Raw genomic sequence first — 57,671 nt, forward strand, 5'->3', positions numbered from 1 at the left:
CTATACATGAGTTCATTTTCTTTTTTACGTGCATAAGGTGAGATATGACCTGACTCTACAAATGTTTGTGAATATAAAAGCTTTTTGGTAACCCCCCATAAATATACGTTTCCTTTGTAAATAATTGCTTCTAAAGAAACCTCTTCTCCTTCAATAAATTCTTCAACTAAGATAAAATCCTCTTCATCTTTATAGATAATTGTCTGATTAAATGCCGTCTCAATTTCATGCTCTTCTTCAACTTTGCGAACACCTATACTCCCCTGTTGATTCCGAGGTTTTAAAATAATAGGATGTTTGTTACATTTCCAAAATTCTTTCACTTCATCGATAGTTTTACATAAATTGAATTTCGGGGATAAAAACCCGTGGTCTTTCAAAATTTTTCTTGTTATATACTTATCAAGACATGATTTAACACTACTGATTGAATTACCTTTAAAGTTAAACAATGATTGTATTTTAGAGACGTTATATAGCGCTGCCTCCTTGAAAGTAAAAATAGCATCTAACTTTTCCATTTGATGAATTTTTTCTGTTACCAAAAGTAGTTCATCAAAGTTAGTGAAATCTACTATAATTTTTTTATAAGCATTCTCTATTAATTCCTCATATTTCTCTAAATTAGATTGTTTATCGCCTAATATAACTTCAAAACCTATTTTTTTTGCTCGAGCAATTGCGTTTTTTATATGGGTTTCAGGAATTCCTACCAGGAATAACTTTTTCACTTATATTACATCTCACTTTCGAACAAGCATTTATAGCAAAATTAATGGCTTCATCTGTGTTTTCACCTACTGTAATAACATACGCAATCCGTGAATCATGGAATATATCAGGTGGTAACCCTACGTAATCACCAACTTGTTTTTCAATTACAAAATCTACAACACCTGGCATTTCTTTAATTTTTTCTATTCCTTCCCATGCATGGACTGTTCCTGCAACTTCAGCAGTTAGGAATTTTACACAAGCACCTTTATTCTTAGATGAGGTAAAATCGAACTCTTCACCGATTGCAGCTAATAAATTTGCTTCTGTAATATCTATTCCCGTGGCAAGTGGGATTAAGTGAGTAGTAATAAAATCCCCTCCCAATCTTCCATTAATTTCAACAATTTTATATCCATTTTTGGTCATCATAATTTCGGCATGAAAACCACAATTATCAAGTCCTAATGCATGTATTCCGTTCTCTGTGATTGATAATAATTCCTTTTCTACCTTCTCAGAAACTCTCGCAGGAAAAGCGTGTTGGTATTCCTCAAAATAGTAATCTGTCCACTTTTCGGTAATACCTGCAAAATGGATATTACCATTGGATATTATTCCTTCAACACTTATTTCCTGACCTTCCATAAATTCTTCTACTAAATATTCATTTGGATAAAAAGAAAACATAGCATCATTGTTCGGTGTAGTAGAAATAATTAATAGATCATAAATATTTTCTAAGTCTGCAGGAGAAGTAACTTTAAAAACACCTTTACTGGCTGAGGCGCCAACAGGTTTAACGATTAATGGATAATCCATTAATTTGCTAGCATTTTTAAGTTCTTCCAAGGTAGAAAACTTTTTGAATTTTGGATGAGGAACTCCTGATTTCCTCAAACATTCACGCATTTCACCTTTGTTTCTAGCACGAACAGCTGAGGCTACAGAACTCCCTTTCAATCCAAATTCTTGAGCAATTACTGCTACAGGGACTACATCTCTATCCCAAAAAGTAATAACGCCGTCAAAATGGATTTGAGTATGTTTTTTAGTCAAAATAGAAATGGTTTCATTTATATCATAGGTATTTGCTTCAATAAAATGATCTACAAAAGGAAAGGACCACTCCGGTAATGATGGACCAACTACTGAAACTTTTAATCCCAATCTTTTTGCTGTTTCTAACGTTAGAATCTTTTTGATATATGTAGCATTAAAAAACAAAATATGCTTATCCTCCATACGTCTATCCCCATTTCATTCTTAAAATAATGTAGTTAATATCCAATCAAATCCCATACTAATAAAATAAATTCAATCACACTATCACCTCCTAGCAATTTAATTATTTCAATTTTTAGAAATTTCATGATAAAATGTTAGCAATTACTAACTGTTTTAGTGAGGTGGTTGAGTTTATGAACACTAAAATTGGCTGTATCATTCGTGAGATTCGAATAAGTAAAAAAATCAAATCAAATGTACTTTATAAAGAAGTACTATCTAGACCTTCCATAATAAAATTTGAGGAAGGCGAAAGTGATACAACTGTGGAAAGATTTTTAATCCTACTCGATAGGTTAAACATTACTTTAGAGGAATTTGTAGCTATTTATAAAAATGGAGAAAATCAAGATTTATCTTTGACCTCTAGCTATATTCAGGCCTTTTATAAAAAGGACCTGGCTAAATTGAATGATATTTATTATTCAACTCAACAATTGTATAAATCAACAAAAAATCAAAAGTATTTACATTATGGAGCCATTATTAGTCTGTTAATTGATTCGATACAGAACAACTTCTCACATAAAAACGAGAAGGATATTCTCCAAGACTATCTGATGAGGTGTGAGACATGGGGATATTACGAATTAACTTTATTTATTAACACTCTGAATTTTTATTCAAATGAATTAATAGACACCGTATATAGAAACGCAAAAAAAAATCTTTTGAAATACAACCAATTGCCACGCTATCGAAATGAATTTTCTATTTTACTATTTAATATTTTGGAAAAAAAGTTATCTAGTGGATATTATCGTAATTTAGAGAAGTATTTAGACGAATTAACAGATTTTAAAAATCAAAATAAAGATGTTATGTATTACCAATCTATGGTTACTTATTTTGAAAATCTTATAAATATTATTAAAAATAATAATATAGAAGATAATGTGAAAAGTATTGAAAATATTATTTCGATATTTAAGTTTCTTAAAATGGATTACAAGGCAGAACAATGTCAAACACTTTTAACAAGCACCTTAAAGCGAAAAAAAGATCCAAAAGTTATTTCTTTAAATCTAAATAATTCTTAATTGCATTTCTAAAAGAAGTCGATATTTGGTTGGGTGCTAATGAAATGTGGCTTGGTATCTTTTTAGTGTGTCATTGATATAAGAGGCGTATTATGAAGAACCAACTATCTGCTTCTAAGATGGGGATACACACATCTTCTGTAACCCCAGGATAAACCGTCGACTCAAATACAACGATGGCTCCTTTTGTAAGCTTTGACCCAACTATTTGACTGGCATTTTGAATGTATGTTAAATCAGGTATATTTCCACTTTGAACTGGTGTTGGCACGGCTACGATAAAAAATTTCGCATTCTCTAGATTATTACTATCTGATGTAAATTGAATGGAACAATCATGTAATACCGTATTTCCTAAATCACCTGTCAAATCGATTCCTTTTTGATATTCTGTGATTTTTCGTTCGCTTAGATCAAAACCTATGACCTTTGCTTTTTTGGAAAAAGCAACAGCAAGTGGTAATCCCACATAACCAAGGCCTACTACTGCTATAGAAGCTTGTCCGTTTACGATTTCCTCATAAAGATCTATTTTTTCTTCTATAAATAATCCCATACTGATCAACTCCATTTATGATTTATTTTTAATAAGATCTGAAACTAAAACAAATTTATAGCCTTTGTTTTTTAACTTTTTAATCGCTAAAGGTAATGCTTCAATTGTATGAATGTCATCTAACATGTGAAGAAGTATGATACTCCCGTTATGTGTCTTCTTTAGTAGTCCGTTTACGATATCCGTTGCATTATTCTTTTTATCCCAGTCTAAAACCGTTACATCGTACATGATGATATCGGAGTAACCTGTTGCTGCTACATTCTTAGCTGATTGTTCATCAATTTCACCTGTAGGAGGTCTAAAAAACATGACAGGCTGTTGTTGAATGGCTTCTGTAATTACCTTGTGAGCTGTCACTACTTCTTTCTGTAATTTTTCAGGGGTGATTTTAGTCAATACTGGATGAGTATACGTATGGTTTGCTACATCATGACCTTCTTCGACAATAGCTCTTGCCAAATTTGGGTTATCCTCCACTCCTTTAGCACGTAAAAAGAATGTAGCTTTTACTGATTCCTTTTTTAAAATAGCTAAAATCTGATTGACGGTCTTTTCACTTCCCCAATCGTCAAATGTTAAAGCTATTTTTGCGGATGTCGTATCAAGGTTATAAATAAGTTTATATTTTGCATTTTTGTTTTTTAAGTTGACTGAAGCTGCATTGTGTCCTGGAATTTGAGCTAATGGTTTTCTCTCTTTTCCATTTGCAATTAGATCTTCTAGCGGTATCAATTTATACCCCATATCTGAAACTACTTTTGCAATAAATGGAATAGCTGAAATAACTTCTGGATTAAAGTTTGTATTTAAGTTGATAATGCTTCCTCTTGCTATATATCTTTCTATATAAGAAGCGATAGATTTGGAATCCTTCATTTTCCAATCTTTCGGGTTGATATTATAACTAACCACAGCATCCATTCCTAATTGTGCTGCAGCAAGACGCACATCTTCTTGCATATCACCTGTTCTTGTGCGAACATAACGTGGACTAATGCCTGTTTCTTTTTGAATAATGTCATTTGATAATTTAATTTCTTTATAAATTTGTTCATAGTTAAAGTCGCTCATATCCGATTGGTTTAAAGTATTGTTTTCAATTTCATGTCCTCTTGCTAAAATTTCTTTTGCTATCTCTGGTTCTTCAGCGACCCTCATACCTGGCAAGAAAAACGTTGCTTTTATATGATATTTGTCTAATTCATCTAATAGCTTTTCCATTGTTTCACCATCACCCATACCATTAAAAGTTAGTGATAATGCTTTCTGGGTTGTATATACTGATGGGATTGCCTTACTTTCTTGACCAGTAAAGCGCTCAATTTTTTCTAAATTTCTTCCAGAAGTCTTCGAAGTGTCTGAACTTTCCTCCTGGCAAGCTGCTAAAAATAATGCCATTAAAACAATGAGTATTTTAAAAATGGATTTTTTATTTTGTGACATTCTTGCTCTCCCTTTATAAGTCTTTTAAACAGAAACAATATATTTCATAAAATTCTATATTTTAACTATTTAGTGCAAATGAAGAAACACATATCATACTTTTCACACCTTTCTTTACAATAAGCTAGTGTTATTTTCACAGTGACTTGTTATTTCATTTCAAGGTTAAATATAAAACCTGTTACTATTCAAGTAAGTTTTGGTATTGAAACTATTTCCAAAGTATTAGATTTTCTATATTAACTGATTATAGAGAATTATCTTTTTGTAAACTATTGAGGAATGTTAACAATTGGGTATTAACATTCCTCAGTATTTTTCTTTTTTGACTGTGGTAGCTGGACAAAGAGGATGTTACAGGCAGGTATCTTTTTTTGCAGAATATATGACAAAGCAATTTTAAATCTCTTTTCACTATCTATTAAAAGTCAGATTGTTCACTTCATGATATAATTTGTATTGCATTTTATAACTTATAGTAGAAGATTGGTGAATAATAATATGAAGAAACAAAAAACAGGTTCTTGTACAACACTTTTAGTCGGAAAAAAGGCTTCAATCGACGGCTCTACAATGATCGCGAGAAATGAAGATAGTGGTAGTGCTGCATCGAATCCTCAACGATTCGTTGTGATGAATCCAGAAGATCAACCGAAACTTTATAAATCTGTTCAAAGTACGTTTGAAATTGAACTTCCTGATAACCCTTTGCGCTATACATCAACACCAGATGCCAGTGATGAAGCTGGAATTTGGGGAGAATCAGGTATCAATAGTGCAAATGTAGCGATGACTGCAACAGAAACAATTACAACCAATTCACGTATTTTAGGCGTTGACCCACTCGTTACAAGCGGGATTGGTGAAGAAGATATGTTAACAATTGTTCTCCCTTATATTCGTTCTGCCAAAGAAGGGGTAGTTCGTTTAGGGAAAATTTTAGAACAGTACGGTACTTACGAATCAAATGGTGTAGCGTTCTCAGATAAAGATGAAGTATGGTATTTCGAAACAATCGGTGGACATCATTGGGCAGCGATTCGGATTCCAGACGATGCATATGTCATTGCACCGAACCGCTTTAACATCGATTATTTTGATTTTGAGTCTCCTGATACACTTTACTCAGAAGATCTACCAGTATTAATCGAAAAATACCACTTAAATCCTGATACAGATCAAGTGAACTTACGACACATCTTCGGCAGTGCATCTGTAAAAGATACGCGTTACAACAACCCACGTGCATGGTATGTTCAAAAATTCTTTAATCCAGAAATTGAACAACAACCGATGGAACAAGATTTACCATTTATATGTCGTGCAAATCGCAAAATCTCTGTAGAAGATGTGAAATGGGCGTTAAGCTCCCACTTCCAAAACACACCATTTGATCCTTATGGTGAAGGTGATGAAAAATCGAAAAGTATGTTCCGTACAATTGGCATTAACCGCAACCAAGAATCACATATTTTACAAATTCGTAACGATGTACCTTCTGAAATTGCAGGTGTGCATTGGTTAGCATTCGGACCAAATACATTTAACGCTGTTGTACCGTTTTATGCGAATGTTACGGATACTCCTGCATGCTATCGTGATACGACAACAACGTTCGATATTAGTAAAATCCATTGGTTAAGCCATACGATTGCTCTACTTGGCGATACCAATTTCGATCTTTATAGCGATTTCCAACGAGCGTTTGAACAAAATACCGTTGCAAGTTGCCGCTTCATTCAAATGAACGCCGATCAAGAAGCGATGAAACAAACTGATATTCAATCATATTTAGAACAAATAAATGAACAATTCGCGGATATTTGTTTTAAAAACACTAATAAATTATTAGGTGACATGGTAGGAGTCGGTACAAAGAGGATGAAATTAAACTTTTCATTGAATGATTAATAATAGAAAAAGCTGTGCAAAAAATGAATTTGCACAGCTTTTTTTAGGAGATTTTTAGACTTTATGTGTAAGATTTGAATTTTGATATTACTAAAATAAATGCTTCTAATAAATTGTTGAAAATTTTATCTATTAAAAATGTTAAAAAGAAAAAAAACGGCATGTTACCACATTTTTTTAATTAAAAGTCCCCCATATATCCACAAAGTTACAATGTGATAGCGGTTAATGCTTCTATTTCTTTTTTCAACTGGTATAACTCTTTACGTTTTTCTTTTATTTCCTCTAGCCTTAGTGCTTCTAATTTTGCCATGGTGTGAATGGAACGGATTGTAGCATCTTGTAACGCATTAATGCGACCATCCTTTTCAATTAATACAGTACAACATTTTTCGCACTTTACGGGTTTCGTATCTCTTAGGATGGACCTAAAATATTCAATTGGATATCTTTGTTGACATTTCGGTTTTGGGCAAACTACATATGACATCAATAACTCCTCCTTATTTATGAATGATAATAATAAAAGAGTTTCTTTCTGAAAATGGAAGCCCTGATTATGTAGAAAATGATAATGACCATTACTCAAAAGTATCATAGCCACAACCAACATTTTCACAATGTCTACAGGATCACCATATGAGAACACCTTTAATAATAAACCCATTCCTCCGGTTTCTCCTTTCCTGTGGCTAATATGATACATTTTTATTCGTTTTTGGATACTTTGGCTTTATAACCTTTAGTTAAGATAGGTTTTTTAGTGTATTTTGTATCATTTATTTAACATCTAAATTTTCAAAAAATAATGTACAAAAGACTTATTATATGTTATTTATTACTATTTAAACAGGATTTTTGTTTTACAGCAAAAAGCCTTTTGAACTATTAATTATTTGGTAAATTGAAGGGCCAGATGTGACTTCACTTACTTAGTCATTCCAAAAAACGTGGTTCTCTTTTTTCGATAAATGCTGCAACGCCTTCTTTAATGTCTTCTGTTTGGAAAACACGACCAAAATAGTGAGCTTCCGTTTCTAGCGCATTGGATAGGCTTTGTTCATAACCCTCATCGATTGATTGCTTTGCATAGATTAGTGCTTGGCGTGAATGATTGGCAATTTTTTTCGCGAGTTGGAGGCCAGTTGTTAAGCCATACCATTTCTTTACAACGATATTCACTAATCCTATGGATAAGGCTTGCTCGGCTGTTAAGGGTTCTCCTGTGAAAATAATCTCTTTAGCTTTTGCTTTTCCAACTAATCTTGCAAGTCTTTGTGTGCCACCAGCACCAGGAAAAAGGCCAAGTTTGATTTCTGGTAAGCCAATCTTGATGTGTTCTTCTGCGATGCGAATATCACAAGCTAATGCTAATTCGCACCCTCCGCCAAGGGCAACACCATTTAATATACAGATAGTTGGGTAAGGCAATCCTTCGATTCGATTTAGTGGATGTTGTAGCCATTGAGATTTAGTCTTAGCAACATCTACCCCTTTTCCCATCCATTCAGGAAAAGATTTAATGTCTCCTCCAGCCATAAATGCCTTGTCGCCAACTCCCGTAATAAGAACAACTTTGACAGTTGGTGTTTGTTCTATTTCATCAATTTTACGATGTAATTGCTCGACTACATCAGCATCGAGTATGTTAACAGGGGGATTTTGGATTACAAGAATAGCTATTTGGTCTTCAATTGTTAAACTTACCTTTTCTTTATACTCCATAAAAGTCCTCCTCTTGTTTGCAATTGCTATACATATCACGTAATACAAACTTTTTCACCTTTCCAGAAGGTGTACGTGGAATGTCATCTACAAAAATAACTTTTTTAGGCGTTTTATAACTTGCTAAAAACTGCTTACTATATTGGATTAACTCTTCTTCTAATATCTTACTATCCCCTTTTAACACAATCACTGCACATACAGCTTCAATATATTTTTTGTCAGGTATCCCAATCACAGCTACATCTTTTACCGCTTCATGTCGATATAAGACATCTTCAATCTCTGCTGCATAAATATTTTCTCCACCACTTCGAATCATATCTTTTTTACGGCCTGCTACTGATAAAAAACCATCTTCATCAAACTTACCTAGATCCCCTGTTTTACACCAACCATTACAAAATGATTCCGCTGTTGCTTCGGGCTTTTCCCAATATCCTTCTGAAACACCAGGACTTTTAATCCAAATTTCTCCTACCTCACCTGGCAAAGCCTCACTTCCATCTTCTTTCATTACACGGACTTCCGTTAGTGGTAGTGGCGTTCCGACGGTTTTACTTTTCTTTATGGAGTGCTTCGAGTTCAAAGAAGTAGCAATTGGCTGTCCTTCCGTTAAACCATACACTTGTACAATTCCAACTTGCGGATAATGACGATATATTTTTTCTATAGCCCAAGGCATCAAAGGGTCTCCACCAGTATAAATTGTTTTTAAATATGCTAACTGATAATATGATAAGTTTGGCAAATTTAACATGTCATAAATCATAAATGGAAACAAAAAGCAGTCAGTCACCTTTTCTTTCTCAATTACTTTGAGCACACGTTCTATTTCGAATCCTCTACTTTTGGTAATGATGACTGTGCCTCCCATTAATAGAACGGGCAAGGCTAAATCCTCTATTGCACCAACATGATACAATGGCCCTGTAGTCATGGCTATTTCATTTCCTGTAAATCCCCATTGCATTATTTGAATTATTGAAAACCAAAAAGTTGTATTATGTGTCCACAGTGCCCCTTTAGGTCTTCCAGTTGTCCCAGATGTATACATAAGCATAACTGGATCATTTATAGAAATTGGAACATTATCAACTTCTTCAGTCGATCCATTCGATAATACATTCCAATCATCTGCCCAAGATGGTATTTTTCCATTATTAGAAAGACAAATAAAACGTTCAGTACAGATTTTTTCATGGATTGGATTTATTTTTTCACTAAATTCATTATGAAAGCAAAGAACTTTTGTTTTAGAATCATTAAGAATATATTCAAGTTCATTTGCCGTAAGTCTAAAATTAATACGAACAGCAATTGCGCCAACTTTACCTATAGCAAAGTATAATGCAAAATACTCTAAACAATTGGAAAAAAGAATCCCTACACTATCTCCTTTTTTTACACCTATTTTCAAAAGCTGATTGGCATAAGTATTGGATTTTTCATGTAAATCTAGAAAACTCCATGAACGACCAGATTCTTCACGCACCGCTGTTTTTTGCTTTAATCGTTCATCTGGGGCTATATACATTCTCCTTGTAAAATGACCAATATCCATTTCCACACCCCCTATTTTCTTATCAAAATCTGATGTGATTCTATCTGTTTACACTTCTAAATCATTTATATTATTTTAGAGTCAAAAATATTATTTTTTGCCCCTACCATTGTTTTCTATACTATTTGGAAAAAAGGCAGCATATTGTATTCAAAAGGAGGTCGGCAAAAATGTTAGGATTTATAGGTGTATTTGGTAGTTTGGCATTATTAATTTATTTAACAGTTAGAGGTGTGAATATACTAATTGCAGCTCCTATTGCTGCATTAATCGCTGCGGTTTGCAGTGAAATTTCACTATTCCCTCAATTAGCACAAGAAGGAAATCCTGATCTTCTTACTAGTTATATGAATGGATTTACCGGTTTTATCGGTTCATGGTGGTTGATATTTTTAGCGGGTGCTATATTCGGTAAAGTCATGGAAGATAGTGGCGCAGCAGATAGTGTCTCCAAATGGATTGTTGAAAAGATAGGAGTCAAATATGCTGCGTTATCTGTTGTCATTGCATGTGCTGTCTTAACTTATGGAGGTGTTAGTTTATTTATCGTTGCATTCTCCGTCTTTCCAATGGCATTAAGTCTATTTAAACAAGCGGACATCCCTAGACGATTTATACCTGCCACATTAGCTCTCGGTTCTGTTACCTTTACAATGACTTCAGCGGGATCTCCTGAAATTCAAAATTGGATTCCTATTTCTTATCTAAACACGACACCATATGCCGGATGGGAAGTTAGTTTAGTTGTTTCTATTGTTATGGCAACATTTGGTTTTTGGTGGCTAAAACGAATGATGTCAAAGGCTATGGAAAAAGGCGAAAGATTCGTAGCAAAAGAATTTGATAAAATAAATGAAGTTAACGATCGTCCACTACCTCATCCTTTATTGAGTATGACACCATTATTAGTGGTCTTACTCTTCTCATTTATCTTCCATAATTCTATAGGAACATCTGCACTAATTATCGCTTTAATCGGAGGTATATTAACTACATATTTAGTAAGTTACAAATATATGCAGAATAGACAGAAAGCGATTTCAGAAGGAGGACTTGGCGCTGTAATAGCTATTGCCAATACTGCTGCTATTGTAGGATTTGGGGGTATCGTAAAGGAAACACCCGCTTTTTTGGCAGCGGTAGATTTTATGACTAATATACCGGGAAGTCCATTAGTAGGTGGCGCATTAGCTATTGCTGTTTTAGCAGGCTTAACTGGCTCCTCTTCTGGTGGCCAAGCAATCGCATTGCCTTTAATTGCACCGCATTATTTAGATATGGGGGTTGACCCAGAGGCTTTACATCGAGTAGTGGCAATCTCTTCTGGTTCTCTAGATACACTACCTCATAGTGGCTATGTTGTCACAACAATTCATTCTATTGCACAAGAGTCATATAAAGATGCCTATCCTGCTTTTGGCGCGCTAACCGTCATTATTCCTATATTAGGATCTGTACTGGCGATTATATTATTTTCAATCTTTTAATTTTTAGGTGCCACTCCGTTCAAATAATACGGAAATTAGTAATATAACCTAGACTATTCAAAAAATAAAAAGAAGCCCTTCCATAGAACTGATTTATCAGCTTTATGAAGGGCTTTTCTTTTATATTTTAAACTGACCACTACATTTTTATAAAATTGATACTTTTATAACAGTCAATCCTCTGTTAAGGTAGTTTGTAATTAAGAAAACACATTATCAAATTAGATTTCTGGAGACTAGTAATCTGTTTGTATGTAACTATTTCCCGATATCTAAAAAGGAGGGTATTATTATGCAATAAGCAGCAAGTCATACTTATTGTCGCTTCATTCAAATGAACGCCGACCAAGAAGCAATGAAACAAGCTGATATTCAATCATATTTAGAACAAGTAAACGAACAATTTGCAGATATTTGTTTTAAAAACACCAATAAGTTATTAGGTGACATGGTAGGGGTCGGTACGAAGAGGATGAAACTGAACTTTTCGTTGAACGATTAATAGATGGAAAAAGCTGTGCAGAATTGCACAGCTTTTTTAGATTATTATTAACTTACGATTTGAAAAACAATACTTGCAATCCTTGTTTCTAATTAGAAAAAACAACTACTGAAGCTAATTCATTAACTATTTCAAAAAGGTTTTAAAGTGTTGGTACGTTTTTTTAGGTATATATTTCTTTTGTTTGGTCGTAAGTTTTTTGTATGCAGTATTTACTTTTTTAATTTGTGCTTTCGATGATCGGCGGTTGATTTTTTCCATATCATTCGCCACGTCACCTGCTGCTCTCATATCAATCGTTTTTTCGTGATCTGTTAATACCTCTTTATAAATAAGGAATTTTTTTTGAGCTTTTGTTAGTTTATCATATTGAGATCGTACCTTTTTAACAGTTGATTTATAGTTTTTCGATGTGCTAAATCTAATGTTTCGGATGGCTTTATCAACGTTTGCCGCTGCTTTTTGATCTTTTACAGTTTGCTCATTTGTTAGAAGTTTTTTATAACTTTTTTTAGCAACTGCCTTTTGTTCTGAAGTTAATGCGTTATAATACTGACGGGCTTCCTTTACACGTTCTTGATAATCACCATCTTCTATAAACATATACAGTTCATCTGCAACGGATTCAAATTGGTGAATTGGTTCTTCAAATTTAATTTGCGCTTCAGCTTTCTCAAGTTTTGTTACGAAGTCAGGATTGAACATCTCTTTTTGTTTATCTGTAAGAATGGAGTATTGTTGACGGGCTTTCCAGACAAGCGACTCATCTGTTCCCGCTTCTATAATCAGGTTTTCAACACGTTTAACCCTATTTTGATTAACCGTAACCTCCATTGCTTTTGCTTGCTCGTAGCTCGCTTCAGCCAATTCCTCTGCAGCCGAACTAAGCTGTACAAAATCGCTGTAGGCCTGATTCAATTGCCCTAATGCGCGGTATGAATTGATATCAATACTGTCTACATAAGCTTTAAAAACATTCGCCTCTTGCTGGATTTGAACTCTTTCTTCACATTGTCTCAGCATGAAAGAGGCACCGTTTTTTTTCGCTATCGCCATCTGACTTGGCGTTAAATTCGTATACATTTCACGTGCACTACTTACTTTTTCTTCATCAATGATATCGGTTACTTCATATTTAAACTTATAAAGTTTTGCTACATAATGCACTACTTCTTGTGCTATTTTTTCATCTGCTAAATGTTTTTGATAAGCAATAGTCATTTCTTCAGTTGTTGCCGCCTTTACACCTTGCTGATTGGTTAGCAAGAGGATACTCATCCCAATCATTGCTGATGAAAGCATGATCCATTTTTTTCTCATATGTAATAACCTCCGGAAATTATTATGTATAAACGTATTTTATCATAATTTTAATAATTTTTATAAAAATATATAAAAAACGACCTAGAGATTAAGTCGTTTTTAAAAAATTATTCATTTGTTCTAGGCAATGTCCGTTCAGATTGTAATTGATTTGCTATTTTATTTAGTAGATTATCGATTATTTTTTCTATAGCTGAAAAACCCCACTCCTCAAAACATTTTCTAATTCTTCAAAAACTCTGACCACTACATTTTTTATAAAATTGATGCTTTTATAATAGCCAATCCTTTGTTAAGGTAATGTGTAATTAAGAAAACACATTATTTAGATTTTTGGAGATTAGTAATCGGTTTGTGTGCAACTATTTCCTGATATCTAAAAAAAGGAAGGGATTATTATGCAAAAAGCAGCAAATCATGCCTACAACAAAACACGTACTTTTGAATTAATCCTTAGTGCAATGTGTATTGCACTTGTATTCGTTGCAACAATGATGTTAAATATTAAACTACCAATTGCAGCAAATGGTGGTTTGGTTCATCTTGGTACAGCTATGCTATTGATCGTATCTATTCTATTTGGTCCAAAAACCGGTGCTATTGCTGGAGCATTTGGGATGGGCATATTCGACTTAGTTTCTGGTTGGACATTGTGGGCTCCTATTACTTTTATCTCTCGGGGATTACAAGGATACATAGCAGGAAAAATCGCTTGGTCTAATGGACGTAAAGGAAACCATATTGCTATTAATATACTCGCTTCTATCGTTTCAATGCCACCTATGATTGCTGTCTATTATATTGGAGAAGGCATTCTATATGGTAATTGGATACAACCAATGGCCTCTATCCCTGGAGATCTTGTTCAAAATATATTAGGGCTCATCATATCTATTCCAGTTTGTGCCTTTTTGAAAAAAATAAAAGCTTTTCAATAAAAAATAGAAAAGTGCCAAAGAATTTACTCTTTAGCACTTTTTTCATCCTTTAAAATCAAAATCCTATATACTTTTACAACAACATTCTTAAGTATTTTTCGAAGTTAACGCCTGCTTCTTTTGGGGTTTGTTCCAAGGAAGTATCGCTGATGGCAGCATTTAGAAAACTTTCTGCAAGTTGAACTGATTTTCTTAAATCATCCCCTCGCATCATGCCCCCCATAATGACTGATGCAAATAAATCTCCTGTGCCAGAATAACTTTCACCATTATACGGGATGGCATCATAAAATGTCTTACTTCCATCTAAGTACATATTTCCTATTAACTTCTCATTAAGATTTATCGGAGGATTAACTCCCGTGATAATGACTTTGGCACCTGTTTCTTGCTGTAACATCTTGCCGGCTTCCTCTATAGCTTTGATAAAATCCTTTTTATTCGAATAACTATGTAACTTATCATAAGATAATCCCGTTAATAGACAACATTCTGTCACGTTCGGAGTGATTACATCAGCATATTTCACAAGCTCCCGCATTTGCCCTAGCAATTCATCTGTAAAAAACTTATATGCTATGCCCATATCACCCATTACCGGATCCACCAGTAAACTTGTTTCTTTAGTCTGAAATGTATCTAAAAAGTGAAAAATATTATTAATCTGCTTTTTGCCTGTTACAAAGCCTGTGTAGATGCCCTCAAACGTTACATCCATCTTGTTCCATTCATCCTCAAAGTAATGCATTTTATCTGTAAAATCTTCGCAAAAAAAGCTTGCATAACCAGTTTGTGCAGACAATATAGCAGTTGGCAAAGGACAGACTTGCGTACCCATTACCGAAAGAACGGGAATAGCAGCTGTTAATGAACATCTTCCAAAAGATGATAAATCCTGTATTACCGCGACCTTTTTCATAAAACCAGTACCCTCCAAAAGTTGTATCTAGCTTAAACTTTAACTATCGTACCATAAAAAAAGAGCAGGGAAAATCCCTGAATTACTAGCACTTAGTTTTATATTGATTTTTATCTTACTTCTTATAACAATCGAATTTCTATAAATAAAAATACGACTTAACGAAAACTATATTTTATCTAGTTTCATTAAGTCGTATGTTTCTGTATTATCTACGAAAATAGAATAATTTGTTATCTAATTAGTTTGTAGCTTTTTTTAATTCTTCTATTTCATCTTTACTTCCTACTTCATCCAATGATTCATCTCGCTCGATTTTATGCATGTGGAGAACGTGTTGTGAAGGAGGTATGATGAGACTCACTACAACGATTGTAATTCCTGATATGACAACACCTGAAAATCCAGGTACGAGCCATAACTCACTTAACAACCCGATAAATCCATCTGATTCAACTTTTGGTCCAGGAACATGTGTAAGTGATGTAATAATATAATAGGCAAGTCCAGCAGTAATACTTGCCCAAACAGCCGGTGTACTTACACGCTTCCAGAAAGGTCCGAGAACAATTGGCCAGAATATCGTAACAAAGATAATATCCCAAGCTAAATAAGCTAAATCGATTACTTTTTGTGCACTAACAGCTAATATAAAGCCTAATACAGCACTTAAAAGAATCATAATTCTAGAGAATAATAATAATTTTTTTGAGTCTGGGTTCTTATTGATAAAATCGAGATAAATGTTTTTCGTCACAATCCCTGAAGTAGCAACGTAACAAGCGGCAACAGTTGACATACCCATTGCAGCCATTGCTGTTAAGAATATTGCTGACAATACCGGAGGAAAATAACCTTGTGCAAATGCTAACATCAGCGTTTCAGGATTTTTACTATTTGGGTAAATTGTTTTAAAAGCTTCTCCTAACATACCAGGCATCCAACTGATTGCTATAATGACAATCCCCGCAATAATCATACTTTTTTGTGCTACACGTGGACTTTTCGCAGCAGCAACCCTTTGTCCTAAATCTACAGCTGGAATATCACCAAGCGCTAAAACTAAATAGAGCGTCCAAAATTCTACTCCACCCTTATTGAACAATTCACTTATATTCCACCAGTCTGGGTTAAATGTAATGTCATGATAATTGAACATAATGAAAATCGAAATACCTAAAATTCCAAGAATCGCAAGTGTTCCTTGTACTACTTCAGTATATGCAACTGCCCATAAACCACCTATAACGGAATATAAAGCTGTCAAAGATACGAATAATAAAGCAGCTGGTAAAAAATCAATTTGTAAAAGCGTTTGGATAATATAGGTTCCACCAACAGTTAATGCACCAGCATTGAAAACACCAAATGCGATAGCCATTACGATACCTGTATAGGCACCTAATTTTTTACTACCATATCGTAAACCATAATAATCTGCTAATGTCCAACCTCTTAATCTTCTAAGAGGTTTGGTCCATATTAATGCGCCTAAAATCATACATGTACCTAGACCACCCATAGTAGCAGATCCTTCAAATCCACCACTAGTGTAGCCTGAACCGACAGCAGCAAAGAAGAATGGAGCAGCTAATAATGCTGCAATCAGACTTCCAGTTACAACAGATAACGGCATACTCCAACCGGCCACGATTAAATCCTCAGCCGTTTTGACACGTCGATATCCTTTAAAACCAATAAAATATATAAAAATCAAATACAATGAAAAAACAATAATATTCAACAATTCCATTACTCCTTAACTACAACATTATCCATTCATAACGCCCCCACCATTAGGGCCTAAAATTTGTCCTGTATAAAAATCAGCACATGATGATGCTAAAAACAAGACACTTTTAGCAATTTCTTCTGGTTGGGCTAATCTTTTTAAAGGATATTTTGCTGACTCTTCCTCAACATAGTTGTCACCGAATTCTGCTAAAATATCAGTAAATGTAGCGCCCGGTGCAACTGCATTAACATTAATATGTGGAGCCAGCTCTCTTGCTAATGATTTGGTAAATGCATTAATACCACCTTTAGCAGCGGAGTAATGTGCATATTCTTCACATCCTAAACTTCCTAGGTCAGAAGAAATGTTGACGATTTTACCTTTGTTTCTCTTTAACATTCTTTTTGCAGCTTCTCGACAATTATAAAAGTTTCCATAGAGATGAACCTTTATCATTTTGTCCCACTGTTCATCTGTCATTTCTGTTATAGGAGCATTTTGCGCAATTCCTGCATTGTTAACTAGGATATCAATGTCTCCTAAATGCTTGTCCATGTACTGAAACATTTCACTTACTTGCTTTGAATCAGATACATCCGCATTGTATTTAAATGCTTTTACTTCGAATTTTTCTGCCTCTAAACGCGTCGTTTCTGCAATTTGATCATTGCCTACATAATTGATCAAAACATTGGCACCTTGTTCAGCAAATGCTAATGCGATGGCTTTACCAATCCCCATACTAGAACCTGTGATGAGTACATTCTTTCCTGTTAGTTTTAAATCCATTATTTGTCATCCTCTAATTCAAATTTCGTAATAAGTGCTTGCAATTCTTCCGCTGTATGACCTAAAGTATTGGAAGCATCTTTTACTTCTTGCATTGCAACTAATTGCTCTTCTGTTGAACTTGAAACATTTAGTGAAAACTCTGCAGATTGTTGTGAAGTTGTCTTCATATTGTTAAGAGATGCTGCCACTTCTTCAGATGCCGCTGAAATTTGTTGTGATGCTGCTGAAATTTCTTGAATTTGTTGAGCTACATCTTCAGTAGAATTCAATATTTCTTTAAAAATCGAACCTGCTTGAGTTGTATATTCTAATCCAGTTTTAACATTCTCTTTACCTTTTTCCATAACTGTTATGGAAGCATCTGATTCAGATTGAATTTCATTAATAATCTTGAATATTTCTGAAGCAAAATGAGATGATTGTTCGGCCAATTTCTTGACTTCACCTGCAACAACGGCAAATCCTTTCCCATGTTCACCAGCTCTTGCTGCTTCGATAGCTGCATTTAGTGCTAATAGATTGGTTTGATCTGCTATATCGGTGATGAAATTGACAATACCACTAATTTTACTTGAGTTGTCATTTAGTCCTCGAATTGTTTCATCCATCTGTTTTACAGATTCACTTATTAAATTCATTTGATTTATAATTTGCTGAATCACTTCATTTCCTTGTTTCGCTGCATCGGTAGTAAGTTGCGATGTTTCAGAAACTGTATAAGCTGATTCTGCAATTTTTTGTATACTTTCTGCTGATTCTCCCATAGCAAGAGCTGTTTCTTCTGTCATAACCAAAGCAGTTTCAGCATTTTGTGCGATTACTTCCATCTCTTTCGAAACATGTGTAACTTGGTCGTAAGTTTCATTTGCATTTGTTGTTAATTGACTTGCTGAAGAAGCTACGTTATTCGATGTATTTTTTATATTTGAGATGATATGTTGTAAATTTTTCACCATTGTTTGAATAGATTGTGAAAGTTTTCCTACCTCATCATTTGAGACTTTTAAATCTACATGAGTTAAATCTCCATTTGCCACTCGGTTTGCAACGACAACTGCATTGTTTAGTGGTTTAAGTAAACGGTCGATTGTAAAGTAAAGAATGACAAGTAATATTAATAGACCTACAATAGCTAAAACAATTTCCTTAATAATGCTTTTCATAATAATCTTATTAATATAATCCGCTGAATAATCGATTCCTAATACTGCTACAGTCTTTCCGCTTTCGTCTTTTAAAGGCGTGAAGACAGTTCGCCATGAACCATATGAATCTTTGAAAATATCTGTTACTTCTGGTCGATCATTCTTAATAGCAAGTTTTGCAGTTTTTACATGTATTGGCGCAAGGTCCGTAAATAATTCTCCTGCTTTATAAACTTCATTTAAATTTTTTGTAAAACCGAGAGTGGTAACTCCATTCGGTTCCATTTTCCAAATGTAACTCCAATACATAACACCTTGCTTATCTTTAATGTTATCTAGCTTTTGTTGTACATTAAGAAATCTCTGATCGTTTCCTCCACTTATGTTTAGTAAATCAGACACTTCTTTAGGACTTAAATTCATAGAAGTTAATAATCCTACACCTTTTAATTCTTGTTTAAGACTAGTCTTCATCTGACTTTGTAATTGTGTAATACTTTGCGTTGTAATGACTGCGAAAAGTGCAATGACAATTATAGAAACTGTTAATAAAATTTTGTTTTTTAGTGACAGCTTTTTGAAAAATTTCATAGTAAGTCCTTACATCTCCTTCAACTAATGTGAATCCAATTAGCAACCTCAAGTAATAAAATAATTATCATAAATGGTTATTCATTCCTAAAAAATCATTTTCCTATATTACAAAAAGACTAAAATTGAACCATTTGAAAATATACCATATATTCTAATTAACATCAATAAAATGTCCTATTATATTCAATATTTTTCATTAATACAAGTAAATAATAACTATTTATCGTTAGAGGGTTTGTATATATAAAGAATTATTTAATCTCCAATCATCCCCCACTATTTTTATCTCTCTTGTGCATCTAAGTCCCAGGTCTTAGAAAAAATACACGTCAGGGCCAATATGGATTTTTTTAATATTTCTTACAATTACTAAAGAGGACATGGAAAAAGGGGGCAATGTTATGGTGCATCATTAAAAAGTATGTATTTTTTCGAAAAAGTGTGATATTTCGCTCTACATTCATCGTATATTTTAATTTGTGTTTAATCTGTTTTTAAGAGGAGGTTTATTATGTCGAATATTACTAAATGGGCTTTTGGTAACAAGCCTGCCATTGCCTTTTTGACAGTTCTCATATTAGTACTCGGTGCTGTCAGTTATTTTAGGCTACCTATGGAATTTTTACCATCTGCGGATAATCCGCAAGTTACCATCATTTCGATGGGGCAAGGAACGGATTCTAAAACAATGGAATCTGAAGTTACCATTCCCATTGAACGGGCAGTAAAAGGGTTAAATGGAAAAACATCCGTCTATTCAACGACTGGAGATGGATTTTCAAAAATAGATTTAAACTTCGAATCAGATTATGATATGAAACAAGCGAAACAAGATGTAGAAGAGGCAATTAGTAATGTGACTTTACCTACTAATATCTCAAAACCAATCATCTCTCAACTGAATACTTCAATGATTCCAATTGTTAACATTGCTGTCACCTTTAAAGATGGTTTGACGGATCAAAACAAAGAGTTTGCACGAGAGGAACTTCAATCACGCTATCAAGAGATTAAAGGGGTTTCTAGTGTAGATGTATACGGGATTACGAATTCCAGTATTTCAGTCCATTTAGATGAGAAAAAAATGGGTCAAAACCAAATTACACTTCAATCAGTTATGGGGATTCTTCAAGGACAAAATACGGCAGTAGCTGTTGGTGAAAAGAATATTGATGGTAAAACAAGTAATATCAAAGTTATAGGTGACGTATCAAGTATTGCAAAACTTAAAGAGTTAACTGTAGCACCTAATGTTACACTTGCCGATATCGCAACTATTAAAGAATCTACAGATACAAATTTCATCAGTCGCTTTAATGGAAAAGACAGTTTAAATATTAACATTACAAAAGACAGTCAATCCAATGCAGTGGCAATAAGTAAAGAAGTTGAAGAAGTAACCAAAGAAATCAATAAAGAATTTGATCAGCAGGAATCTGTGATTTATGTTTCCTCAGCTGATTTGGTACAAAACTCCGTTCATACGATGATTAAAGAAGTACTCATAGGGGCACTGTTTGCAACCATTGTCATTATGCTCTTTTTACGCAATATCCGAACTACTTTTATCACGATTGTATCGATTCCATTGTCACTTTGCCTTACCCTCTTCCTACTATCAAGGTCTGGCGTTACATTGAATATTCTAACGCTAGGTGGTGTCGCTGTTGCAGTTGGGCGATTAGTGGATGATAGTATTGTTGTGATTGAGAATATTTTCCGTAAAATGCAAACAGAGAAATTCTCGATCCGTATGGTAATCGATGCAACAAAGCAAGTAGGCGTTGCCATTACTGCTTCTACCTTAACAACTGTAGCTGTTTTTCTACCTATGAGTCTATTGAGTGGAGGCTTACAAGCATTCCTTTTACCTTTCGCGTTAACAGTTACCTATTCCTTGCTCGCTTCTTTGCTCGTAGCATTGACAGTTGTCCCATTAATGAGTGCCGGATTATTAAAAAATACAAAACTACCGAAACATAAACCAGCTGTTCGTTTTCCAAAAATCGTGAATTGGTCCCTAAACCACAAATGGATAATCTTCTCAATCTCATTGTTCTGTTTTATCGGTTCAATTGGCGCTTACTTTATCATTCCAAAAGGTGCAGTTGATAATTCTTCTGCAGATTACGTTACAGCAACACTAACTTATCCAGATGACACGCCATTTGAAACAGTAAAAGAAAAGTCTATTGAACTTGAATCTTCTATTCAAAAAATGGATAAGGTCAACCAAGTTTTTACACAGGTTGGCTCATCTGCAGAAGATGCACAATATGGTGTAGTAGGATCTTCGTCACAAGCATTCTATAGTATTCTGTTGGACAATAAAAAGGATACAGACCTAATAGTCAAAGAGTTAGAAAAGGAAAAAGAACAATATCCAGATGCCACTTTAGAAGTTACGGCATCCTCCTTTATGATGGGTGGAGCGAGTACAAATATTACTATTGATGTTGTTGGTGATAATTTAGAAGAGCTTGAAAATGTAGCTACCAATATTAAAGAAAAAGTACAAAATGTCAAGGGTGTCGATAAAGTAATCACAAATCAAGAACAAAAGAAAACCGTTTATTCCTTTACTGTGGATCCTGCAAAAGGAAACACTGAACAAATTGCTCAACAGTTAGGTGTCCTATTAAATAAAACACCAATTGGCACGATTAATGTAAACGACAAACAAAAAACAGTCTTTCTAGAACCTTTCCTAGACACTAAAACAGATAAAGATTTAAAAAATATAAAAGTTCTCACAAGTGCAGGTCAAGTACCAGTGTCTTCCATCGCGACATTACAAAGCGAAGAACTTTCAACGACTCAATTCCATAAAGACGGAAAACCATACCTTCGCGTTACAGCAACAGTAGATCCTGCAAAACTATCTAATATAGCAAAAGATATTAATATAGTGATTTCCGGTGATAATAATGAAAAAAAAGGTATAGACATCCCCGAGAATATAAAAGTTCTAGTCGGTGGAGCTAGTAGTGATCAAGCAAGTGATTTTGCCGATTTATTTCTTATTATGCTAGCATCAATTGGCATTGTATTTTTGATCATGATTATTACATTTAAATCGATTAAAACTCCAATTGCCATTCTGTGCTCTCTCCCACTTGCTGCAATTGGTGCCATTTTAGGTATTTTAATCAGCAGAATACCAGTTGATATAACTGCTCTTTTAGGTGCATTAATGCTGATAGGCATCTTAGTGACCAATGCCATTGTACTATTAGACCGTGTCAGACAAAATGAACGCACGATGATTATTCGTGATGCACTAATCGAAGCAACAGCTACAAGGATGCGACCTATCTTTATGACCGCAGTGGCAACCATTTGTGCGATGCTTCCACTGTTATTGAAGAAAGCTGAAGCAGGAAGTTTAGTCTCACAAAGCCTCGCAATTGTAGTAATCGGCGGGTTAGCTATGGCTACCCTACTTACCCTTATTGTAATTCCATGTGTATATGAACTGCTTTACTTTAGGAAGTCGAAAAAACAGCGTATGAAAAAAGAAACTATAGAAGAGAGCTATCAAGGAGGAAACATCACTTACTGAATCACCTTAATATCAAGAATAGAAAAACCAGACTTTAGCTTGAAGGCCAGAGTCTGGTTTTTCGTATTTTTCTCAGATTCAAACTGAACAGTTCTTAAGTACCACAATACGTAATAAACGGTCCGTTTTCTTTTGGAGGGTTTTGTAAATGTTGATGTTCTTTTTTTACTGTAAAGGGTGAACGTAAAGCATCGACTAATGTTTCTACATATGAAAGATCACCCTGCTCTGCAAATTTGAGTGCTTCTTCTACATAATGATTTCTTGCAATAATCGCTGGGTTAATATTACGCATCGAATACTTTGCCATTTCTAATGATGTATTTTCTTTTTGTAAGCGAAGATACCATTTCTTTTGCCACGTTTTAAAATCTTCTGTTTCGAAAATGTCTTGTGCTTCATCCGTACTTAGGCTACGGAATGTATTCGTAAAATCAGCTTGTTGTTGATACATCATTGTTAATAGTTCATCTATTAATGAGGCATCTTCTTCCATTGCTACTTGTAAACCTAATTTTTTACGCATACCTTCAAGCCAATAATGCTGAAATACTTTTGGATATTCATCAAGTTTTTCTTGCATAATAGTTAAAGCTTGCTCCTCATCATCATGCACAAGTGGTAATAAGGTTTCCGCTAAACGTGCCAAATTCCAGCTACCGATTTTTGGTTGGTTTTCGTATGCATAGCGTCCCGTTGTATCAATGGAGCTAAAAACAGTCGCTGGGTCAAAGGTATCCATAAATGCACAAGGTCCAAAATCGATTGCTTCACCACTGATGGTCATATTATCAGTATTCATAACTCCATGGATAAAACCAATTTGCTGCCAACTAGCTATCAACTTCGCTTGTCGATAAAGTACATTACTGAAAAAATCAGCATATGGATTATCGTGAGATGCAAGTATAGAATCATGGCGTTGAATCGCATAATCGGCGAGCTCTTTTAAATCTTCTTGATCACAAAAATGACGTGCAAATTGGAATGTACCTACACGTAAATGACTAGATGCTACTCTTGTTAAAATGGCACCATCTAACACTCGCTCACGATATACTGGTTCTCCTGTTTTAACAACAGCTAAACTTCTCGTCGTTGGAATATGAAGTCCATGTAGAGCTTCACTAATGATATACTCTCTTAACATCGGCCCTACTGCAGCGCGTCCATCGCCGCCACGTGAATAAGGCGTTCTTCCTGATCCTTTTAATTGAAAATCTCTCAATCCTAACTTTGTTTCTTCTTCGCCGATTAAGATAGCCCGTCCATCACCAAGCATCGTAAATTGTCCAAATTGATGCCCCGCATAGCTTTGTGCAATTTGCGCTGCAGATTCCGGCATCTCATTCCCCGCAAAAATTTGCAATGCTCGCTCACTCTTTAAAATACTGATATCAATCCCCAGTTCTTCTGCCAATCTTTCATTTACTACTAAAAAAGACGGATTCTTCACTGGATTTAATGGTACAACTTTATAAAAGGAAGATGGTAGCGACATATAACTTTGATGTTCTTGCATATTTTCTCCTCGCTTGTTACATATTCTTATTAACAGTATAAAGGAAAAACCTTAGTAATGATGGTTTAGGTATGGTTTAGAAAATCTTGCATCAGTAGGTGCTTCATTATAAACAAAAACTTTTTAAATAAGTATTTGCATTAATTCTTTACATATCCATATCAGTTCACAGCTATTAAGGTGATACATTTTTTAGTCTTCCTTTATATTTGGTGCTTTCCCGCGGTTTTGGGCTGTTCTCCCGCGGTTTTCTATTAATCTCCCGCGATTTTTTACTACTCTCCCGCGATATTCTACTTTTGTTCCGCGAAAAAATAAATTTAAGTCCTAACACTATATCTATATGTACCTTTTAAACCACTCCATAATAAAAATACAGCTTGATTTCCATAAAATTCAATCAAGCTGTTTATCTTTTATAGACACAAACGTTTTAAAATTGTTAAATTTTCTTCCAAAAACAATCTATGCTCATTTATTCCTCGGCGTTTACACCAACCAATACTATTAAATACATCTGTAAACTGATAAAAAGGCAATGTTTCTTCTAAATTGATCAATGGTCGAATACTGTTATAGCCTTCTTTATATGCATTGTATAATGTTTGGTCAAAGCGTAAAAAGTCTCGATTTATCTTGGTGAAATCTATTTCTGTTGAACCAAATCGTACACTTTCAAAATCGATTACGCCTGAAACTTGATCTCCATCAACAATAATATTTGCTGGACGAAAATCCATATGTATAAAACTAGGTCCATCAGGTGGTGCTAACTGTTTCTTCATATTCTCAAATTTTTGGATAACCTGATTGTATAAACTTTCATCCAGTACTTTCTTTACATCCTCTGCGAAACTATAAAATTGGCGCTCTACGAATTTCGACCAACTAGAAAATTCATTTTGTATCCATTCTATTTTTTGACCATTTGGGTTAACGTTATGTATTGTTGCATGAAGGACACCAACTTGAAAGGCTAATCCTGTAGAGACATGAGTTGTTAACGGTGTTCCTTGTAATCTTGATAATAAAAATGCTCCTATACAATCCTCATCACCATCCCAATAATCAAGCATTTTCGGAATGGCAACGTTCCCTTCTAAAATTTGATATGCTTCTAACTCCCGCTGAAACTTCAATTTTGTATAAGGAATTTTGATATAGACCGTTTCACCATTTAACAAATTACATTTATAGACAGTTGAACTATGAGAATCTTCAACATTGTCAATTGACAGTACGTTTAATCTAAATTGATCTATCACACGATTTAACATTTATATTCACCCTCTCTTTTATATTCATCACATAATTATATAGTAATTTAAAAATTCTGTAATTTAAGAGGGCTATTAAAAAAAAAAAAAAGGTGCTCCTTATTCTCAAATAAGGATAGCACCTTTATAGTCACTAAATCTTTGTCAGAACAATTCCACCAATTGCCGTTAAAACACCGATAATTTGATAGAGTTTCATTTTTTCTTTATACAGTAAAACACTTCCTAATACGACAACTAAACAACTTAGACTGACGATTGGGAATACAATACTTGCGATACCAGTATCTAATGAGAAAAAGTAACTGCTATATCCTACTACACTGAAACAGCCAATCACTGCTCCAATTTTCACTTCAGAGCGACGCCATTTTTCCTTTGTCACCAAGCTTTGGATGATTAAATAGACAGCTCCACCACCGTACATACAAAATAGCGTATTAATCGAATCGATTTGTAAGTGTGATGAAGTTTTCATTAATATACCTAGAACACCAAAGCATAATATTGAAAGTAAAATTCGATACATCCAAGGCATATAGTTGATGTTGCCTGTGGTGCTACCTGGACTATATTGAATGACTGCTGCTGATCCAAGCATCACAATAATACCAATCCATTGAATAAGTGAAATATGTTCATGGAAAATTAGTGCAGCACTTAAAATTGGAATGACTGTATATGTACTAATAATGGGTGATGTTAAACTTGCAGGTCCATTTTCAAAAGCCTTTGTCATTTGAATATTCCCGTTCGCATTTAATATACCGATTACTGCTCCAAGTACTATTGTTAATAGATTAAAAGGAGCAAATCCTTTAATACTTCCATACCCTACCATTAACAAAAATGCGATCAGGTAGAAGAAAAACTGCATATGTACTTTCGACATCATTTTTCCTGATATTGCTTTAAAAATTAGATTATTGATGCCAAAACAGAGCATCGTCAAAACTGCTGTAACAATCCACATAAAAATCCTTCTCTCTAGTTGCTATTGCTTATTTTAATATGAAGATTGCGTTCATGTAGCAATATTTAAGAAATTCATCATTTCTCGTATAAAATTGGTAGGTTATAAACATGAAATAGAAAATCTAATTCAAAAAAGGATCTTGAAAGCACATTCAAGATCCTTTTATTTGTATTTTACTTTTTTAATTTTTTGTTTTGTTCTGTTGCACTATCTGCTCGTTTGAATTCTTTTCGATAAGTGACTTCTTGCATCGATGTCAATCCATTATCTTTTGTTGTTAACTGTTGATGTGGTAACTTACCATCCTTCAAATAGTAACACTCCCTTCTTTATTATCTACTTCAGTTTTTCCTATGTAACGATTTATATACATGAGGGTTTTTCAGTAAAAAAATCAGAGAAGCACTAGTCTTATTATGTTTCATTAATCCAAAAAATTTTTCAATCAAAATAAAAAATAGAAGTGAGCTATTTTAAACCCACTCCTACTTCTATCACCAATCTCTTTGTATCCAATCATTACTAGTAAACTGTGGCAGGATTTCTTTGTTACCTGTTTTTACTTTTGGTTGTAAAACATACCATCCTCTGCCATTGACAGAGTCGTCTGTAGAATATTGAAAACGGATAAATCTCGTTCCTATTGGTAAAGATGTCGATTGTTTTTGCCATCGATTACTAATACCTGTAAATGTGTCGAGCTCTTGCCAAAGAATGCCGTCTTGAGAACTTTCAATTTTGCCGAAATCCTTATTTTTTTGTATTTGATACCAAGTTTGAAATATAAGAATGGAAGGTTTTTGTATGTTTACTTTCGCTTGTAGGATTGATTTTTTGTTGTCTCCAAATCCGGCAAACCACGCTTTTTGATGTCCTGGAATAGCGACAGGAATAGCATCAGCTGCCTTTCTTGCTACAAGTCTCCTTGTTTGATTGATCGAAGTTGTTTGACGCGTTGGATGTACGCGATTGGTAAGTAAAATGACGATAGTGTTGTTTTTAGGGCTAATTACTAAAGACGTTCCAGTAAAGCCTGTATGCCCCATTGTATTTACATTACTTAGTGCATCCATATACCAGCCTTGGTTCAATTCAAATCCAAGTCCATGCTCAGTATCCGGTATTGCTTGAATCATATTTTGTTCCATTAAGGCAATTGTAGATGGCTTTAATATTTGTGTTTGACCATATTTACCTTTGTTTAAAAATATCTGTCCTAAGATTGTTAAATCATGCGCTGTAGAAAACAAACCTGCATGGCCCGCAACTCCATCCATAGACCATGCATTTTCATCATGAACTTGTCCCCATACTAGATTTCTGCCAGTCCAAGGTTGATATTCTGTAGCTGCAATTCTATATTTTAAAGAAGCTGGTGGATTAAACATTGTGTCCTTCATACCTAATGGCTCTGTTATATTTTGCTTTATATATTCATCTAATCTTTGTCCTGTTAGTCTCTCAACAAGAACGCCTAATGTAATCATATTTAAATCACTATACTTATAATTTGTACCTGGAAGATTGACAAGACCATGCTTTAAAACGATTGCTATTCGTTCTTCTCTTGTTTTCCCCATTTTATATAGTGGGATTCCAGATTCAAATCCAGACGTATGTGTCAGTAGTTGACGAATTGTAATTTTCTCTTTATTATTTTCTGCAAACTCAGGGATATACGTTACAACAGCGTCTTCTATCGATAATGTACCTTCTTCAAATAATTGCATAACTGCAATAGATGTGAAGATTTTGGTGATTGATGCAATATCAAAAATGGTATCCTTCCTCATATATATTGGATTTTCTGCTTCTGTAAACTGATCATCCAAATATCTGTAGGCATATCCATAGGCTTGCTCTTTCAAAGTTATTCCTTTTGTAGCGATTGAAACAACAACACCTGGCATAACGTTCAGATGAATCGCATTTTGGATGATTTGATCAATCTCATTCAAAGGAGCCTTGACGATTCCATGAATATTGATCATGATTATTATTCACCTCTGACTTTTTAGACGAAGATGTAAGTACTGCTAATGCAAGGACTTAATAAGCACACTGATCGAGCATGGTTTGCATATCCTCTACTCAAACTACATCCTCCTGGTATTACTTATTATATTCAAAAACAATTATCCAAATTAGATACTAATCCAGAACTATTCACTTTAATCGTGAACACGCAGCAATAATGTCGTAAATTTCCCGCGCACGAAAAAAAGGCACCCTATAAAGGATGCCTTTTATATTTAATGTAATATTAATCTACTAAAGATTAAAGTTTAGTTACATTAGTAGCTTGTGGTCCACGGTTGCCTTCTTCGATACCGAATTCAACTTTTTGACCTTCTTCTAATGTTTTGAAGCCTTCGCCTTGGATTGCTGAGAAGTGTACGAATACATCGTCTCCGCCTTCAACAGCGATAAAGCCGAAACCTTTTTCTGAGTTAAACCATTTTACTGTACCTTGTGTCATTTAAATGACCTCCAATAATAAATTTAATTAATTCATTTTCTAATAGAGATAAAAAAATCACCTTTTAAAATGATCGTTACAAACACAATCATTTTTGAAGGTGAATGCTTTGTTTCCGATTAGTTCAATTAACTATTGTATTAATTATATATAATTTTCTTTCATTTGTCCACTAAAACAGGATTATTTTTTGAATATCTTTTTTCTTTGACTCTCAGCTTGTCATTCTATCTATAATATATCCGCCCAAATTTTAATAGCTGTAACTAAGATTAGAACAGCTAAAAAGAGTTGCAACAGTTTAGTATTCATTTTCTTACTCACTTTTGCACCAATCGGAGCTGCGATTAGTCCAGCAATAATGACAATAACTGCTGGGAGATAATCGATTTGTCCAGTTACAATTTTTCCGAAAGAACCTGCAATCGATGAGATAAATGTTACAGCTAAACTAGATGCAATTGTCATTCTTGTTGGAATACGTAAAATGAGAAGCATGATTGGTATTAACAAGAAGCCACCACCGGCTCCAACTATTCCTGACCCGATTCCAACAAAAAATGCTAAAATCGCTGCAAATGGCGCATTAAATTTTACTTGATCAAGTGGGATATCATCGATTTGTTTCTTCGGAATGAGCATCATAATCGCCGCAAGAAGCGCAAGTACACCATACACTATATTAACTGTTGCTTCAGATAAATGATCGGACCCAAAGCTACCGATTAATGTACCAAATAAAACCGCCGTCCCCATAATGGCAATAAGTTTCTTATTTAAGTAGCCACCATTTTTAAAAGCAAGAACACCAGCAATCGATACAAAAAATACATCTAAAGCGCTAATGCCAGACACTTCATGTGCTGTAAAAGCCGTAAAACCAAATAGTGGTGGAACATATAATAAGAGTGGATATTTTACGATGGCTCCACCAATTCCTAACATCCCCGAAACAAATGAACCAGTTAGACCAATTGCAAATAAAACTAGGATATACATAATATCCACTTCATTTCCTTCTTTCTGTAAAAAGTGGCGAGTTCTCAATTGAAAACTCGCCTCCTTTATTAACCTTTTTGAATAAAGAACGTGATGACACCATCATTTTCAGTATGTTCTAAAACAGTGTGACCACCTGCTTTTGCCCAAGCTGGAAAATCTGCTAGTGCACCTTTATCTGTTACATTTACTTCTAGGACTTCACCTGTATTTAGTGTATCCATAGCTTTTTTAGTACGTACGATCGGCATAGGACATGATAATCCTTTTGCATCTACTACTTTATTTGAATTCATTATTATTCTCCTCGTCAATCTTTTCACAAATTATTACTGCAGTTTTATCGAACTGCACAACGGTTTGGACCGATTTCCATTTCTGTTTGTTCATCTTGGTCAGGTGTTATTTTACCCATATTCACTTGACGAATTTGTTGATATGCATTTGGTTGTGGTGGTAGATTTTCTGTTACAACTGAACGGAATTCAGCTTCATCTTTAATATTTAGACCATGATTTTCTGCGAATAGGTCACCTAAGCGTTTAGCTACTGTACCATCTTCGTTTAATTCATCAATAATCATAAAGTGAGCTGGTAACACGATTAAATCTTCTGCTAATTCTCTGTAACGACGATACAAAGTTTCGCGAAGATCGCCTACCCAATCCTCTGCAAGTCCAGCTAAGTCAGGACGACCAATTGAATCGATAAATAAGATATCACCTGTTAGTAAATATTTGTTATCGATCACAAATGATGTTGAGCCAATTGTATGACCTGGTGAATAAAGTGCGCCTACTTCTATTTTTGATGTTCCCACTTGTACAGTTAGGCCATCTTCAAGTGCTGTATATTCAAATACTGCTTCTTCTGCATCTTTTGGTGAAAGATAATAGCTTGCACCTGTTGCAGCAGCAATTTGACGTCCACCAGAAATATGATCTGCATGTAAATGTGTATCAAAGACATGTTTGATTGTTACATTTTTTTCTTTTGCAAATTCAAGGAATACATCTTTGAAACGTACTGCATCAATAACTGCAGCTTCGTCTCCAGAAATCACCATATAAGATAAGCAGCCTTTTCCAAGACGAACGAATTGATAGATTTCACCACCATCAGTTAAATCTCCAACTTTAATTGGTTCTAAATGCATACTCCAAGATTTCATACCGCCTTCTAGATATGCAACATCACGGCCTGCATCAGAAAGCATTTCTGCTACCATTTTTGAAGAACCTTCTTTTGCACATACAACTAAAACGTCTTGATCAGTAGGAATCTTCGGTAAGATTTCTTCAATGCCGTCTAGTAATTCAAAATAAGGAATGTTCAAATATTCAAATTGATGACCTTCAATTTTCCAGTCTTCAAAAGCATCATGATTACGTACATCTAATATAAATAATTTTTGATTTTCAATTACTTTGCGAGCTATTTTGCTTGCTGGCCATTTTTCTATAGTCATTCAAATTACCCCCGTAGGTATATTTTCATCTTTTTAATTGGGAGAGCTTATTTGCTCTCCCATTAGTATTGTCAAAATTAAAAAGTTAATGTAGGTGAAGCATCTTTTGCATATTCAAGGAATGTTACTGCGCCACCAACATCAATTCCATCGATGAAGTCTTCTTTAGTAAGTCCCATGATATCCATAGTCATTTGACAAGCGATAAATTTAACACCTAGTTCTTGAGCCATTTCCACTAATTCTGGAATACTTGGTACATTTGCTTTTGCAAATCCTTCTGCCATAAATTCTTTTCCTTCAGGCATTGATAATGCTTGCATTGCTTGTTTGTGGATAAGATTAAGTCCTTCAAAAGTGAAGAAAATCTCTACTTCTTTATCTGAAGCTGCTGCTGCAGTTGCGATATTGAATACTTTGTATGCGTCGAAAAGACCACCGTTACTTGCGATAATTGCTACTTTGTTTGACATTTAAGTTCCCCCTAAATTATATTGTTTTTGTTAAATCGCCTTGCCAGTTTGTCATACCTGGTAAGACATTATATACTTTTGTAAATCCAGCTTTGGCTAGTTTTTGAGCTGCTAAATCACTACGTTTTCCTGTTCGGCAAACGACATAGATTTCTTGGTCTTTATCTAATTCATCCAAATGTTCATCTAAATCGCCCATTGGAATTGATTTTGCACCATTTATATGACCAAATGCATATTCAGCTTCTTCACGAACATCTAAAATAAGACCGCCATTTTTTGCGCGTTCTTCAATTTGTTCAATGGAGATCGTTGGCTCGTATGTTTTTTCAACTACTGTATCATTTGAACATTTTCGGATATAGTGAAATAACACGCCATCTTCTTCTGTTACACCAATATATTGGTGACCAACAGATTCTGACCATGCAGGTAAATCTGCTTTTGAGCCTTTATCTGTTGATTGAATTTCTAAAATTTGTCCATCTACCAAATTACTCATCGCTTTTTTTGTTTTGACGATTGGCATTGGGCATGACAATCCTTTAGCATCTAATTGTACATCTGCTTTAACCAAAGTTAATATTCCTCCTTATACCTTGTAGGGTATAAAATATTTCATAAAATTATTCAACATTACCTTCCCAAGATAACATTCCGCCAACCATATTGGTTACATCATATCCTAGAGAGTCTAGGAATGCTGTTGCTTGACCACTTCTACCACCTGAACGACATACCATGATATATGGTTTGTGTTTATCTAAATCTGGTAGTTTTGCTTCCAATAATCCTAATGGAATATTGACGATTCCTGGAATATGGCCAGCTTTTACTTCTGCTACTTCTCTAACATCAATGAAGTTTAATGCTTCGCCGTTTTCTAAGCGTTTTTGTACTTCTTGAACAGATATTTCTTTCATGTTATTTACCCTCTCCATGCACTCATGCCACCACGGACATTCGTTATTTTTTCATAGCCTAATTTTTTCAATTGTTTACATGCTTGACTACTGCGCATTCCACTTTGGCAAATTACTACAATTTCCTTATTATTCGGTAATTTCGAAAGGTCAGATCCAAGTGGTATATTCTTAAACTGGCGAATATTTCGTCCTTTATACTCGCCAGGTGTGCGAACATCGATAAAAACTTTATCTTTATCATTAAGTATCGATTTTAACTGCTCTGTAGAAATGGATTTAACACCTTTCGTTGGCATCATTCGCCATGCGATAAATGCTATTACCAAGATAATAATCACAGCTACTTCCATCATGTTCCCTCCCCTAACTTTATCTTAAGTTCTCGTTTTCATTATAATACATATACCCGCATAGGTATATAAAAATGAAAATAAAAACTTCGTTATCATCGACTCTTTACGAGAAGGTTCACTGCTTCTTGAATAGAGTTATTCACTACAGCCGGATCACCTTCCGAATTTTGTACGCATGTAACTAAATTTTCACTTACAATTACGCCAATCGTTCGATCTACGCCAGAACGTACAGCAGAAAGTTGTGTAACGACTTCTTTGCAATCTTTTTCTTCGTCAATCATACGTAGAATTCCTCTTAATTGGCCTTCCATTCGTTTAATACGATTTACAACCTTGCTATCATATGTCATTTCACACACTCCTTTCTTCATGTCGCTGGCTTCGTATTACATGACTAATAATATACCCCTATAGGTATAGTGTCAACAGAAAAAATTATTTTTTTATTTTAATTGGGTATTTTCTTTAGTATGAAGGGCAATCAGCACAGCGATGATTGTGTTTGCTGGGCTTTTGCAGGACTTAAGTTGTTGTAAGAGCGGATACTTTTTTATTTGGAGCGGATTATTTCTTTCCAAGAGCGAATTAAATGGCATCAGGAGCGGATAAATTGATCAGAAGAGCAATTAAGTATTGCAAATGACTACTAAAATATTGCAAATAAAAAGAGTACAACCCCAAAGGAATGTACTCTTTCGAAACGAACCATTACATTGCTGTTAATCCGCCATCAACGATGAATTCTGAACCAGTTGAGTAGCTAGATTCATCAGATGCTAAGTAAAGAACTAAGTTTGAAACTTCTTCTGATTGTGCTACACGTTTAAGAGGAATATGTTTTGAGAATTCTTCTACAGCCGCTTTTGTATCCTCTTGAACAACCATTGGTGTTGCAATGACACCTGGGTGTACAGAGTTTACACGGATTCCATAGTGAGCGCATTCCATAGAAGCAGCTTTTGTCATACCGCGTACAGCAAATTTTGTATCTGTATATCCAATTGCACCGGCAACAATACCATTCATAGATGAGATGTTGACGATTGAACCACCACCAGCTTTTTGCATTGAAGGAATAACTGTTTTCATACCTAAGAAAACAGATACTTGGTTAATATCTACAATGCGGCGATACTCTTCTTCTGTTACTTCTAAAATCGATTTAGCCATTGTAATACCTGCATTATTAACTAATACATTTACTGCTCCAAATGCCTTTTCTGCTTGAGCTACTACTGTTGCCCAATCTTCTGCACTTGTTACGTTTTGTTTAACAAATAAAGCGTTTTCACCAAGTTCAGTAGCTAATGCTTGTCCCTTTTCTTCGTTCAAGTCTGTTATTACAACTTTTGCGCCTTCTTCGATAAATTTACGAGCATGTGAAGCACCCATACCTTGAGCAGCTCCTGTAATAATAGCAACTTTTCCTTCTAAACGAGCCATGATGTATTCCTCCAATGTTGATCATCGATATTTTAATCGATTATTTTATACTACAGTTGTAAATTAGCAGATAAATAATATAATTGTCAATCAAAAAGAAAGATGCCATAATAAATTCAATATTTGTTCAAATTTAAGCAGTAAAACAGGTGATAATCCATGACAACTAACGAAGATCGTCGTGCAGCTAGGACACAAAAAAATTTAAAAAATGCACTACTACAATTATTAAAAGAAAAAGATTTGAAAGAAATTTCTATTACAGAAGTAACTCAATGCGCTCATTGCAATCGAGTAACATTTTACTCGCATTATAAAGACCTACAAGAATTATTAGCTTCTATTTTTGATGATTATTTAAATGACCTAACAGATTACTTTCGAAAGAGCTTTAAAAGTGTTACGCGTTTTTCATCAAATGATGAACAACGTCATCTCCCAATATTTGAATTTATCTATCAAAATCAGTTTGTTTTCTCTCTAATCTTAAAGGGCGAAGTATTGTCAGGTTCTCAAAATCAGTTTTGTGAAAGCTTAGTCCAAATTTCAACCAACGAATTGACACTTGAAGAGAAAACAGATATTGAGATTCCAGCACTTAACTACTTCACCACTTATGGAAGTCTTGGATTTTTTATCTATTGGATTAATCAAGATTTCAAGGACTCTCCTGAAGAGATGGCAAAAAAACTAACATATTTACAAGGTAAGATGTTCAACGAGGCAGTTGTTCGAAACAAGCATTAACAGATTTAAAGATAAGACGTATATTATTATCTAAAAATAGCACCGCACTTATAATCTTTGTGCGATGCTATTTTTATGATTTATTCGAAGTCCTGGTAGGTGTATCCCGGAAATCTTACTACTGGCCATTTTTCTTTTCGTAATGTATTCATCAGTTCTGGCCCAACATTTAAATTACTGCTAACAATTTGTTTTGGAGTAAGTGCCATCCATTGAGTAAGAGAAATATCGGCATATTTCGGTGCTTTAAATACTTCTAGATACCAAAGAGTTTCTTTTCCTGTATTTTGGATATAGTGACCATAACAAAATGGAACATATCCCACATCACCAGCACGGATATTAAAAGTTCTAGCTGTCCCATCAGCCGCATACGCTGTCATTCTTCCTTGACCAGAAAGGATATATTGAAACTCATCATTATTGGGATGCCAATGTAATTCTCGCATACTTCCTGGCAAGATTTCTACTAATGCTGCTGAAATTTCGTGCGATACTTTAAAATTCGTAGAATCCACAATTCGTACAGTACCACCTGGAGATTTAATGGGATCTTGACCTAGTAAATCATGTGTGAAATTCCTAGTGCCGAATGGATCAGGAATCGCAACACTATCAATAGGTCCAGGAACTTTTCCTTGGTAAATATACTTTTCTTTCTTAGGAATACAATCGAAAGCACTTAAAGGTGCACCAAAATTAGCAGATAAAACGTCTTTTGGTGTATGTGCAAACCAATCTGAAATCGTAAATGTATCTAAATCCGAGAAGTCTCCAGCATCAAATACTAATAAAAATTCAGTTCCCTCTTCCAACCCTTGAATAGAGTGTGGAATCCCAGGAGGGAAATACCATATTCCTCCAACACCTACATCTGCTATAAAATTTTTACCATTCTGATCAACAGATGTAATTCTTGCTTTACCTACTGTAACAAATCCCCATTCCACTTCTTTATGCCAATGTAGTTCTCTAACACCGCCAGGAGTTAATCTCATATTTACGCCAGCAAGTGTAGTAGCTACAGGAAGTTCTCTATTCGAAATCTGTCTAGACCATCCTCCGTGCTTAAGTGTCATGTGTATCTGAAAATGAAAACACTAAATTAGGAACTGTCCCGGCATCCGTTTTAGGTGGCACTAGTAAATCAGGATTTTCCAATGCACGCAGTATATCTCTTGGTCCGGGATCCGTTGCACCAGCCCCATCTGCACGAATCGGTTCCGGTATTTCCTCTGAGAAAACTTTAAACTCAATTGGTTTTGGCATCATCATCCTCCTATAATATAGTGAAGCACACAGAAAGAACATCTTCCACTCCTTATGTAACAACATCTTAAGAGGAATCGGCGTGGTGTTAACTTTCCATTCTTATGTGTTTAGCTTCTCATCCCTATATAGTTATGATGTCATTTAGATTAGTGTTACGCCTAATTAGTTGTTGGAGTTGGATTCAACTATTGAAGCGCGCCTATGGAAAATAAATGTCCACAGCTTTATATGAAAAAAGCGAATACGGGAACGAATTTACTCGTTCTCATACTCGCATAAAAATGGTATATGTTATAGATTATTTTCCTCTAAAATACAGCACCTTAAACCACTGATTTATCAAAAATGGCATAAAGGAAAGGACATAGATAAATCCTAATTGATAGGTAGTTAACTTTGCTACTTCAAATACACTAGAAAGTCCTGGTAGGAATAATACTGCATGTAAACTCAATGTCCCTATTATAAAAGCATACCAAGTATATTTGTTTGAGAATACGCCAATCGAAAAGATAGATTCTTTGGACCTTGAGTTAAATCCGTGTATTAATCTGGACAAGCATAATGTTGCAAATGCCATCGTAGTGGCTACTACATTATCACCGGTTGAAAGCCCCATTTGGAAAGCTATAATAGTAGAAATTGCGATTAATATACCTTCTAGAATCATTTGAGTCGTAAATTTTTTATTGAGCAATGGTTGATGAATATTTCTAGGCTTGTCCTTCATGATTTTTTTGTTATGTGGTTCTAATCCAATGGCAATAGCAGGCAAGCTATCTGTCAATAGATTGATAAATAAAAGATGTACCGGTGCAAAAGGAACTGGCAATGCAAAAATAGTAGCATATAAAACGACGAAAATAGCTCCAGCATTTCCAGATAATAAGAACATGATGGCATTTTTTATATTCGCATAGAGACTTCTTCCATTTGCAATCGATTTTACAATGGTAGAAAAATTATCATCTGTTAACACCATTGATGAGGCATCTTTTGCTACTTCTGTTCCGGTTATTCCCATGGCAACCCCAATATCAGATTGTTTTAATGCAGGTGCGTCGTTAACACCGTCACCTGTCATAGCTACGACTTTTCCATTATCTTGCCATGCTCTAACAATTCTGAGTTTATGTTCTGGCGACACTCTGGCGTATACAGACACATCTTGCACCTTTTCTTTAAGTTGTTCGTCTGTAAGATCTTCTATTTCATACCCTTCTATCGCTTCTGATGAATCTTTTAAAATACCTATTTGTTTTGCAATAGCCGTAGCTGTTATTTTATGGTCACCTGTAATCATTACCGGCTTGATACCCGCTTGAATACAGCTTTCTACAGCTTCTTTCGACTCTTCTCTTGGTGGATCCATCATGGCAATGAGGCCAACAAAGATTAGGTCATTTTCATCGTTTAAATCGATTGATTGTTTGTTTGTATTTTTGTATGTGATAGCTAATACGCGTAAGCCATTTTTTGAAAATTGTTCGTTTACTTCCTCTATCTTTTTGCGAGATTCTTCTGTTAGAAAACTGATTCCTGTTGAAGTTTCGACTTTAGCTATTCTAGATAAAATGACGTCTAGCGCACCTTTTGTAATCATGACATTTTGTTGATCGACACGATTTAATGTACTCATGAGTTTCCGATCACTATCAAACGGAATCTCTGCTAATCTTGGATATTTTTCTCTAACAGCTACTTCATCGAGCTGATAATTCCTTCCTAATTTTACAAGAGCGATTTCTGTGGGGTCACCTATATCTTTCTTTTCACCTGTTATGGCATCACTACATAATTGTGCCATCAGTAGAAGATCTCTTTCCATTTCATGTTCTGTATTGAGTTGATCTTGCGGAATGATTTTTTGATTGACAAATACTTGTTGGACAACCATTTTGTTTTGGGTAAGTGTTCCTGTCTTATCCGAACAGATAACCGATACACTTCCTAAACTTTCAACCGCAAAAAGCTTTCGAATAATCGCATTCTCTTTCGCCATTTTCTGGGTTCCAAAAGCTAACACGATGGTCACTATTGAGCTTAATGCTTCCGGTATTGCAGCAACAGCAAGGGAAACAGCAAACATAAAGGATTCTACTATTTCACGGCCTCTTATCATATCAATCGTGAAAATAAATAAGCAAATTATCGAGATTCCTAAAGCTAGATTTTCACCAAAATGATCTAAGCTAACTTGTAAAGGCGTTTTCTTCTCTTTTGCCGTATCTAGTAGATTGGCTATTTTCCCAATTTCTGTTTCCATACCAATAGCAGTTACAATGACTTTGCCTCTCCCGTTGGTCACAAAGCTTCCTGTAAATACCATATTACTTTTATCTGCAGTAGCTACTTGATCATCCTTGATTAAATCAGTATTTTTTTCAACTGCTAGTGATTCCCCAGTTAACGAGCTTTCGTTTATTTGAAGATTGTGACATTCTAATAGTCGTCCATCTGCACTAACATAATCCCCCGCTTCTAATAAGAGAATATCGCCAACAACTATTTCTTCTGAAGGAATCTCCATAATTTTGTTATTTCGTTTAACCTTCGCAACTGGTGATGTCAAAGCTTTTAGATTATCTAACGACTGTTCTGCCTTTACATGCTGAACTGTACCGAGAACAGCATTTAAAATGACAACAATCATAATAACAATCGTACTTTCGACTTCTCCTAAAAGAAGAGAAATAATAGCCGCAATCATTAATATAATGACTAAAAGATCTTTGAACTGTGCAAAGAAAACTGCTATGGTACTTGTCTTTTTTCCTTCCTCAAGCGCATTTGGACCGTATTCTTCTTGTCTTATTTGTACTTCTTGATTATTTAATCCTTTTTCTGTTACATCCAGCTTCTCCATGACTTCAACGGATGATTGTTGATGATATTCCGACATGTACTTCCCCTTTCATTATGGATTCTGATATTTCTACTAGTACAAAATCTCAAAATATAAGTTTTTCATTTTGGACGGCAACTAATGTTTTTTATATTTGCCACTATTACTTAGCTTTTATACTATATTCTTTTAATTCTCTTAGTATGATTAGAAATTAGAATCGGTATTTTTCTTGATTAGTGAAAGCTATTTAAAAGTGATAAAATATTATTGACAATCAAAAAACATTAACAATTAGGAGCTGAAAAGTTTGGCAAATAAATTTTATAAAGCAACTTGTATTACACTGATGACGGGATTAATCGCAGCGGGTTCTGCTACGGCTATGGCGACATTGGATACCACAACTGCAGTTGCAAAAAGCATATATAAAGTAAAAAATAGCAAGCTAATTTCTATTAAGACTGGAAAAGTAGTGAAAGGGTTCAAAGTCTTTAAGTCTACCTTATATAAAAACGGAAAGAAATATACTGGCGTTTACAAAGGTTACCTATATAAAAGTGGCAAGAAATTTACAGGCTCTTATAATGGTTATCAATATAAAAAAGGTGCAAAATTCACAGGTAGAAAAGATAATATTACATATAAATACGGAAAAGTGGTATCTGCCAAAAATGTAAGTAAAGTTGCAAAAACAGCAATTGTCTATTTTGAAGATAAAAATTTGCTTCATACATTAAATGACCTTATGGGCCGCAAAAATCTATCCCAAAATATTAAAGTTGCTGATTTAAGAAATTTAAAAGGTACATTGGATTTGAAGGGTGATACGGATGAAAGAGAGTATTTTGGCATGATGGATTACGTGAACATCCAACCACTCGCTTTCTGTACAAACATCAGTGAATTGTCTATTGCCAATAATGCCATCAATAGTCTATTCCCTATCTCAAACCTAACAAATTTAAAGAAATTGGATATTAGTTTTAATAAAATATCTTCTATCGACTCTTTAGAAAAACTAGTAAACTTAACTGAGTTAAAAGTTGCTGGAAATAATTTAAAAGATATATTGGTTATCGGCAATTTCAAAAATCTAAAAGAATTGAATGCTTGGGACAATAAAATCGATTACATCGATGAAGAAATCAAATATGCTACCAATCTTGAAAATATCGATTTGAGTAACAATAGAATCAGAAGTATTTCTGAACTTGCTAGCTTAAAAAATTTAAAAGAATTAAATCTGACTAACAATAAGATCAAAGATATTCAAACATTAAGTGAAAATAAAAACTTAGAAACTTTATATTTATCCTATAATAGTATTTTCTCAGTTGATGGTTTAGAAGCATTACCGAATTTAAAAACGCTTTATTTAAATGCTAACTATCTAACATCTATGAACCCTCTTGCAAAAATCAAGACATTAACAACGTTGCACATAGAATATAATGATATTCCAAAAGAATCCATCCTACCTATCAGTACATGGGAATCAATGGAGCAAGAAAATTATGTGAACGATACTAATGTTGATGACTAATAAATAAACAAATACCCCGTCAGAGTGTAGTTTATCAAACATTCTGATGGGGTATTTTTGTGAAGTCTTATAACTATGATTTGAATCGAGAATCTATTTTATGTTTCCACTCAGCTGATCCTATTTATCCGCTATTTTGCTTCGTTTATCCGTTCTCTCTGTTGTTTTATTCGCTCTTCGTGACCGTTTATTCGCTCTCTCTGCCCGTTTATTCGCTCCAAATCAAATTGTATTCGCCCTTTCAGCAATTTACGTCTTTTTGAGTAGCTCTATGCAGCGGTAAATACTCTTATTTGTTCGCGGCAAGATTACTAGATTGGACCAAGCATCTGGGCCGCGTATCAGGTCCAGCAACTATAATTATTCGCTCTTCGTGACCGTTTATTCGCTCTCTCCACAGATTTATTCGCTCCCTCTACCCGTTTATTCGCTCCAAATCAAATTGTATTCGCCCTTTTAGCAATTTACGTCTTTTATATTGAGGGATTTTCTCATCAATGGCCTAACAACAATTTACGTCCTTGAAACCGCTGATATTTCCAGCTATATAATCTCCTTCAGAAGCACAAAAAGACCAATTGATTTGGTTGATCGATTGGTCTGGAAAATGGGTGATTCTTTACTGTTATATAGCTGCGAAGACTTTTAATTTGTCATTTAATTTTTGGTAAATAATTTTCATATAAGGTTCGCTCGATTTTTCTACTGCTTCATCCAACGACATCCATTGAATGGCACTGTTTTCATCGGGTTTGATTTTTGTTATTTCATTTTCGTCTGCTTCGATAAGATATGTTACATTTAGGTGAACATGTGTTGCGACGTGCTTTCCCTTTTTCACATGGCCATCTACACCTAGAATTTCAAGAGAATAGATTTGTTCAGAGAGTGGTTTGATATTCTTCAATCCTGTTTCTTCTCCTGTTTCTTTAAGAGCAACGTGCAAAAGATCAGGATCTCCATCTGCATGCCCTCCTAGCCAAGCCCAAGATTTATAAATATTATGGTATGCCATTAAAACTTTACTATGATCGTGGTTAACTATCCAAGCAGATGCAGTAAAATGAGCAAATTCGTTATTTCTTGTTAATGTATCCGGAAAAGTATCTATATATCGAATCATGACTGCACGATCTTTTTCCTCTTGTTCGTTGTATGCTTTATAAGCAATTAATTGATTTCGTATATTCAAGTGACTCTGCCTCCATTGGTTATACCATCGTTGATTTTATTGTAGCTTTTCACTTTACTTTGGTCAAAGTACCTTTTGAGCGATAAGCATCAATAAATTATTGTTGTGAATCTTGAGGTGTTTTTACTGAAAGATAGATCTTCTCTGGGTAGCTATAATCACCAAAGGTTTTATTGTTAATCCTTATGAAATCTTCATTAACAATCATATATACATTATTTTTTAATACTTTTTTATTTGTATCACTTAATTTATTATAAATTGGTTTGTATGCACTACCTGGTCCATTGTTCATCCATACCATAAACTGCATAGCTCGGGGGACTCCAATAAATGTATTCAATTGAATAGTTGGATTACTAGCACCACTCAATAATATACCGCGAGTATTGTCATCGGAAATGCTTTTATCTCCTATATCCGTAAAAGTATTTTTTTCAATAATAAGATTAGACCAATTCATCACTCGAATAGCATCTGAGCTCATATTTTGAATCTGGTTATTACGAATTACAACTTTTTTATGTAGGCTACCTTCAGAATATTTATGTGTTCCAACAGCTCGATCCAAACTATCGAATATGTTATTCGTGATTAAGACATCATTATTTGCCTGTTTATCATATTTACTCCAATCATGAGTAAATCCTTGTGTTGTAAGATCTGGTGTATCTAAATTAATCCCTTCTTTATCATGTCCTTCCCAATGTTGAGATGAAACAAAAGTAGAATTCTTTATAACAACATGATTTGAAGCATCAAGTTCGATAAAGTGACCACCATACATATTTTTAAATTGAATATGGTCAATCGTAATATTCGAGTTATGTCCCATAACAATTCCTAATGATTGAAAATCATAGTTTAAATCAATGGTTGCATCGCCTTTGCCAATCAGTTTAATATTTTTTTCTCCATTAAACTTGCCATATACATGCTTCTTATTAGCTTTAGATGGTCGAACAAATTGAAAAATGGAGTGGGATGGATCCATATTCTCTACTCCTGTTTCATTTCCTTTTACAATTTCCACACCATCTTCTAGCTGAATCGTAACATTGGATGGTACATATAAAGAATTCGTGACTATATATGTTCCCTTTTTTAATACTAATTTCCCGCCACCGGTTTTTTCAAGCTTCTCAAGATACGAGCGAAGCATATAATATGTTTTCGTATTGCTATTATATGTAGAAAACTTCGTCATCTTTTTATCTAGCACTTTAGTTTTAGTTGATAAAGTATACGTTGGCTTTTTGGGTGTTTTTGTCTTTGCATTAGACATAGATTTTGTTCCCATAAAATTAAACAAAACTACCGCAAAAATTAAGATTGAAAGAGTAGCTTTCTTAAAATATTCAAATGAAGTATTTCTTTTTGCCTTTATTTTCGGCATTTCCATATTGAACCAATTCCTTTTTAAAATATTACAAACCGACATTAATAAGTCTAATTACCTATTATAATTCAGTCTGATTTATATAGTATAGACTACATTTTTTATGTTAAAATATTAAATACAAATACGAGCATAATTGTTCATTTTTCAAACAATTCCTTCACAATTATAGAATAATAAAATGGTCGTTTTTTAAAAACCCCCTTCCTATTTTCTATTTTTTAAACCTTAATGGTTATAAAAGAAAGGTTTTTTATTATAAACTTTTGTATTATCAATTCAAGTGAATGAGGTATAATTTATCTATACAATAGATAGTAATTGGTACTTTATATATCATGAAAATATAGGAATTAAGTTTCAAAAGGAGATTCAATTAGTAATGAAAGCAGCTAGATTTTTACTCGAATATTTAAGAGAAAATGGAGTTAATTATATCTTTGGTATCCCTGCAGGATCAATAAATGCAATTTTTGATGAACTTAATGATGTACCCGAAATAACTCCCATTGTAACAAAACATGAAGGCGCAGCTGCTTATATGGCTGCAGCCTATGCAAAATTCACAAATAACTTAAGTGTAAGTATTGGTAGCAGCGGCCCTGGTGGAACTAATCTATTATCAGGTGCTGCCAATGCGATGCGTGAGCACTTACCAATCTTATTTATAACTGGTTCTGTTCCATTAAATTCAATAGGTTTAAATGCGGCTCAAGAATTAGATGCTAGTCCAATTTTCAAACCCGTTACAAAATATAGTGTATTGGTAAAGGATTCAAAGGATTTAATAAAAGAAGTGAAGAAAGCATGCGAAATTGCTATTTCCGATGTACCAGGTCCTGTACATATTGCGATACCACTTGATATTCAAAATGCGACAATAGAAGATTGGAAATTCCCAGAACCAATCAAAAAAACAATAATCCCCCCTGACCCTACCGCCATTAAGAAAGTTGCACAAAAATTACTTTTAGAAGAAAACGGTATTATTTTTGTTGGTCAAGGTGTGAGATATTCTGCTCCTCAAGTTATAGAATTGGCTGAATTACTAAATTGGCCAATCATAACTACTCCAGTTGCTAAAGGGATTATCCCCGAAACTCATCCACTCGTAACCGGTGTTTTCGGCTTTGCTGGTCATGAAAAAACTTCATCAATTATCAATAACGGAAATGGGAATGTACTTCTGGTCATTGGATCAAGCTTAGGCGAAACAGCTACCAATAACTATAATCCCAACCTTACAAAAAATCGTTATACAATCCAAATAGATTTTGACAAAACCGTCTTTAACCGTAAATATTCTATCGACTTACCTGTTCTTGGAGATATTCAGTTAAGCTTAGATTTATTATTAGACGAATTAAAAAAATCTGGGCGAACTAGAACCATTTATAAGTTAGAACATAGCAAGTTGGAAAATTTTGATGAAACTACTGTTGAATATAATACGATGAATACTCTACAAGTTCTTCAAAAATACTTACCTATTTCTACTCGCTATGCGATTGATGTTGGTGAATTTATGTCATATGTCATTCATTATATGAAAGCTTTAGATTTTACTTCTTTCGATATCAATGTACACTTTGGTGCAATGGGCAATGGTATTGCAACAGCAATTGGTTCTAAACTAGCTGAACCTGAGCGCTCTACCGTTTGTATTACAGGTGATGGATGCTTTTTCATGCATGGCATGGAAATTTTAACAGCAAAAGAATATAATCTTCCAATTCTTTTTGTTGTCATAAATAATGCACGATTAGGTTTGGTATATCATGGTCATGAAATGCAATTCCACCGCACACACCCATCTTTTGAACAACAACCAGTTAAAATAAGTGCAATTGCCTCTGCTATGGATATTCCAAGTTATCGGGTATCAAGTATGCAAGACTTAAATAATGAGCTGATGAAGCAATTTAAAAACTTAAAGGGTCCTGTAGTTTTAGAAATTGCTTTAGTTGATCATAACCTTCCTCCAGTTGGTGATCGCGTGAAATTCTTATCTTCTTTTGGTAAGTAATGTAAAAGCCATATAGAAGGAACTGTAAACCCTTCTGTATGGCTTTTATCAAAATTTTATATATTAAAATATGATTCTTGAATAACCTTTTTAACAACTTCCATTGTTTGCCCTTTAAATTTGTCTGCTACTGGGATCCCTGACGGATTAGAGTATTTACAACTCCCCTCATTCCTATCATATTGATAGCCAAGCTCTCTTAATAATCTTTGCAAATTATTTGGAATTCCTTCTAGTTTCGTTTGTTCTTTGAAATAATTTGTCGGTAAAATTTCAACGTCCACATCCTTATTGCTTGTATGTACGATAAACAGGTCTTGTTCATTTTGAACAATCCATTGATTTTTAGAGTAAATTGAAATTCTGGCTTCATCTAAAGCAGATATGGCATTTAAATTCACACCAAAAATGTCGTTTATGAACTGACGAATCCCTTCACCAGTAATAGCTTCTTTGGCATGATTAATATATGCATCAAGAACAACTTTGACTGTTAACTCATTATTAGGATGCAAATCTATTGTTTCAGGTATATGTAAAATAGGTGCTTGTTCTAAATCAATTTCAAAAACTTTTTTAACAGCTTCACAAACGTCTGAACTATCAATCGCTTTCCCTTGTGAAACCAAATAACGATCCATGGTCGTAACTTTTGACATTACTTTATCTCCTAATCATTGTTAAATTTATGTGTGATTATGAAAATGAATAATTTTCTAATCTATTTAATTGTACAACAACAATATAATATTTTAGAATATTACTTTCAATTCTTCTTTTACATAAAAAAGGGCATAACAAATTTGTAAAATGTTATGTCCTCTTTTCATTTTAAGATATTTAAGATTAAACATATTGATAAATATCCATTTGTAGTTTTTCAAAATTAGTAGATAAAATTTCTGGGCGTAACGGTTTTCCGCATAAGTATCCTTGGAAATAGTCACATTCTAATTCAGCTAAAAAGGCGAATTGCTTGATATCTTCTACACCTTCAGCAATTATCTTCAATTTTAATAGTTTTGCCAAAGAAATAATCATTGAAATCATAACAGTATCCTGATCGTTAGCGGGAATATTCTTTACAAAAGAACGGTCTATTTTTAAACAATCGATTGGGAAATCTTTTAAATAAGAAAGCGATGAATATCCTGTTCCAAAGTCATCAATGGCGATTTTTAAGCCCAATTGTTTTAATGCATGTAAAGTTTTAATCGTATAACTCGTTTCCATTGTCATACTTTCTGTGATTTCTAATTCTAATAATTCTGGCGATAGCTTCGTTTTCTGAAGCTTTTGTTCTACCATTTGCACTAAATTATGTTGGTAAAATTGACGAATCGATAAATTGACAGCTACCCCTATGTTCCCTAAACCTTCTTCTTGCCATTTTTTAGCTTGTGTACAAGCTGTTTCTAATACCCATTCGCCGATTGGCACTATAAGCCCAGTTTCTTCAGCAATCGGAATAAATGTAACTGGAGAAATAATTCCTTTTTCAGGATGTCTCCAACGAAGTAAAGCTTCTACAGAATCGATATGACCCGTTTTCACATTAACTTGCGGTTGATATTCTAGGAACAGCTCCTTATTCTCAAGCGCTCTATGCAAATCATGTTCCAATATTAGTCTTTCTTCAAGGTACTGTTCCATATCTGGTTGATAAATGAGATAACGCTCTATTTCATTTTGAGCCCTTCCTTTTGCAATCTGGGCATGTTTAATGAGTATCTCCATATTATCCCCATGTTCTGGTGATATGGAAATACCTATGTTTAATTTTACTTTTAAATTAAAATGCTGAACTTGAAATTCTTCTTGCATACATTCGTGAATTTGCTTACTAACTGCAACCACTTCGTCGATATTCCCTAATTCATGAAGAATAATGATAAATTCTCCACCACTTAATCTACTGATAAAAATTTTACTTGGTAATAATCCTCTTAAACGAACCGAAACTTCTTGTAATATCGTATCCGTTATAGAAGAACCGAGTGATTCATTTATAAATTTTAATCGATCAATTTGAAGCATCATAACTGCTGTTTTTGAATTCCTTTTAGCCAACTCTTTAGAAAGATGCTCTTCTAAAAAACGTGAATTTGGTAGTCCTGTCAATTCATCATGATAGGCTGTATGATGAAGCGATTTTTGCGAATGTTCCAATTGTTGTTGGGCTTCAACTAACATTTCATAAGGTTCTTTAACAGAAGAATAATACAATGCCTTTAAGAAATACTGATAACTAACCAATGAAAAGAGATGACCTATTAAATTCCGAATATCATATACATTCTTATAAGTGGTAAACATTAAATTAGCTAATATTAAATAAATCGACCCTATTATTATCATCGATTTTTCTATTGTACTTATTTTTTTACTAAACCATAAATACCCTATTAGCAATAGTTGCAAAAAGATAGAAAAATATTGTAATCCATTTTTTAATGGAGTTGTTCCTATCCCTTCAATTACAAGATCAGGAAACAGATGCCTTGGATAATAGATTACTGCAACCCAAATAACCACATATATAATTGCACTTCCATAAATAATCTTTCGTTGCGCTGGAAAAATACTTTTAAATTTTAATATGTATATCAATAATAGTCCGCATGACAAAGTCAAACTGCTTATTATATAAAACCAAGTGGCCGAATAAGCAGAACTATTTTCGATAAAAAAAGGCATCCCTTTATAAGAAATTGTGTGAAAAGTTTCTAATAATCCTAGAGCTAAAAAAAGAGCTCCAATATACATTCGTTTCTCCCTTTGAGTATATGGGACTATAAGCCAAGCTTGAATCGCAATAGAAAATGATACTACAATAATTAGTATTTCTATAACCAAATGAATTGTCACATAATTATCTTCACCAAATACTCCATAAAAATTGCGGTTGAATATCAATGTCAATAAAAATAACAGAAGTGGTATGATGAACTTCCATTTATACTTTTTTAAAAGATCCCATTTTTCCATTTATCAATATCTCCTTTCCTTAAATTCTTAGTGACTTCTTAATGCTAACGTTAAGTTGGTAAAGGAAAATAGTTACAGGTATTTTGGATTATTAATTCGATATATTTTTACATAAAAATCATATTATTGATTACATTATACCCATATAAATAACATGTTACTAGAATAAATTTAGTTGATTTTTAATATATTAAAATATTCATTCTTATTTTCGCCATTATTTATCCTTTTTAAGGAATTCACCTTTATTCCTATAAAAATAGGGGCTAAAAATATTTAGCCCCAATAAATCTCAATGTGTTGTCCAGCTATGAGCAAATTTTAAAAGCCTTTAGAATTATAAAACAATTCGTCGCATTTTCGGTTTGAATGTTTTACAACATGTATCTGCTGAATGGTTTGCTTTATCAGCAAGTGCTTTTAAGTCAAACTCTTCAGCAAACTCTGCATTTCTGTTTCTGGATTGATCCATCTGAACTTCTATTTTCTCAGCTCCACATACGTTTCCTTCGGCGTGAAAAAAACAATCCGATACAGTACATTTAACTTTTATATTTGGCATAGCGTCCTCCTCATTGATTTGTTGTGAAAAATATGTTGAGGATAACAAAATCCTTAATATTCTTCAATTTTATTTTAACCAATTCGACTATTTTTATTTTTGGTTTAATTTTTGGATTTTGTTCATTATAAAAAGGACATCAATTTTCAAAAGAAAAATTTCGATGTCCTTTAAGACTTCACTTATTGTGAAATATGGTGTTTACTTTTGGTTTAATTTTTCTAACTCTTTAATAGCCATGATTACTCTAGATGCAGTTATTTCCCCTACTGGCATTAAGTGTATTTCTTGTTCTGGCACGGTTGCCTTTTCAGCTACTCTTGCGATTATTTCATCAGTAATTTCATGAATACCCAAATCAGTCAAAGAGAACGGTAAACCTAATTGATGATAGAACGGTTTTAGACGTTCGATTTCATCCAAGCGATTTTCAAGTACTAATTGTACTAAAATTCCATAAGCTACTTTTGATCCGTGCAATGCTTGATGTGTTTCTTCTAAAACTGTTAATCCATCATGAATGGAATGTGCACCTGTCGTTCTACCATACTCATCCCCAAATCCTCCAACCATTCCTGCATAAACAATAATCGTTTCCACCGCTTTAATAAAATCATCATTTACTTGGCCAGTTTGAACTGCTTTTACTCCTTCTTGGAAGGACTCTAACAGAATATCTTTACACTGTTTTGCAGAATAATACGAAATCATCATTGGAACGGTTTTATTTTCAATGGTTTTCAATTGTACATCAGCTTCATACCATTTCGCGATTGTGTCGCCAATCCCTGCGATAAACATATCGAGTGGTCCTTTCACTAAAATTTCGGGTTCAATTAATAACAAACTAGTTGAAACTGGATAAATATCAAAACGTACGTAGGCACCAAAGTCATCGTATAGTACACTTAGCGGTGTCCAAGGAGCGCAATTCGAAGCTAAAGTAGGGATTAGTATGACAGGCTTATGCGTATTGTTACCGCTTGCCTTTACTAAATCTAAAACTTTTCCTCCTCCTACACCAATAATGGCATCATATTGCTGAGAAACGACTAAATTAGTAACTTGCTCAATTTCAGATAACGAGCACTCACCACCATATGTATATTCTGTTGTTTGAATCTCAGTCATTTGTGGCCAATAATCTTTTGCCGCTTCCCACGATTTAACACCATGGACAACTAAGGCTTTTTTTACATTTCTTTCTACTAATTTTGACTCTAAAAGATTTAACGCACCCTTTTCCAAAATATATTCACTTGGTGCAGCATGTACATGTATTGTTTTCAATTTTCCCACTCTTTCTAAAATATTGATACTTTTCTATCCATTATAAAGCTCTTAAAGTAACTTTCAATCATTATTTTCAAAAAATAAATTAAAATCAGAACTCTAATAATTATTGATAATGGTTTGTGATAAAAAATCAATACAAAGCCATATTAAGTATGATTCATATCGAAAGGAGAATGCATCCATATGGGAAGAGACAACAAACAAGGAAAAAGCAAAAACAAAGGCTCACTACCACAAACACCCGCGAACCAAAAAATAGCCCCTTCACAAGCAAAAGAAGAAGTAGCTGCTGAGTTACTAGAATTAGAAAAATTAGCAAATCAAAATAAAAATCGCCCTCAAAAATAGGAGGTAATTAAATGGAATATCAACGTGCCCAAGAAATCGTTGCCTCACCTAAAGAATTTGAAGTAAGTTATAACGGTGTATCTGTTTGGATCGATAAACTGTTAAACGAAAGAACCGCAACTGTCCATTTGAGACATTCATTGGAAGAAAGATCCGAAGTGGATATTTCCGAATTAAAGGAAGAGAAATTATTGCAATAACATAAATTTCAAGTGGGGATTCTTTTCTCCCCACTTTTGTTAAAGTGTAAATTAAAGTATAATCCACAATGCCATTGATTAAGATACTTTGCAAATCATATTATATTCTGGTATTATATATTTGATGTGTTTATAAAAGTAAAATGTAAAACGGATCTACTATTCATAGAGAAATCCATACAATTACATATTTAGCCCTTATAGCTCAGCTGGATAGAGCAAAAGTTTCCTAAACTTTAGGTCGCAGGTTCAAGTCCTGTTAAGGGCATATTTTAACGGTTCAAACCCTTGATATATCAAGGGTTTTTATTTTTTTGTGTAGTAAATATTTATTTTTGTTATTAGTTTTGCAGCTTTGTGTTTTTTAGATAATTATCACTTATCCCTCCTACTTCACTCCACAATTATTTATTCTTTGCATAGAAATTAAATTTAATGGGCAAAATAAAACCAATAGAATATGGAGGTGAAAATCTAATGATTAAAATCACTGCAGAAATTAATTTAAATGATTTCCTTTTGATTTTAATTATCCTTTTTAGTTAGTGCTTGAGTTCTCACAGGACAATGCATTAATTAATGTTGAATACATATTAAACCAAATACATCATTCATTTTTAACCAATGAAGTACATATTCCACTCCTGCTGCACCTTATCAAATTCTATGCTTTGTCCTGTTGTTATTCAGATTTGCAATTAACTCAATTACACATTCAGAAGTAGGCCATGATTAGTTTATTCGCTCTTTGGTCGAGTTTATTCGCTCCCGTAGTCGTTTTATTCGCTCTTCGGTCAAGTTTATTCGCTCCATTTGGAATTGTATTCGCCCTTTCAGCATTTTAAGTCCTTTTTTCTGGCTATCTACCATTTCGAAATTATTTATTATCTATCACTTTTAAAATCTTTATTACCTCCATTGTTTATTCGCTCTTTGACCGGGTTTATTCGCTCCCGTAGTCGTTTTATCCGCTCTTCGGTCAAGTTTATTCGCTCCATTTGGAATTGTATTCGCCCTTTCAGCAATTTAAGTCCTTTTTTCTGGCTATCTACCATTTCGAAATTGATTTATTATCTATTACTTTTAAAATCTTTATTGTCTCCATTGTTTATTCGCTCTTCGGTCAAGTTTATCCGCTCCATTCCAAATTGTATTCGCTCTTTCAGCAATTTAAGTCCTGGTTTCTGGTAATCTACCATTAGCAACAATTTCTCATTTCATCTCACATTCAAATCGCTAAATATACAAAATTATCATAATATTTAGTAGTTAAGTATTGGATTACGGTATAATTAAAGAAAGGAGGCGGAATGGATGATTAAACAATCGGTCATTGAAAATGTGTTAGAAATGGCGCTTTCAACTGGTGGCGACTTTTCTGAAATCTTTATTGAGGACAAATATGTGAACTCACTAACCTTACTGAGCAATAAGATTGAAAAGAGTATATCTGGTCGTGATTTTGGTATCGGAATTCGTATCTTTTCAGGGCTTCAAAGTATTTATACTTATACGAATGATTTTTCAGAAGAAGGTCTTTTATTAGCCGCTAAAAAAGCGGCACTTGCGATTAAGGGTGGAGAAAATGGTACTATTCATCCACTAAGTAAGAGAATATTTCCAACAGTTAACCCAATTGCACAGCTCCCGCTATCGGTTGAGCACGCCAGAAAAGTTGCCGTTATGAGGCAAGCGAATGACATCGCTAGAAACTATGACTCTCGCATTAATCAAGTAGCTGTTCGCTGTTTAGATGAAGTGCAAAATGTTATCGTTGCAAATTCAGAAGGGACATTTGCGGAAGATAAGCGCGTGCACAGTCGACTAGCTATTCAATCTACTGCTTCTGAAGGAAATGAAGTGCAAACAGGGTTTTATGGTCCGGGTGCACATGCTGGTTTTGAGTTCATCGAAAATTTAGACTTAAATCACTATGCCGGAGAATCTGCGCGGATTGCTATAAATATGCTTCATGCAGATGAGTGCCCAAGTGGTAAATTCCCCGTTATAATCGATAATGAATTTGGAGGAGTTATATTCCACGAGGCATGTGGCCATGGTCTTGAAGCCACTGCAGTAGCAAAAAATAATTCCGTTTTTGCTGGGAAAATTGGAGAAAAAGTAGCTCCTGAAATTGTTACTTATATTGATGATGGTACTCTTCCGAACGAGTGGGGCTCCTTAAACATGGACGATGAAGGAGAAAAGACACAAAAAAATATATTAATCGAAAATGGTATTTTGAAAGGTTACTTGATCGATAAATTTAATGCTCGACGGATGCATGCACAGCCAACAGGCTCTTCTCGCCGTGAATCATACCGTTTCAGTCCTACTTCTCGAATGACAAATACCTTTATCGCTCCAGGCACTTCAACACCTGAAGAAATTATTGCAGATACTGAATATGGTCTGTATGCCAAATATATGGGTGGTGGTCAAGTAAATCCTTCAACAGGTGACTATAACTTTGCAGTGGGAGAGGCCTATATTGTGAAAAATGGTAAAATTGAACGCCCTGTTCGAGGTGCAACACTAATTGGAAACGGTGCAAAGACGTTACAACTAGTAGATCGCGTTGGTAATAACCTTGCCCACGGCGCTGGTATGTGTGGTTCACAGAGTGGTAGCATCCCAGTTAATGTAGGTCAGCCTATGATTCGTGTTAGTGAAATTACAGTCGGTGGGACGAAGGGAGAATAAGCGATGATACAAAAAGAATTCAATGAACAACTTCTTCAAGCTGCTTTGAATGCTGGGTTTCAAGAAGCTGAAATATACTATCAAAGCGCTGAATCTTTTGAATGTACCGTTTTTGAAGGAGAGATTGATAGTTATGAAACGTCTGAAGATGGAGGTCTAGGTTTTCGTGGACTATATAATGGAAAGATGGGCTATTCTTATACCGAAAAAATTGATGTAGACTCTATTCCATTTTTAATTGACAGCGCCATCGCCAATGCTTCAATTCTCGATGAGACTGACGGTACAGATATCTTTGGAGGCAGTCCAAAATATGAAAACCATGATTTTTATTTTGAGAAACTTGATAAAGTCGAAATCCCAGAAAAAATTGCGCTTCTTTGTTCGATTGAAGAAAAAATCAGAGCTTATGATCCTCGTATAATTACCCTTGATTATTGTGGATTAAGTGAAACGAAATCCGAACGTTCAATAAGGAATAGCAAGGGGCTTTCATTGTCAGAAAAGAAAAATGGTCTTATACTCTACTTTTCGACAGTTGTTCGAGATGGAGAAGAAACAAAATCCGGCTTTTATATCAAAAGAACAAATGACTTTTATGCCTTGGATGCTGATAATATTGCTAAAGAAGCGGCGGAAGAAGCACTTGCTTACTTATATGAACAATCCATTCCAACAGGGAAATATCCAATACTTTTAAGGCATAATACCGCCGCGTCATTACTCAGCACATTCTCGCCCATCTTCTCTGCAGAAAACACACAAAAGGATCAATCTCTTTTAAAAGGGAAAGTAGGAGAAAAAATAGCAGCTGATCAATTAAATATAATTGACGACCCATTCCACTCATTTTCACTAAACGGAGCCAATTTCGATGGTGAAGGTGTGGCAACTAAAAGACACGCTATTATAACAAATGGTACGTTAAACACATTACTTCATAACCGAAAAACAGCTAAAATCGACGGTTGTGAGACTACTGGTAATGCTGCAAAATCATCCTATAAGGGCACAATTTCCGTTGCGCCACAGAATATGTACATCGCACCGGGTCAAAGAACAAAAGAGGAAGTAATCTCGTCTATTAACGAAGGTCTTCTTGTGACAAAGCTATCTGGTCTCCACTCTGGAACAAATACTATATCTGGTGACTTCTCAGTTGCTGCAAGTGGCTTCTATATTAAAGATGGTCAAATTTCATCACCTGTCAAACAAATCACTATTGCTGGAAATTTTTATAATCTAATGAAAAACATCAAAGAAACTTGCTCAGATTTAGAATTCTCCTCCAGTTTTGGTTCACCTTCTATTTTAGTAAATGAGCTTTATGTAACGGTAGATTAAATATTTTGATTTTTTAACTTTGTGAACTACCAACACGAAATTGTGTAATTGCTTAGCATAAACAAAAATACACAGCACTAATTTATAGTGCTGTGCATTTTTTATTACTCTACTATTTTTGTATACCAAGCCGGATTTCCTTTTGTTGTTTGGTTACCTTTGCTTAAATAATGGAAGGATATATTGTGGGCTTTTAGTTTTTCCATAAAAGGCTTAACTTCTTCGTTAGCTACAACCCATAAGCTTCCATCTTGAAGTCGGTAATCAACAACTTCGAACCCTAAGTCTTGTAAAAATTGGGCGATCGAAGTTTTTCCTTCAATCACTACATTTTGAATAAGTTCTGGTGGAATTTCATTTAAATTTGATAGCGAAAAAGATTTGGATTCGATTTTTTCTTTTTGAGTGAGTATCACTTTTGACTTTTTAGGAATTTCTTCTTTTGTTCGTGGTTGTTTATCTTGAATATAAAGCTGTTTTTTTACTTCTGGTTGTTCAGCGGTTTCTAGCTTGACTTTGGATTTTACTTCTTTTCCTGTTTTAGCTTCTACTTCTGATTCTTTTTCTATTGCCTTTTCTTCTATTTCCACTTCTTCCTCTGTTTTCGCTTTCACTTCTACTTCTACTTCTACTTCTACCTCTACCTCTACCTCTTTTTCAACTTTCGCTTCTATCTCCGTTTCAACTCTTACTTCATCTGCTTCAATTTCTTTTTCTATTTTTGCTTTTGTTTCTTCTTTTATTTCTTCTTTTGCTTCAATTTCTATTTCATTATTTACTTCTACTACCTCTTCTTTCTCGACTTTTAACTCTATATCAGCCTCTGCCTTTGCTTCTTTTTCGGCCTCTATTTCTGTATGTGCTTCTGCTTCGTCTTTTACTACGTTGGTGGATAATTTTATAATTGTGTCTTGCTCTGGGTCTTCTTGATTTTTGTTACGTTCATCCGTTTCTTGTGGCTTCTTTATGATTTCTAGTTCAGGGCCATTTTGGCCTTTTTTGCTCTTCTCTAATGGTTTAAGTAATTCTAATTTTTCTGCTACTTCTTGATAACCTTCATTTATTTTATCTTGTGAAATAGGTTTTTGAGTTTGAAATTGAAATTGAATACTTGGTATTTCTTTTTTAACATCTATGCTTAATGTCTTTTCATGATTGGAAGGTTCTTCTTTTATCGGGTAAATCCCAAGACTTAATAATGTTGCCCAAAGCCCTTCCATTGTTTTGGCTTGATCCGCATAGAAGGATCTGCCATTCACTGTCCAGAATTTTAAGTTTGCCTTTTCTAAAGCTTCGCGCTTTAAAAGATTTTCTTCGTATTTTTCAGTTCCACTCCATTTTTCCCCATCACATTCAACTGCTAGTCGTTCTTTCCGTCCTTCAATGACAAAGTCAATGCAATAGTCTCCAATTTTAAATTTCGGTATTACATAATAGCCCTTTGAGATAATCCATCTCAACACATCGACTTCGAAAGAAGATTCACATTGCTGCTCTAATGCTTTTAACTTTAACGGTTTAATCGGTAATTGCTCGTGAGTGAAAGGAATATTTCCCGGGACAGAATAGTGAGTATCTTGAATTTTAATTTTATTTTCTTTTGCCACAGTCTGTTCTGCAATATTGAAAATCGAGTGGGAACCATCATACAAAGAATAATTTGGAATGTCTTGGATGTATTGCTGAATCAATTCTGTTACTTCTTCACCACTATATTGAGTCGTTGAATAAGTTCCTTTTTCGTCTCCAATAAGGATTACTTTTTCACCTCTAATTAAAACATTCAAAGCAAAAATGTCTAATTGATCACTAGAGTCTAAAATAACTACATCAAATTTTTCATTTGTTACTGGTAAGGTTCTAAAGACTTCTTGAATCGGCATGATCCAAACAGGTATAGCATTTTGAGCTTTTCTGATTGACTTTCTTGCTCCCTCGATAAATTTAACTGCATGTTTTCCTTTTCCTGCACCTATTTTCTTTGTATAGAACTTCCAATCTTTGAGTGCTGATTTTTCATCATCTGACATACGTTCAATTTGGA

The 57,671-nt window shown here is 34.2% G+C and carries 48 protein-coding genes, 1 tRNA gene and 1 pseudogene (1 of these 50 running past the window's edge); 14 read left to right on the forward strand and 36 right to left on the reverse strand.

Annotated elements, in window-relative coordinates; all coding sequences use genetic code 11:
• Together Q0977_RS08390 and Q0977_RS08395 are read right to left on the reverse strand one after the other, a co-directional pair.
• Window positions 1-731: acetyl-CoA carboxylase biotin carboxylase subunit family protein (locus Q0977_RS08390; RefSeq protein WP_299512525.1), on the reverse strand; the 731-nt coding region annotated here is incomplete at its 3' end.
• Window positions 700-1,959 (reverse strand): ATP-grasp domain-containing protein, encoded by a 1,260-nt coding sequence (locus tag Q0977_RS08395; RefSeq protein ID WP_119417393.1) that lies wholly within the window; start codon window positions 1,957-1,959, stop codon window positions 700-702. The genes Q0977_RS08395 and Q0977_RS08390, both read right to left, overlap by 32 nt.
• A gap of 176 nt (window positions 1,960-2,135) precedes the next feature.
• Here Q0977_RS08395 and Q0977_RS08400 point away from each other — a divergent pair, with 176 nt between their 5' ends.
• Window positions 2,136-3,041 (forward strand): hypothetical protein, encoded by a 906-nt coding sequence (locus Q0977_RS08400; RefSeq protein WP_299512528.1) that lies wholly within the window; start codon window positions 2,136-2,138, stop codon window positions 3,039-3,041.
• A gap of 70 nt (window positions 3,042-3,111) precedes the next feature.
• On the opposite strand, the gene Q0977_RS08405 is transcribed toward Q0977_RS08400, so the two are convergent.
• Window positions 3,112-3,597 (reverse strand): hypothetical protein, encoded by a 486-nt coding sequence (locus Q0977_RS08405; protein WP_367269459.1) that lies wholly within the window; start codon window positions 3,595-3,597, stop codon window positions 3,112-3,114.
• Window positions 3,598-3,612: 15 nt separating this feature from the next.
• Window positions 3,613-5,043: a polysaccharide deacetylase family protein gene (locus tag Q0977_RS08410; RefSeq protein ID WP_299512531.1), complete on the reverse strand. Its 1,431-nt coding sequence runs from the start codon at window positions 5,041-5,043 to the stop codon at window positions 3,613-3,615.
• Between the two features lie 501 nt (window positions 5,044-5,544).
• Between Q0977_RS08410 and Q0977_RS08415 the strand changes: the two genes are divergently transcribed.
• Window positions 5,545-6,954 (forward strand): C69 family dipeptidase, encoded by a 1,410-nt coding sequence (locus Q0977_RS08415; protein ID WP_299512535.1) that lies wholly within the window; start codon window positions 5,545-5,547, stop codon window positions 6,952-6,954.
• 208 nt (window positions 6,955-7,162) lie between these two features.
• On the opposite strand, the gene Q0977_RS08420 is transcribed toward Q0977_RS08415, so the two are convergent.
• The 3 genes from Q0977_RS08420 to Q0977_RS08430 form a co-directional block, all read right to left on the reverse strand.
• On the reverse strand, window positions 7,163-7,444 hold the full coding sequence (locus Q0977_RS08420; protein WP_147414472.1) for a hypothetical protein: 282 nt from the start codon (window positions 7,442-7,444) through the stop codon (window positions 7,163-7,165).
• Window positions 7,445-7,890: 446 nt separating this feature from the next.
• The gene (locus Q0977_RS08425; protein ID WP_299512540.1) at window positions 7,891-8,679 is read right to left on the reverse strand and encodes an enoyl-CoA hydratase; all 789 of its coding nucleotides are present in this window, start codon (window positions 8,677-8,679) and stop codon (window positions 7,891-7,893) included.
• Window positions 8,669-10,243: an AMP-binding protein gene (locus tag Q0977_RS08430; protein ID WP_299512543.1), complete on the reverse strand. Its 1,575-nt coding sequence runs from the start codon at window positions 10,241-10,243 to the stop codon at window positions 8,669-8,671. Before Q0977_RS08430 ends, Q0977_RS08425 begins: the two co-directional genes overlap by 11 nt.
• A gap of 170 nt (window positions 10,244-10,413) precedes the next feature.
• Between Q0977_RS08430 and Q0977_RS08435 the strand changes: the two genes are divergently transcribed.
• On the forward strand, window positions 10,414-11,730 hold the full coding sequence (locus tag Q0977_RS08435; RefSeq protein WP_299512546.1) for a GntP family permease: 1,317 nt from the start codon (window positions 10,414-10,416) through the stop codon (window positions 11,728-11,730).
• Window positions 11,731-12,064: 334 nt separating this feature from the next.
• Window positions 12,065-12,232, forward strand: coding sequence for a hypothetical protein (locus Q0977_RS08440; RefSeq protein WP_158582337.1), 168 nt, complete (start codon window positions 12,065-12,067; stop codon window positions 12,230-12,232).
• A gap of 126 nt (window positions 12,233-12,358) precedes the next feature.
• Here the strand turns inward: Q0977_RS08440 and Q0977_RS08445 are convergent, their stop codons facing one another.
• Window positions 12,359-13,552 (reverse strand): hypothetical protein, encoded by a 1,194-nt coding sequence (locus tag Q0977_RS08445; RefSeq protein ID WP_119415444.1) that lies wholly within the window; start codon window positions 13,550-13,552, stop codon window positions 12,359-12,361.
• Between the two features lie 401 nt (window positions 13,553-13,953).
• On the opposite strand from Q0977_RS08445, the gene Q0977_RS08450 reads away from it, so the two are divergent.
• Entirely contained in the window at window positions 13,954-14,493 is a 540-nt protein-coding gene (locus Q0977_RS08450; RefSeq protein WP_299512555.1) for an ECF transporter S component, read from the forward strand.
• Window positions 14,494-14,566: 73 nt separating this feature from the next.
• Here the strand turns inward: Q0977_RS08450 and Q0977_RS08455 are convergent, their stop codons facing one another.
• The 4 genes from Q0977_RS08455 to Q0977_RS08470 form a co-directional block, all read right to left on the reverse strand.
• Window positions 14,567-15,412 carry a pyridoxamine kinase gene (locus Q0977_RS08455; RefSeq protein WP_119415442.1) on the reverse strand — a complete coding sequence of 282 codons (846 nt, stop codon included), beginning with the start codon at window positions 15,410-15,412 and terminating at the stop codon, window positions 14,567-14,569.
• 241 nt (window positions 15,413-15,653) lie between these two features.
• Window positions 15,654-17,165 carry a sodium:solute symporter gene (locus tag Q0977_RS08460; RefSeq protein ID WP_299512559.1) on the reverse strand — a complete coding sequence of 504 codons (1,512 nt, stop codon included), beginning with the start codon at window positions 17,163-17,165 and terminating at the stop codon, window positions 15,654-15,656.
• An 18-nt stretch (window positions 17,166-17,183) separates the two neighbouring features.
• Complete coding sequence (locus Q0977_RS08465; protein WP_119415440.1) at window positions 17,184-17,936, reverse strand: SDR family NAD(P)-dependent oxidoreductase; 753 nt, start codon at window positions 17,934-17,936, stop codon at window positions 17,184-17,186.
• The gene (locus tag Q0977_RS08470; RefSeq protein ID WP_299512564.1) at window positions 17,936-19,675 is read right to left on the reverse strand and encodes a methyl-accepting chemotaxis protein; all 1,740 of its coding nucleotides are present in this window, start codon (window positions 19,673-19,675) and stop codon (window positions 17,936-17,938) included. The genes Q0977_RS08465 and Q0977_RS08470 overlap by 1 nt, the downstream gene beginning before the upstream one ends.
• Window positions 19,676-20,189: 514 nt before the next feature.
• On the opposite strand from Q0977_RS08470, the gene Q0977_RS08475 reads away from it, so the two are divergent.
• Complete coding sequence (locus tag Q0977_RS08475) at window positions 20,190-23,240, forward strand: efflux RND transporter permease subunit (protein ID WP_299512567.1); 3,051 nt, start codon at window positions 20,190-20,192, stop codon at window positions 23,238-23,240.
• Window positions 23,241-23,334: 94 nt separating this feature from the next.
• Here Q0977_RS08475 and Q0977_RS08480 read toward each other — a convergent pair whose 3' ends face one another.
• From Q0977_RS08480 to Q0977_RS08550, 15 genes are all read right to left on the reverse strand, one after another.
• Window positions 23,335-24,762 (reverse strand): YdiU family protein, encoded by a 1,428-nt coding sequence (locus Q0977_RS08480; protein WP_299512570.1) that lies wholly within the window; start codon window positions 24,760-24,762, stop codon window positions 23,335-23,337.
• A 416-nt stretch (window positions 24,763-25,178) separates the two neighbouring features.
• Entirely contained in the window at window positions 25,179-26,039 is an 861-nt protein-coding gene (locus Q0977_RS08485) for an aminoglycoside phosphotransferase family protein (protein WP_299512573.1), read from the reverse strand.
• A gap of 133 nt (window positions 26,040-26,172) precedes the next feature.
• Window positions 26,173-27,012, reverse strand: coding sequence for a DMT family transporter (locus Q0977_RS08490; RefSeq protein ID WP_299512575.1), 840 nt, complete (start codon window positions 27,010-27,012; stop codon window positions 26,173-26,175).
• Between the two features lie 176 nt (window positions 27,013-27,188).
• A complete protein-coding gene (locus tag Q0977_RS08495; RefSeq protein ID WP_119415433.1) occupies window positions 27,189-27,326 on the reverse strand; it encodes a YfhE family protein in 138 nt (45 codons plus the stop codon).
• Window positions 27,327-27,509: 183 nt separating this feature from the next.
• Complete coding sequence (locus Q0977_RS08500; RefSeq protein WP_299512579.1) at window positions 27,510-29,006, reverse strand: serine hydrolase; 1,497 nt, start codon at window positions 29,004-29,006, stop codon at window positions 27,510-27,512.
• Window positions 29,007-29,293: 287 nt separating this feature from the next.
• Window positions 29,294-29,494 carry a cold-shock protein gene (locus Q0977_RS08505; protein WP_119415431.1) on the reverse strand — a complete coding sequence of 67 codons (201 nt, stop codon included), beginning with the start codon at window positions 29,492-29,494 and terminating at the stop codon, window positions 29,294-29,296.
• 231 nt (window positions 29,495-29,725) lie between these two features.
• Window positions 29,726-30,493, reverse strand: a complete 768-nt coding sequence (locus tag Q0977_RS08510; protein ID WP_299512754.1) for a sulfite exporter TauE/SafE family protein — start codon at window positions 30,491-30,493, stop codon at window positions 29,726-29,728.
• A 68-nt stretch (window positions 30,494-30,561) separates the two neighbouring features.
• Window positions 30,562-30,789, reverse strand: coding sequence for a sulfurtransferase TusA family protein (locus Q0977_RS08515; RefSeq protein WP_119415430.1), 228 nt, complete (start codon window positions 30,787-30,789; stop codon window positions 30,562-30,564).
• A 44-nt stretch (window positions 30,790-30,833) separates the two neighbouring features.
• Window positions 30,834-31,961 (reverse strand): MBL fold metallo-hydrolase, encoded by a 1,128-nt coding sequence (locus Q0977_RS08520; RefSeq protein WP_299512582.1) that lies wholly within the window; start codon window positions 31,959-31,961, stop codon window positions 30,834-30,836.
• Between the two features lie 77 nt (window positions 31,962-32,038).
• Complete coding sequence (locus Q0977_RS08525) at window positions 32,039-32,434, reverse strand: DsrE/DsrF/DrsH-like family protein (protein WP_119415428.1); 396 nt, start codon at window positions 32,432-32,434, stop codon at window positions 32,039-32,041.
• Window positions 32,435-32,450: 16 nt separating this feature from the next.
• Window positions 32,451-33,011 carry a sulfurtransferase TusA family protein gene (locus Q0977_RS08530; RefSeq protein WP_119415427.1) on the reverse strand — a complete coding sequence of 187 codons (561 nt, stop codon included), beginning with the start codon at window positions 33,009-33,011 and terminating at the stop codon, window positions 32,451-32,453.
• 49 nt (window positions 33,012-33,060) lie between these two features.
• Entirely contained in the window at window positions 33,061-33,357 is a 297-nt protein-coding gene (locus Q0977_RS08535; RefSeq protein ID WP_299512586.1) for a rhodanese-like domain-containing protein, read from the reverse strand.
• A 5-nt stretch (window positions 33,358-33,362) separates the two neighbouring features.
• The gene (locus Q0977_RS08540) at window positions 33,363-33,710 is read right to left on the reverse strand and encodes a rhodanese-like domain-containing protein (protein WP_119415425.1); all 348 of its coding nucleotides are present in this window, start codon (window positions 33,708-33,710) and stop codon (window positions 33,363-33,365) included.
• A gap of 95 nt (window positions 33,711-33,805) precedes the next feature.
• On the reverse strand, window positions 33,806-34,066 hold the full coding sequence (locus tag Q0977_RS08545; RefSeq protein WP_119415424.1) for a metal-sensitive transcriptional regulator: 261 nt from the start codon (window positions 34,064-34,066) through the stop codon (window positions 33,806-33,808).
• A gap of 358 nt (window positions 34,067-34,424) precedes the next feature.
• Window positions 34,425-35,159 carry a glucose 1-dehydrogenase gene (locus Q0977_RS08550; RefSeq protein ID WP_299512590.1) on the reverse strand — a complete coding sequence of 245 codons (735 nt, stop codon included), beginning with the start codon at window positions 35,157-35,159 and terminating at the stop codon, window positions 34,425-34,427.
• A gap of 159 nt (window positions 35,160-35,318) precedes the next feature.
• Between Q0977_RS08550 and Q0977_RS08555 the strand changes: the two genes are divergently transcribed.
• Window positions 35,319-35,906, forward strand: coding sequence for a TetR/AcrR family transcriptional regulator (locus Q0977_RS08555; protein ID WP_299512592.1), 588 nt, complete (start codon window positions 35,319-35,321; stop codon window positions 35,904-35,906).
• Window positions 35,907-35,986: 80 nt separating this feature from the next.
• On the opposite strand, the pseudogene Q0977_RS08560 reads toward Q0977_RS08555, so the two are convergent.
• Window positions 35,987-37,175: pseudogene (locus tag Q0977_RS08560) on the reverse strand (cupin domain-containing protein).
• A 301-nt stretch (window positions 37,176-37,476) separates the two neighbouring features.
• Complete coding sequence (locus tag Q0977_RS08565; protein WP_119415421.1) at window positions 37,477-40,080, reverse strand: cation-translocating P-type ATPase; 2,604 nt, start codon at window positions 40,078-40,080, stop codon at window positions 37,477-37,479.
• 253 nt (window positions 40,081-40,333) lie between these two features.
• Between Q0977_RS08565 and Q0977_RS08570 the strand changes: the two genes are divergently transcribed.
• A complete protein-coding gene (locus tag Q0977_RS08570) occupies window positions 40,334-41,569 on the forward strand; it encodes a leucine-rich repeat domain-containing protein (RefSeq protein WP_119415420.1) in 1,236 nt (411 codons plus the stop codon).
• Window positions 41,570-42,194: 625 nt separating this feature from the next.
• On the opposite strand, the gene Q0977_RS08575 is transcribed toward Q0977_RS08570, so the two are convergent.
• Together Q0977_RS08575 and Q0977_RS08580 are read right to left on the reverse strand one after the other, a co-directional pair.
• Window positions 42,195-42,761: an NUDIX hydrolase gene (locus Q0977_RS08575; protein WP_119415419.1), complete on the reverse strand. Its 567-nt coding sequence runs from the start codon at window positions 42,759-42,761 to the stop codon at window positions 42,195-42,197.
• Window positions 42,762-42,858: 97 nt separating this feature from the next.
• A complete protein-coding gene (locus tag Q0977_RS08580) occupies window positions 42,859-44,046 on the reverse strand; it encodes a right-handed parallel beta-helix repeat-containing protein (RefSeq protein ID WP_299512603.1) in 1,188 nt (395 codons plus the stop codon).
• A gap of 496 nt (window positions 44,047-44,542) precedes the next feature.
• Between Q0977_RS08580 and Q0977_RS08585 the strand changes: the two genes are divergently transcribed.
• On the forward strand, window positions 44,543-46,186 hold the full coding sequence (locus tag Q0977_RS08585; protein WP_299512606.1) for a thiamine pyrophosphate-binding protein: 1,644 nt from the start codon (window positions 44,543-44,545) through the stop codon (window positions 46,184-46,186).
• Window positions 46,187-46,242: 56 nt separating this feature from the next.
• Here Q0977_RS08585 and Q0977_RS08590 read toward each other — a convergent pair whose 3' ends face one another.
• The 4 genes from Q0977_RS08590 to Q0977_RS08605 all read right to left on the reverse strand — a co-directional run bounded on the left by Q0977_RS08590 (window position 46,243) and on the right by Q0977_RS08605 (window position 51,026).
• Window positions 46,243-46,845: a hypothetical protein gene (locus Q0977_RS08590; protein ID WP_299512609.1), complete on the reverse strand. Its 603-nt coding sequence runs from the start codon at window positions 46,843-46,845 to the stop codon at window positions 46,243-46,245.
• Between the two features lie 187 nt (window positions 46,846-47,032).
• Window positions 47,033-49,174, reverse strand: a complete 2,142-nt coding sequence (locus Q0977_RS08595) for an EAL domain-containing protein (RefSeq protein ID WP_299512611.1) — start codon at window positions 49,172-49,174, stop codon at window positions 47,033-47,035.
• A gap of 337 nt (window positions 49,175-49,511) precedes the next feature.
• Window positions 49,512-49,736, reverse strand: a complete 225-nt coding sequence (locus Q0977_RS08600) for a DUF1540 domain-containing protein (protein WP_299512614.1) — start codon at window positions 49,734-49,736, stop codon at window positions 49,512-49,514.
• A 201-nt stretch (window positions 49,737-49,937) separates the two neighbouring features.
• Window positions 49,938-51,026 (reverse strand): iron-containing alcohol dehydrogenase family protein, encoded by a 1,089-nt coding sequence (locus tag Q0977_RS08605; RefSeq protein ID WP_119415414.1) that lies wholly within the window; start codon window positions 51,024-51,026, stop codon window positions 49,938-49,940.
• 189 nt (window positions 51,027-51,215) lie between these two features.
• Here Q0977_RS08605 and Q0977_RS08610 point away from each other — a divergent pair, with 189 nt between their 5' ends.
• The 5 genes from Q0977_RS08610 (at window position 51,216) to Q0977_RS08630 (ending at window position 55,627) form a co-directional block, all read left to right on the forward strand.
• On the forward strand, window positions 51,216-51,380 hold the full coding sequence (locus tag Q0977_RS08610) for a hypothetical protein (protein ID WP_299512618.1): 165 nt from the start codon (window positions 51,216-51,218) through the stop codon (window positions 51,378-51,380).
• Between the two features lie 11 nt (window positions 51,381-51,391).
• Window positions 51,392-51,580, forward strand: a complete 189-nt coding sequence (locus tag Q0977_RS08615; protein ID WP_119415413.1) for an H-type small acid-soluble spore protein — start codon at window positions 51,392-51,394, stop codon at window positions 51,578-51,580.
• Window positions 51,581-51,774: 194 nt separating this feature from the next.
• A tRNA-Arg gene (locus Q0977_RS08620) sits at window positions 51,775-51,848 on the forward strand.
• A 1,046-nt stretch (window positions 51,849-52,894) separates the two neighbouring features.
• Window positions 52,895-54,283, forward strand: a complete 1,389-nt coding sequence (locus tag Q0977_RS08625; RefSeq protein WP_299512622.1) for a TldD/PmbA family protein — start codon at window positions 52,895-52,897, stop codon at window positions 54,281-54,283.
• A 3-nt stretch (window positions 54,284-54,286) separates the two neighbouring features.
• Complete coding sequence (locus Q0977_RS08630) at window positions 54,287-55,627, forward strand: TldD/PmbA family protein (RefSeq protein ID WP_119415411.1); 1,341 nt, start codon at window positions 54,287-54,289, stop codon at window positions 55,625-55,627.
• 104 nt (window positions 55,628-55,731) lie between these two features.
• Here Q0977_RS08630 and Q0977_RS08635 read toward each other — a convergent pair whose 3' ends face one another.
• Window positions 55,732-57,671, reverse strand: partial view of a hypothetical protein gene (locus Q0977_RS08635; protein ID WP_299512626.1) — the final stretch only. It continues 2,875 nt past the right edge of the window; 1,940 of the gene's 4,815 nt are visible here — the last part of the coding sequence; its start codon lies beyond the right edge, outside the window; the stop codon is at window positions 55,732-55,734.

Origin of the sequence: uncultured Rummeliibacillus sp. (assembly GCF_934216135.1) — a bacterium.
Classification (GTDB): domain Bacteria; phylum Bacillota; class Bacilli; order Bacillales_A; family Planococcaceae; genus Rummeliibacillus.

Excerpts from the sequence above, each read along its gene's own strand:
- Q0977_RS08475 (WP_299512567.1), top strand. The coding sequence starts at position 20,190 with ATGTCGAATATTACTAAATGGGCTTTTGGTAACAAGCCTGCCATTGCC.
- Q0977_RS08630 (WP_119415411.1), top strand. The coding sequence starts at position 54,287 with ATGATACAAAAAGAATTCAATGAACAACTTCTTCAAGCTGCTTTGAAT.
- Q0977_RS08595 (WP_299512611.1), bottom strand. The coding sequence starts at position 49,174 with ATGGAAAAATGGGATCTTTTAAAAAAGTATAAATGGAAGTTCATCATA.
- Q0977_RS08455 (WP_119415442.1), bottom strand. The coding sequence starts at position 15,412 with ATGAAAAAGGTCGCGGTAATACAGGATTTATCATCTTTTGGAAGATGT.
- Q0977_RS08460 (WP_299512559.1), bottom strand. The coding sequence starts at position 17,165 with ATGGAATTGTTGAATATTATTGTTTTTTCATTGTATTTGATTTTTATA.
- Q0977_RS08435 (WP_299512546.1), top strand. The coding sequence starts at position 10,414 with ATGTTAGGATTTATAGGTGTATTTGGTAGTTTGGCATTATTAATTTAT.
- Q0977_RS08410 (WP_299512531.1), bottom strand. The coding sequence starts at position 5,043 with ATGTCACAAAATAAAAAATCCATTTTTAAAATACTCATTGTTTTAATG.
- Q0977_RS08545 (WP_119415424.1), bottom strand. The coding sequence starts at position 34,066 with ATGACATATGATAGCAAGGTTGTAAATCGTATTAAACGAATGGAAGGC.
- Q0977_RS08600 (WP_299512614.1), bottom strand. The coding sequence starts at position 49,736 with ATGCCAAATATAAAAGTTAAATGTACTGTATCGGATTGTTTTTTTCAC.
- Q0977_RS08415 (WP_299512535.1), top strand. The coding sequence starts at position 5,545 with ATGAAGAAACAAAAAACAGGTTCTTGTACAACACTTTTAGTCGGAAAA.
- Q0977_RS08400 (WP_299512528.1), top strand. The coding sequence starts at position 2,136 with ATGAACACTAAAATTGGCTGTATCATTCGTGAGATTCGAATAAGTAAA.
- Q0977_RS08515 (WP_119415430.1), bottom strand. The coding sequence starts at position 30,789 with ATGAATTCAAATAAAGTAGTAGATGCAAAAGGATTATCATGTCCTATG.
- Q0977_RS08520 (WP_299512582.1), bottom strand. The coding sequence starts at position 31,961 with ATGACTATAGAAAAATGGCCAGCAAGCAAAATAGCTCGCAAAGTAATT.
- Q0977_RS08610 (WP_299512618.1), top strand. The coding sequence starts at position 51,216 with ATGGGAAGAGACAACAAACAAGGAAAAAGCAAAAACAAAGGCTCACTA.
- Q0977_RS08510 (WP_299512754.1), bottom strand. The coding sequence starts at position 30,493 with ATGTATATCCTAGTTTTATTTGCAATTGGTCTAACTGGTTCATTTGTT.
- Q0977_RS08490 (WP_299512575.1), bottom strand. The coding sequence starts at position 27,012 with ATGTGGATTGTTACAGCAGTTTTGACGATGCTCTGTTTTGGCATCAAT.
- Q0977_RS08555 (WP_299512592.1), top strand. The coding sequence starts at position 35,319 with ATGACAACTAACGAAGATCGTCGTGCAGCTAGGACACAAAAAAATTTA.
- Q0977_RS08485 (WP_299512573.1), bottom strand. The coding sequence starts at position 26,039 with ATGTTAAATCGTGTGATAGATCAATTTAGATTAAACGTACTGTCAATT.
- Q0977_RS08470 (WP_299512564.1), bottom strand. The coding sequence starts at position 19,675 with ATGAAATTTTTCAAAAAGCTGTCACTAAAAAACAAAATTTTATTAACA.
- Q0977_RS08580 (WP_299512603.1), bottom strand. The coding sequence starts at position 44,046 with ATGTCTAATGCAAAGACAAAAACACCCAAAAAGCCAACGTATACTTTA.
- Q0977_RS08425 (WP_299512540.1), bottom strand. The coding sequence starts at position 8,679 with ATGGAGTATAAAGAAAAGGTAAGTTTAACAATTGAAGACCAAATAGCT.
- Q0977_RS08550 (WP_299512590.1), bottom strand. The coding sequence starts at position 35,159 with ATGGCTCGTTTAGAAGGAAAAGTTGCTATTATTACAGGAGCTGCTCAA.
- Q0977_RS08565 (WP_119415421.1), bottom strand. The coding sequence starts at position 40,080 with ATGTCGGAATATCATCAACAATCATCCGTTGAAGTCATGGAGAAGCTG.
- Q0977_RS08590 (WP_299512609.1), bottom strand. The coding sequence starts at position 46,845 with ATGTCAAAAGTTACGACCATGGATCGTTATTTGGTTTCACAAGGGAAA.
- Q0977_RS08505 (WP_119415431.1), bottom strand. The coding sequence starts at position 29,494 with ATGACACAAGGTACAGTAAAATGGTTTAACTCAGAAAAAGGTTTCGGC.
- Q0977_RS08500 (WP_299512579.1), bottom strand. The coding sequence starts at position 29,006 with ATGATCAATATTCATGGAATCGTCAAGGCTCCTTTGAATGAGATTGAT.
- Q0977_RS08525 (WP_119415428.1), bottom strand. The coding sequence starts at position 32,434 with ATGTCAAACAAAGTAGCAATTATCGCAAGTAACGGTGGTCTTTTCGAC.
- Q0977_RS08615 (WP_119415413.1), top strand. The coding sequence starts at position 51,392 with ATGGAATATCAACGTGCCCAAGAAATCGTTGCCTCACCTAAAGAATTT.
- Q0977_RS08445 (WP_119415444.1), bottom strand. The coding sequence starts at position 13,552 with ATGAGAAAAAAATGGATCATGCTTTCATCAGCAATGATTGGGATGAGT.
- Q0977_RS08420 (WP_147414472.1), bottom strand. The coding sequence starts at position 7,444 with ATGTCATATGTAGTTTGCCCAAAACCGAAATGTCAACAAAGATATCCA.
- Q0977_RS08440 (WP_158582337.1), top strand. The coding sequence starts at position 12,065 with ATGAACGCCGACCAAGAAGCAATGAAACAAGCTGATATTCAATCATAT.
- Q0977_RS08465 (WP_119415440.1), bottom strand. The coding sequence starts at position 17,936 with ATGGATTTAAAACTAACAGGAAAGAATGTACTCATCACAGGTTCTAGT.
- Q0977_RS08535 (WP_299512586.1), bottom strand. The coding sequence starts at position 33,357 with ATGAAAGAAATATCTGTTCAAGAAGTACAAAAACGCTTAGAAAACGGC.
- Q0977_RS08405 (WP_367269459.1), bottom strand. The coding sequence starts at position 3,597 with ATGGGATTATTTATAGAAGAAAAAATAGATCTTTATGAGGAAATCGTA.
- Q0977_RS08625 (WP_299512622.1), top strand. The coding sequence starts at position 52,895 with ATGATTAAACAATCGGTCATTGAAAATGTGTTAGAAATGGCGCTTTCA.
- Q0977_RS08430 (WP_299512543.1), bottom strand. The coding sequence starts at position 10,243 with ATGGATATTGGTCATTTTACAAGGAGAATGTATATAGCCCCAGATGAA.
- Q0977_RS08540 (WP_119415425.1), bottom strand. The coding sequence starts at position 33,710 with ATGGAAGTAGCTGTGATTATTATCTTGGTAATAGCATTTATCGCATGG.
- Q0977_RS08395 (WP_119417393.1), bottom strand. The coding sequence starts at position 1,959 with ATGGAGGATAAGCATATTTTGTTTTTTAATGCTACATATATCAAAAAG.
- Q0977_RS08450 (WP_299512555.1), top strand. The coding sequence starts at position 13,954 with ATGCAAAAAGCAGCAAATCATGCCTACAACAAAACACGTACTTTTGAA.
- Q0977_RS08480 (WP_299512570.1), bottom strand. The coding sequence starts at position 24,762 with ATGCAAGAACATCAAAGTTATATGTCGCTACCATCTTCCTTTTATAAA.
- Q0977_RS08585 (WP_299512606.1), top strand. The coding sequence starts at position 44,543 with ATGAAAGCAGCTAGATTTTTACTCGAATATTTAAGAGAAAATGGAGTT.